This window comes from Proteus mirabilis ATCC 29906 (assembly GCF_000160755.1).
Classification (GTDB): domain Bacteria; phylum Pseudomonadota; class Gammaproteobacteria; order Enterobacterales; family Enterobacteriaceae; genus Proteus; species Proteus mirabilis.
Window position 1 is genome coordinate 792271 of the sequence record NZ_GG668576.1, and the last position, 57671, is coordinate 849941.

The following is a 57671-nucleotide window of genomic DNA, read 5'->3' on the forward strand; positions in this document are numbered from 1 at the left end:
TAAGATAACATTAAAGTTTATATCTACACTGCCGATATAAAGCTACAAGATGATAGGCGAAAACACATAGGTTGTTTACAATGGCTTCATCTGACGATTAATTGATGCCTAACAAAGGATTTTCCTATGAGTATTGAACGCACAAATCCACTTATCCCAATCACGGCCATTTCTCAGCGTAACCTTAATGAAGGTGCCCAAGAAGCACGAAAAACCGGTAATGCGCAAACAAAAGCAATGGCGGGTGATACTTCTGTGAAACTAAGTGAAGCACAGAAAAAATTAGTTCAACCTAGCAATCAAGACATCAATGTCGAGAAAGTTGCCCGTTTAAAAGCAGCGATTGCCGATGGAACATTAACAATGGACAGTAGCAAAATTGCGGAAGCACTTTTCCGAGAAGCTGCTGAAAGCATAACTAAATAATATTAAAGATTATGATGGAAGAACTCCGCCAGACCTTAGATCTTCAGTTATCACAGCTCAATACCATTGCGGGTATTTTACGTGCTGAGCAACAGTTATTATGTGCAGGAAGTATTGATATCAATAAGCTGCATGAAATAACTGAACAGAAAAATTTTGTATTAACAGCTCTGGGTCATACCGATCAAAAACGTCAAATACTCAGTAAACAAGTTGGTATTGATAGACCCTATCAAGGACAGCCTTTTTTAGCTGATTTATGGGGACAACTGGTTGATCTAACGGAAGAGTTAAAACATCTTAATCAACACAATGGCTTATTGTTAGAGCAACATATTACTCGCAATAGTGAAACGCTACATTTTCTACAGAAAAATCATAGCCCAACACTTTATGGTGCAGATGGACAAGCACAGCGTTCAATATTAGCTGGGCGAAAAATACAAATATAATTTTCTTTTATAATTAAAGAATAGTCCCTGTATTATCTCAATATAATACAGGGAGTGTTTTATTTAATATATTGATTTATATGTAACAACCTTCAAATAAAGATTGAATTAGCGTTAGGATTTAAATCGATAGTAACAATTAAAATTACATTTTTAATTAAAATAGCCTTATTTGTATTCAGTATAATCTATAATAGTTGATCTACCTAATTTATATTTTGTTCCCCCCTCTAATCTTAATCCCTCTGTTCCTATTAACAAGTTTTTACCTTCAATATCAACTTTATCATCATTTAATTGTAATATAACATGACCATCCCCCTGGATTTTACCACCAAGAAATATACTATCCTCAGCGACAATATGAAAAACACTATTATACGACAATGATATATTACCTATTCCTATGGTTCCTACTCTTCCATATAAATAACTATCATCAATATTAAATGTTCTATCTAAAAGCAACGTATCCGCTTTCATAAATAGAATACTATCTTTAACATTAAATGATGAATTATTAAGAACAGAAGAATATTTATAAACCATTACTTTTGATTGTTTCGTCCCATCATAAGCTGTTCTATATAAATTATCATCTTGATTTATATCTATGTTTCCTGCATTAATTAAGCTATAAGACTCATGATTTAGTGACAAAGTATTTATATTACCATCATTATAAACGTTACCCTGTTTTGCTTTTATTATTAAATATCGACTATTTATTCCTGCCTCTGTCCTTAACAAAAAATGGCTGTATTTATTATAATCATTTTTAGCTCCAAGATTAAACTCACTTAACCCTATATCAAAACGAATATATTCAGCATTTAAATCACCGTCAATCAAGTCTACATTATTAGAGATAATATTTATCATTCCAGATGAAATATCTTTATAATTGCGATGAATATGACTATATTCATTTTTATCTAATTTATTTCTCATATCAAAAACAACACTAGAACCTATATCTGCTATAGTGAATGTCTTAGAAAATTTCCCTGTACTGCTACCTGCAATTAGTTTAATATCATTAATTCCAGAGAAAGAACAATCACGACAAGAAATTCCATTAGGATTAGCTATAACCACTGTCGCCTTTTTTCCTTGTAACTCAAGCTCACCTCTTAGAATTGAAACATCTTTAGAAACAACCTCATTAATAATTAATTCTGCTTCAGCATTATTTTTTAATGATAAACCAAAATTACCAACATCAAGACGATTATAATAGATATGGGCGGTACCATCTTGATTAGTATTTATCACTTCAATTTGTGTTTTCCCTGTGTCATCATTAATAGATACTTTTGCATCTGATAATGAATCAGAATGTAAAATAACATCTTGATGAGCATAGCAAGATAATGAAATAAATACAGATAACAGTGAGACAGTAAATAGAGCGTTTTTTTTCATGGACATTTCCTTTGGTTTTAAAACTGATTATCATAATTAGCACAAGGAACAATTAATTTAAAAAAAAATCCATATAAAAAACATATAGACAAAGCATTTAAAAAAATATATAAATAATATATTAATGATTAAGCATTCATATTAAAAAATACAAATAATACTTTTATATATTAATAATAAGATATATAAACAGCCCTATTACCAAACAAGCTATTAATATTTAATTTTCTTTCTATTATTCTATAAGCTTCTTTATCAAAATAAATCTCACCATATCCATGCTTAATATTAATTTTATTTAAATAAGCGTCAAAACCATCAAAAAAAGAAATCCGCCCATATGAATTTACTTTATTCTCTAACTGCGGATTATAAGTTACTAATCCACTTGTTATATTTAAATCATTAACATTCCCATATATCCCACCCTCTAAATAGACTTCGTTAGAAATGATATTTATATTTTTTGCTACTCTAGAGAAAATTCTTACGTCATTAATATAAACATAATTTCTATTAGATAAAAAAAAGTCGCTACCCTGATTTTTGGTATATCCACTGATTAATGTAAAACCAGTGACATCAGATGCAGAGCATTGATAACATTCAATACCATTTGGATTAGCTATAATAACATGTGCCATTTTCCCGATAACATGTATATTGCCATTGAGAAAACTAATTTGATCTCCTGTGATTTCATTAATAATAGTGTCAGCCTGTGCTTCTTTATTATTCAATATCACGCCTTCTGGTGGCACATTAAAATATTCAAAATAGTTATGAGAAATTCCTTTTACAATAGGACGATCAATATCAATTATTGCAGTTTTCTTAATTTTTTCTTCGCTACAAAATACCTGTGTAGAATGTAAAAATAATAAAAATAATAATAGATTTTCTTTCATTAATAGCTCTCCTATAAAAAATTTATATTAATGAAATTATTTTTTTTAGATTTTATAAATAAAACATTCCATATGCATAAGAATTATTGCAAGAATAATTATTTATATTTCCTTTTTATGTATAAACTGCAAAAAAAACCACTAAATGATGATTTAGTGGTTTTAGTAGATTTTTATCAATGATTAATAATTAATGATTTTGTCCACCAATCATTGATGTCATACGAATATGACGACCTTCGCTAATTTCCATATTTGATAATACCGCTAACTGTGGCAAGCTACGGCGTAAAAAGCGCGATAACAGCGAACGTAGTGCATGGTTAACCAAGAGTACTGGCACGCCCCCTGACATCTCTTGACGGCGTACCGCATCTAAGGCTTGTTGTTCAATGTTTTCAGCAAGGCCAGGCTCTAATCCCCCCCCACTTTGCATCGCTTGTAATAATAGACGCTCTAGTCCCGCATCTAATCCGATAACTTGTATCTCTTCTTTATCACCAAACCAGTGTTGTGTTATCGCCCTGCGTAATGCCACACGAACTACCGCCGTTAATTCTGCCGGATCTTTTTGCTCAGGTGCATGCTCTGCTAGTGCTTCTAATATGGTTCTCATATCGCGAATAGGCACTTGCTCTGCCAACAGGTTTTGCAATACTTTATGTAACACCGTTAATGACAGCATATCGGGGATCATATTTTCCGTCATTTTCGGTAGTTCTTTGCTTACCCTATCAAATAGCATTTGCGCTTCTTGGCGACCAAATAACTCTGATGCGTATTGGTTAAGTACATGATTAAAATGTGTTGCAATCACTGTACTTGCCGCCACAACCGTATAGCCTTGTACTTGTGCTTGCTCTCTTAAACTGTCATCAATCCATACTGCAGGTAAACCAAATGCCGGCTCTTGAGTGTTATCACCTTCTAGCGTTCCGACTGCATTACCAGGGTTTATGGCCAACCAACGCCCAGGATGAGCTTCGCCATGACCGATTTCTACCCCTTTCATTAAAATGCGGTAGGAGGAAGGTTTTACTTCCATATTATCGCGAATATGTACAACAGGAGGTAAATACCCCATTTCTTGTGCAAACTTTTTGCGAATACCACTAATTCGACCTAACAATTCACCATTTTGGCGATTGTCGACCATGGGAATAAGACGATAACCTACTTCCATTGACAGCGGATCTTCTAATTGCACATCTTCCCAAGAGGCTTCAACAACCCGGTTTTGTTTTTCAACTTGTTCCAACTCTTTTTGTTGTTGCACTTGAGGACTGCTATGGCGTTTTAAGATATACCATCCTAATCCTGCTAATGCAGCCGTAAAGAAGAGAAAAACAAAGTTTGGCATACCTGGTACTAACCCCAGCAATCCTAAAACGCCCGCAGTTAGCATTAGTACACGAGGGTTATCAAAGAGTTGCGTCACCATTTGTTGACCGACATCTTCATCGGTTGCAACGCGAGTAACAATAACACCCGCCGCTGTTGATATAATCAGTGCTGGTATTTGTGCCACCAGCCCATCACCGATGGTTAATAAGGTATAAGTGCTTGCCGCATCGTTAAGTGCCATATTATGTTGTGCAACACCGACCACTAAACCACCAACGACGTTTATTACCAAGATCATTAAGCCGGCAATCGCATCCCCTCGGACGAATTTACTTGCACCATCCATAGATCCATAAAAGTCAGACTCAAGCGAGACTTCTTTACGACGTTTTTTAGCTTCTTCTTCGTTTATGATCCCAGCATTTAAATCAGCATCGATAGCCATCTGCTTACCCGGCATCCCATCTAATACAAAGCGTGCGCCTACTTCAGCAATACGCCCTGCACCTTTGGTGATAACCATAAAGTTAATCAGAATAAGAATGATAAAAACAACGATACCGATAGCAAAATTGCCACCTACGAGGAAATGACCAAAAGCTTCAACAACACGCCCTGCAGCTGCTGAACCTGTATGTCCTTCCATCAAGATAATACGTGTTGATGCAACGTTAAGCGATAAGCGTAACAATGTAGTGAACAGGAGTATTGTAGGAAAGGCAGCAAAGTCCAATGTGCGCCTAGTAAACATGGCCACTAATAGCACCATGATAGAAAGGGCAATGTTAAAGGTAAACAATAAGTCCAATAGAAAAGGTGGCAATGGCAGTACCATCATTGACAGTATAAGCAAAATAAGTACTGGCCCTGCCAGTATCTGCCACTGAGAACTTTTCCAATTTCCCGGCAAGCGGAGTAATGAGGCCAAATTAGCCATGACGATTATCTTCTCCAGCAAAGTCCAGTGCGGGAGGCACTGGCAAGTTCATAGGTTGTTTAGGTTTTAAACCACCTTCGGTTTTCCATCGTCTCAGTTGATAGACCCAAGCTAAAACTTCTGCAACAGCGGCATAGAGTGTTGCAGGAATAGCCTGTCCTATCTCACTGTGACGATATAACGCCCTAGCAAGCGGTGGCGCTTCTAGAAGCGGAATTCGATGTTCAGCACCAATTTCTTTAATTTTTAAGGCAATGGCACCCGCCCCTTTAGCAAGTACTTTTGGGGCAACCATTTTGTCGTTATATTGCAAAGCAACCGCGTAATGCGTTGGGTTAGTGACAATGACATCTGCTTTTGGCACATCTGCCATCATTCGTCGACGCGACATCTCGTGTTGTTGTTGGCGAATACGCGCCTTTAATTGCGGATCACCTTCTTGTTGTTTAAATTCGTCTTTGATTTCTTGGCGTGTCATGCGTAACTTTTTCAAATGGCTACGAATTTGAAAAATAATATCGAATGCCACCATCGGGATAAGCATAAAAACCGCAATATAGACCGCAAAAATAAGCAGTTGCATCGCATTAGCTAAAGCACTTAAAGGAGGAAGCGTGATCAAATGAAGAATATCGTTCCAGTTGTGCCATAAGAAAACCGTTGCGGCTAAGCCGACAAAGAGTGATTTTAAAATCGCTTTAAATAATTCAGCTAACGCATTCATTGAAAAAATACGTTTTAAGCCAGAAATAGGGTTCCATTTTTTCGGATCAAACTTGATAGATTTGCTACTAAAATTAATCCCCCCCAATACGGCTGAACCACCAATTGCCACTAAGACCAAGCCTAGAAACACTGGCGATAACGCAAATACAGCCTGTTTCATTAAACTGGCAAAACGGGGGATCAATAAATTCTCGTTGCCGATTATGTGATGATTAAAAGTAAAACCTTCCGTTAACATGGCATAAAGCTCACGAGTGATAAAACGCCCACTCATCCACAGTAAACTGACGCCCCCTAAAATCATTAATACGGACGAAAGCTCTTTGGAACGAACAATTTGCCCATCCTTTTTTGCTTTTTCCCGTTTATGGGGAGTGGGTTCTTCTGTCTTTTCGAGATCGCTATCTTCAGCCACAGTCTGTCCGATTTAGATAATTAGATTAAAGCCTGAATGAAATGTCTCTTAGCATGACAAATTCAGAAGAAATTGATGGGTTGAACAATCGCAAATTTACGGGGCTTTTTGGGCTATGAAGGTATAAACAGCAAAAAAGTGTGCTACTTACACATCACCTTTGAAACAACATATTTATTTGGTGCAAATATGGAGGGTTTATCGCAAGAATAATTCTGTGGTGAATATAAGGTAAAAGCGTGTATTTCTCACCATCAAACAAAAGCCGCTTAGATAAAGCGGCTTACATTTTCTTCAATAGCCTGCGCTATCAACCTGTTTTTTGGTTGTTTTTTATCCATAAAATAGAACATCCTCAAAGAGCAGAGATAGAGCGAATGCCTCCTGCAAGCCAGTTATGTCCTTATCGCCCTAAACTCACCAATAGATTAGAAACCTAAACTTTCCAGTAAATCATCAACCTGATCTTGATTCTTAATCACACCAGCATTGTTTTTATTGACTTGTGGGCCATTTAATAATGAATCAGTCTTTTTTTTCGCATTGGATTTTTCAAGTTGCTCTGGTGGCAGATTTTCCATTAATACCATAACAAGTTGTTTTTCAATTTCTTGAACCACACTCATCATACGTTTAATCACTTGGCCTGTTAAATCTTGGAAATCTTGCGCCATCATAATTTCAAGTAATTGGCTATTTGTAAAAGCCGCACTTTCAGGGATATCCCGCAAATAATTGCGGGTATCCGTTACAAGAGAGCGTACATCTTTGAGATCTTCTGGATGCTCAAACCATTGATCCCAGCGTTCAGTTAACTTAGTTGCATGACTACTTAACTCATCCTGTTTTGGTTGCGCAGCTTCCACACAATTTAATGTACGCTCAGCTGCCTGAGCGGTCATTTGAGCAACATAGTCCAATCTTTCCCTTGCATCAGGAATGGCTTCTGCTGCTTCTGCTATTGCTTTATCCAATCCTAATTCTCGCAAACTGTCGCGTAACATACGCGTCAATTGTCCGATCCGACTGATAATATCTGACGTTATTTCGACATTATCTTTCGGCATAATTGGATCCCCACTCATTGCGACTCCTTAGATGCCCAGTTTTTCAAAAATTTTATTGAGTTTTTCTTCAAGAATGGCTGCAGTAAAAGGTTTAACAACATATCCACTTGCTCCTGATTGCGCAGCAGCAATAATATTTTCTTTTTTCGCTTCGGCGGTCACCATCAGAACGGGAAGCGTTGCAAGCCCTGCGTCACTACGAATATTCTTCAGCAACTCTAACCCATCCATATTGGGCATATTCCAATCGGTGATAACAAAATCATATGCCGAACTCTGTAACTTGGCTAACGCGTCAGCACCATCTTCTGCTTCTTCTACGTTCATAAATCCTAACTCCTTTAGTAAATTACGAACGATGCGGCGCATTGTTGAAAAATCATCAACCACTAAAAATCTCAGATCCTTACTTGCCATTGAAAACTCCTTCAAAATATATTGGCAAATTACTGTGTTGCTGTTTAAACTGAACTTAATCAGATACGCAATGATTGTGTTGTGCTGATTTTCATCAGCACGGCTTTACTCATTGAGCTTATACTTTTTACCTCATCTACGGCTCCCAATTCGACCGCGGAACGAGGCATCCCAAAGACGACGCAACTTGCTTCATCTTGTGCAAATGTGTAGCTACCTGCACGACGCATTGCTAATAAACCTGTAGCACCATCACTGCCCATCCCTGTTAAAATGACACCAATAGCATTACGTCCCGCATATTTAGCAACCGAATTAAATAGCACATCAACAGAAGGTCGATGCCGATTTACCGCAGGATCTTTATTTATATGGATCTGGTAATTAGCACCATTACGACGAAGCTCCATATGATAATCACCCGGTGCGATGTAGGCGTGTCCAGGTAAAACCCGTTCTCCATCTTCAGCTTCTTTCACACTGATTTGGCATAAACGGTTTAACCGCTCTGCAAATGAGTGGGTAAAACCCGCCGGCATATGTTGGGTTATTAATACTGCAGGGCTGGTAATAGGTAATGGCTCTAAAAAATGACGAATGGCCTCCGTGCCCCCTGTTGAAGCACCAACAGCGATTAACTTTTCACTCGAAATCATGGGAGTAAATGATAACGACTTAGACGGTAATGTTTTCGTTTCATGACGACTAATTCTTGCCTGAGCCGCTGCTCGGATTTTTTCTGCAATAAGTTCACTGTAGGCCAACATTCCTTCACGTAGACCTAACTGAGGTTTAGTGACAAAATCAACTGCCCCCAGTTCTAATGCTTTTAATGTCACTTCTGAACCTTTGGCTGTGAGTGATGAAACCATCACCACTGGCATAGGGCGTAAGCGCATTAATTTTTCCAAAAAATCAATACCATCCATGCGTGGCATTTCAACATCTAACGTCAATACCTGTGGATTAAACTTTTTTATTAAGTCACGAGCGACTATCGGATCTGGCGCACAATCAACGACCTCCATATCATGGTGACTATTAATTATTTCTCGCATGATCTGGCGCATTAACGCCGAATCATCAACACAGAGTACCGTTATTTTATTCATAACCTCTCCTTGCTGGTGTCAGCCCGTAAACCGTATGCCCCTGCAAGTAAAAATCCTTGCTTAGTTGGCTCACATTTTCAGAATGCCCTACAAACAACATTCCATCGGGTTTAAGCAATGGTATAAATCGATGAAGTAAGCTTTGCTGTGTCGTTTTATCAAAATAAATCATGACATTACGACAAAAAATCGCATCAAATGGCCCTTCTAATTTCCACTGCTTGTCGAGTAAATTCAAATACTGAAAAGTGACCATTTCACTTACTTGTGGTCTAATTTTCACGTATCCGGCAAAATCACCAACACCTTTGAGAAAATATTTTTTCAAATATTCTTCGTTTAACGTTTTTAACTCTTCCAGTCGATAAACACCTTTACGGGCTTTTTCCAACACATTAGTGTCGATATCGCTGGCAATAATTTTTGTTTTATAGGGGTTATCCCCAAAAACATCGCGCAAAGTCATCGCTATTGAATAAGGCTCTTCTCCAGTAGATGCGGCAGCACACCATACTCGGTAAACTCCTCCTGCCCTGTTTTTGGCGTGTTTAGCCAAAATAGGAAAGTGATGTGCTTCCCTAAAAAATGCAGTTAAGTTTGTGGTTAACGCATTAATAAACTCTTGCCATTCAGGGTTGCATACATCACTTTTTAGAAACGCAAGATAGTCACCAAAGTTATTCATCCGTAATTCACGTAACCTCCTCGTGAGACGGTTATAAACCATTTCCCGTTTGTTGTTAGTCAGCACAATACCTGCTTTTTGATAAATCAATTGGCAGATTGATTGAAACTGATCATCGGACAACATAAACCGTTCAGAAAAAAAATCTAACGGTTGAGCAGCGATATCTGGCAATTCTTCAGTAACATTACGTTTCATTATTTTTTAATGGGTCTTTTTAAAAAATGATTTTTTATCTGCTTTCTTCAACCCATTACCTTCTAAGGAGTGAGAAGATCCGTCTTCATCCGTGTCAGGCAATTCGAATGCCGATACAGCATTAACCAGGTTGTTAGCCTGATCTTCTAATGCTGTGGCAGCAGATGCTGATTGCTCCACCAAAGCAGCGTTTTGTTGTGTCACCTGATCCATCTGACTAACAGCATCAGCAACTTGGTGAATACCTCTACTTTGTTCGTCTGAAGCCGAGGCAATTTCGGCCATTAACTCAGTGACTTTATTTACAGATGTGACAAGCTCCTCCATCGTTTGCCCCGCATCATTTACTAATCGAGATCCCTGAGAGACTCGAGACACAGACTCGTCAATAAGTGTTTTAATTTCTTTAGCCGCTTCAGCACTACGCTGAGCAAGATTACGCACCTCTCCTGCAACAACTGAGAAACCGCGTCCTTGTTCACCCGCTCGCGCCGCTTCTACCGCAGCATTAAGCGCTAAGATATTGGTTTGAAAGGCAATACCATCAATGACACTAATAATAGCGCCTATCTTTTGAGAACTTTGAGTAATAGCATCCATCATTTCGACCACACTGTGAGTAATTTCACCGCCTCGTAGTGCAGTTTCAGATGCAGATTCCGCCAACTTACTCGCTTGTAACGCGTTATCCGCATTTTGTTTAACTGTCGCCGTTAATTGCTCCATACTCGCAGCCGTCTCTTCCAAAGAAGCAGCTTGTTGTTCTGTGCGCGAGGATAAATCGGTATTACCTTTGGAAATTTCTTGAATACCCGAATACATCGCCTGACTGTTATCACGAACAATACGAATAGAGCGCGCCAACTCGCCACGCATCTCACGTAACCGTCTAAAAATGTCACCTATTTCGTCATCAGTAAAAACCAGAATTTCACGATTTAATTTGCCTGTTGCGACATCATTAAAGTAACGGCTTAAACTTGCGAAAGGTTTAATAATATTAAAACTTAACCAGCGATGAGAGGCGATTGACACCACAATTACCATGGTGATTGCGCCAATAAACATTAAAATAGCGATGGTATAAAAATGATGTCCTTGTTCAATCGAATCAGCCACTTCATATTGAACGTAATTCATATAGGTATTAAATGAATTTTCCATCGCAGTTTGATAGCGTTCCGTTGGTTGATCTAAAAACCCTTGAAAATCGCCTTTTTTTAACATGCCATGTAATTCAACTAGTGCACTATAAAGAACGTGATAATCATTTTTTACGGTATTAAAAATCTCTTTTTCTTCTTGTGGAATAACCTCTTGATTAATATCTGTAAGGAAATTTTGAAAATGAGTATTTGCTGTTTCCAAACGTGATAATGCGATTGATTCAATAGATTGGATATAATCTGTTGACTGTTCAGTTTTCATTCCTATCGCAACGCGATTTATTGCATTACGTGCTTGTACTAAAGATACCCAACTTAATCCTAATTCATCTCGCTTAGCAGTATCTAAATCAATTCTAGTGATCTGATTGTTGTTTAAATGAATAATTCCCAGTGAGATCCCACTGGAAATAACTTGCATCACACAAAACATCATCAGTAATAAATAGAGACTGGTGGATATCTTTAATTTACGAAACCTAAACATGCCTTCACCTCGTTATAAGCGGTAGCAAATCACTACCGCTTGTCAGCCACTTGTTGTTGTTAGAAAGTTTCCCAGTTAGCGGGATCTTCAACACTGCTGCTCTTTTTCTTTTCTGAGGTTCCTGGTTTTATAAGTGGAGCAGCGGCTTGTACTACAGGGAGTGCATCCAATTCCTTTTTCTCTAATGCTTTTTCTTCCTGACCCGGTAATTTGAAGATGGAAACTAAGCGGGTTAATGCAACTGCTTGATCTTCAAGACCCGCAGCAGCGGCGGCAGATTGTTCTACTAAAGAGGCGTTTTGCTGAGTAACACGATCCATTTCAGAAACCGCAAGACCCACTTGTGAAATTCCTCGACTTTGTTCATCCGATGCCGAGGCAATTTCCCCCATAATATCGGTAACACGTGTCACAGATTCGACAATACGAGTCATGGTTTCCCCTGCACTTTCAACTAATACCGATCCGGTTTCAGTGCGACTAACAGAGTCTTCAATCAACGTTTTTATTTCTTTAGCAGCTTCTGCACTTCTCTGTGCAAGATTACGGACTTCGCCGGCAACTACCGCAAATCCGCGACCATGCTCACCGGCTCTCGCAGCTTCAACAGCCGCATTCAACGCCAAAATATTGGTTTGAAATGCGATACCATCAATCACTGCTGTAATATCGGTGATTTTTTGAGAACTTCCGGCTATGTCGTGCATCGTTTGCACCACATTAGCCACAACTTTTCCACCTTGGCGGGCAATATCTGAGGCATCATTGGCAAGGTTACTTGCTTGGCGTGCGTTATCAGCATTTTGTTTTACTGTCGCGGTTAACTGCTCCATACTCGCAGCAGTCTCTTCTAATGAAGCAACTTGCTCCTCAGTACGTGAGGATAAATCATTATTACCTGCGGCAATTTCACTGGTGCTGTTATAGATATTCTCAGTACTTTGATAAACTCCACGAACAGTATGTATAAGCTCTTGTTGCATGTGCTTTAAGCCACTTGCTAATAAGCTCATTTCATTACGTCCATGCACCTCGATATCGGGACGTAGATCCCCTTCAGAAAATGCTTTAATATTTAATAACAATGAATTAAGTGGTCGAATTAATGCATTGCGTAGTGCAAACCAACAAATGATGAGTGCTGTAACAACAATAATGGCTAATATCACCATCGTGATAATAGAACGCTGATGAGAAGCTTCTAATGCACTATTTAATTGATTATTAAACTTCTCATTACGCATAACATAAGCAAGATACTCTTTATAAAAACCATCTTGATAAGAAGTCGTTGGTTGTTCGAAAAAATCTTTTAAGTTTTTATCTTGCAGTAAAATTTCTAACTGATTTAATGCAGAAAAATACTCAATAAAACGCCCTTTTAAATTGCGTATTTCTTCTTCTGAATGAATTTGATAAGCATTTATATGCTGTTCAAACTCTTTAAATTTATCATCGGCCCGAGACATATTTTTACGTGCCAGACCAGTTAAATATTCTACAGACAACGAGCTATCAACATTCAGATCTTTATCCTGTAACAGATAGCTTATAGCTGCACGATTGATATTGTTACGCGCTTGCAATAAGTTTGCCCAGCTTTCATCTAAACGTTCACGCTGTTTTTGTATTGTGAGAGTTTTATCCAGATCTTGTCTTGTTTCACTGAGATTTGAGTAAAAAACACCCCCGGAGATAAACTGCAAAACACCAAACAACAGAAGAATGGATAACAACCCAGTCACTATTTTCATTCGGCTAAACATGAGTTTCCCTTTTTATAATAGATGGTATGACCAAGTTATCGGCAGACTTAAGAGAAACTTTATAGGTTTTATCCTATATAGATACTATTTTCTATTTACAATAAATAAATTAAATATCAATAAGTTATATTTTAAATTCTCATTTTAAAAACCTGCTAGGCATAATGCACATTCATTTTTTAGTTAATACATTTAAAAAAAATAACTTAACTAAAATTAAAAGTACTCTTTCTGCTTTAATTTCACTTAATTAATATTAAAGCCCCAAGAAATAACAAATAATTGAAAAAACTATTCCGGCAAGATAGCCGGAACAGTATTAAAGAATAAGATTAATAGGCTAAACTTTATTTAGCCATAATTGTTGCGCTATCAACTAATTCCATTTCTTCGCTATTGAGTAATTTTTCAATATCAACCAGAATTAACATTCTTTCATCTAAAGTACCCAATCCTGTTAAATATTCTGTTGACATTGTTACCGCAAATTCAGGAGCAGGACAGATTTGTTCAGGTTTTAAAGTTAATACATCAGAAACACCATCAACAACAATGCCGACAATACGGTTGAGTAAATTAACCACGATCACCACTGTGTTGTCATTATAGGTAACATTTTCTTGTGAAAACTTAATTCGTAGATCAACGATAGGTACAATAACCCCTCGTAAGTTAGTAACACCTTTAATAAAACTAGGTGCATTCGCAATACGAGTGACTTGGTCATAGCCCCGAATTTCTTGTACTTTTAGAATATCAATGCCATATTCTTCGTTGCCCAACGTAAAAATTAGAAATCCTTGTCCAACAGTTTCACCGGATAATTTCTCGAAATGTTCCGCAGCCATAATCTTATTTTATCCTCACTATTAAATAACTGTATGCGCAGTTGTATTCTTTTTCTTTTCTGTCATTTGAGAATGACTTAAACGTTGTAATTCTGGAACATCAAGAATTAAAGCAACACTACCATCGCCCATGATTGTGGCAGCAGAAATACCCGGTACTTTTCGGTAATTGCTTTCTATATTTTTAACAACCACTTGATGTTGACCAACTAACTTATCGACCAATAAAGCATAACGGCGCCCTGCACTTTGTACGATAACCGCAATCGCTTGAGTAATATCTGTTTGCGCACCTTCAATATTAAAAGTACGGTGTAATTCAATAAGCGGTAAATATTCACCTCTTACTTGCAATAATTTTTCATCTCCTGCTAAAGGATAAATATCTTCCTCTTCAGGTTGTAATGAGCTAACCACTGTTCCTAATGGTAAAATAAATACTTCATCATTCACTTTTACTGACATGCCATCTAAAATGGCCAAGGTGAGTGGCAGCAAGATGCGAATACGTGTGCCTTTTCCAACTTCAAAACTAATTTGAATTTGCCCCCCCATTTCTTGGATATTTCGTTTTACAACATCCATACCCACACCACGTCCAGAAACATCGGTGACAACCTCAGCGGTAGAGAAACCTGGCGCAAATATCAACATCGCAACTTCTTCATTGCTCATATTTTCAGAAACAGCTAAGCCCGATGATATCGCCTTTTTCAAAATACGCTCACGATTTAATCCGGCACCATCATCTGTCACTTCAATACAAATATTGCCACCTTGATGCTCTGCTGAAAGCGTTAATTGACCCGCCTCTGGTTTGCCCGCGGCAATGCGATCGGCAGGCATTTCAATACCATGATCAAGACTATTACGGACTAAGTGAGTTAAAGGATCGATGATTTTCTCAATTAAACTTTTATCAAGTTCAGTTGAACTACCAATCATATTTAACTCAACTTTTTTATGCATTTTGCCAGCTAAATCACGAACGACCCGCGGAAAACGACTAAAAACATATTCCATCGGCATCATACGGATAGACATCACTGACTCTTGCAGATCACGAGAGTTACGCTGTAGCTGTGCAATACAACTGAGTAGATCACTATGAATAGATGGCTCAAGCGTGTCACTATGTTGCGCTAACATAGACTGAGTGATCACCAATTCCCCGACCAAGTTAATCAGTTGGTCCACCTTTTCAACCGCAACGCGAATACTGGTTGATTCCGTTTTGGCCTGAGCAACAACAGGTTTTCGCGCAGGGGCTGGTGTCGCAGTTGGTGGCAAGGTTGTAGCAACTTTAGTCACTTCATCTGCTTGACTATTTTTATTCAACTCAGCAACGTTTTTTTCTATCGTAGCTGGCTGCTCTGTTTGAGCAGCAGGCTGGATACTTTCTGTCACAGATGAGGGTGAGTGTTCGGCTTGCTCTTGCGTTTTATCTGTAGACGTTACCTTTTCCTCAGTAGCAGCAACGTTAGCAAAGGAAATCTGTTCTGGTTCAATCACAAAACATAATACCGCACTGATATCTTCTTGAGTTGCTGTGGTTTTTAATACCGCTTCCAACCCATGGTGCTGTTTTTCAACCTGACTGACTTCACCCAGATGCTTTAATTCATCTAGCATTAAATCAATATCGGTCTCTTTTAAATCAGATAAAATAATATGGTGCTGATAAAGACCGTCAGTATTTGGTGTATTAGCCGTTGCTAGCGGTTGATTTTCTTTACTAAGCTCATCGTCAGTATGATGCACTGCAGAAACAGGAGTGATGTTCTCCGTTGGGGCATTACTTTCAGCTAAAGATACTGAGTCACTCCCCTCACCTAATTGAGTTGATTGTTCCTCTTTGACTTCTAGAGCTAACTGACGCAACTTCTCACAAATATAGTTAAATGTTTCCTCGTCTGGCTCTTGTGAGTTTTTATGTGCATCCAATTGCTGTTGCATAATATCTTTCGCTTCCAGAAACAGGTTAATAATGTCATCGGTAAGTACCATTTCATGGCGTCTTGCACTATCGAGCAAGTTTTCCAGCACATGAGTGGTCTGCTGAAGTTTAACGAAGCCAAATGTTGCGGCTCCTCCTTTTATGGAGTGCGCACTACGAAAAATAGCATTTAACTGCTCTTGATCTGGATTTTGCGGATCAAGTAACAGTAAATGCTGTTCCATATCAGCTAACAACTCATCTGCTTCATCAAAAAATGTTTGATAAAACTCGGTAATATCCATCGTTACTCATTCACCTTTACGCGATTACATACAAACTAAGGAGTTGTTTCCTGTTTTGTCGTAATATTTGTCGATTGTGATGGCAAACTTTCCCCAGAAACTCCTGTTTCAACATTTTCCTTTTTTGATTCGGGAAGCTTAGATGTAGAAGAAGACACAGACGAATTCGTCTGTGTATTTTCTCCGTTTTCTTGTGGGGTTTCTTGCCCTGAAAGCAGAGGTTTAATTTCTGATGCCTCTTTTATTGCTGGTGCAACCCGCTCATTTTCATGTACAATTTTCTTTTCTTCCTGCTTAGTTAAAACTAATATACTGATCCTTCTATTCGCCGGAGCAAAACCATCCTCTTTTACTAAGTGAACAGTTGATGCCATACCTACAACCCGTAGTACTTTCCATTCTGCAAGCCCTGCACCAATAAGTTCTCGACGAGATGCATTGGCTCGATCCGTTGATAACTCCCAGTTACTGTATTTGAGTGCACCACTCGCATAAGGAATATCATCGGTATGACCTGATAAACTGATTTTATAAGGCGAGTCATTTAGTATTGGCGCTATCGCAGTTAAAATATCTTTCATATAAGGTTCAACAGTGGCACTACCAACTTTAAACATTGGCCGGCTTTCTTTATCTATAATTTGGATACGTAAGCCTTCGTCCATCATGTCGATTAATAAATGAGGTTTTAAATCTTTTAAGCGAGGATCTTGTAAAATAACTTGCTCTAAATTCTCTTTCAGTTTACGGAATTGCTGTTTTTCATTGAGCTGTTTATCTTCGACACCTTTTGGCAGTACATCACCTTCGTTATACACAGGATCACGTCCTCCCCCTGGTATCGGGTTTGTCACGTCTCCACTAACGCGGCCTTTTTCAATGGCAACTTTTAGAGGTGTGCGAAAATATTCAGCAACACGAGTTAACTCTTGAGGACTAGCGATAGAAAGTAACCACATCACCAGAAAGAAAGCCATCATGGCAGTCATAAAGTCAGCGTAAGCTATCTTCCACGCACCATGTTGTGCGTTGTGCTGTTTTTTCCCTCGCTTTTTAACTCTGATTATCTGTGAATTACTTTTCATAATTACTCTTCTTTCATTGCATCAGGATTTGCCTGCATCGGTGTCCGTACCTGACGTACATGTTCTTCCAATTCAATAAATGAAGGTCTGTCTGCCAGAAAGAGGGTCTTACGACCAAACTCAACCGCTATCTGTGGTGCATATCCATTCATGCTAGATAACAGGGTGGTCTTGATGCACTCCATCATTTTCATTTGTTGACTAGAGCGTTGTCTGATACGAGAGGCTAATGGTGAAACAAAGCCATAAGCTAATAAAATACCTAAGAAAGTACCTACCATTGCGTGACCAATAAGTGCCCCCATTTCCCCAGCAGGTCTATCGGCAGCACCTAGCGCATTAACCACCCCCATAACCGCGGCCACAATACCAAATGCGGGTAATGAATCGCCCATCGTAGAGAGCCCCGCCGCAGGTACTTCACTTTCTTCTTCAAAAGTGGCAATTTCTTCGTCCATTAGCGCTTCAATTTCATAAGGATTCATATTCCCCGTCACCATCAAACGCATATAATCAGTAATAAAACTGAGCATATAAACGTCTTTCATAATGCGAGGATATTGGGAAAAAATGTCACTTTGTTGTGGATTTTCAATATCTCTCTCTAATGCCAACATGCCGTTTTGGCGCGCTTTAGACAGCAAACGAAACATTAATGCCATTAGATCCATATACATCGCTTTATTGTAGTTAGTGTTACGAAGTAATTTCGGTAGGATTTTTACCGTTGATACGATCGCACGACCATTATTACCTACAACAAAAGCACCGATACCGGCACCAAAAATAATTAAAAATTCAGCGGGTTGATATAATGCGCCTAGATGTCCACCTACGAGGGTAAACCCTCCGAGGACAGCACAAATCACCACGATATATCCTAAGAGTACTAACACGCGATATCCCTTTAGCTAATTTCGTTATAGAGAGAATGGCGAACATAACCGCAAGGAGATAGGAGGGGAAGAGGAAACAACTCAGGTTATAGAGTCTTTAATCTATAACCTGATATTTAACTTTCAATCTCGAATCACATTGCAAACTGTTCAAGACCATCCAACAGTTGTAAGTTAATATCGGCAGGATTGGCGGAAAGTTTACGTTTTTTTATTGCCCGAGATGGAGGCTGACAAAGACTACAAACATAATTACTTGCAGGCTGATGTGCGTGTGTAATAAATGAACCATTACATTTGGTACATACAGAAAGTTGTAACATACCACTTTCAACAAAACGAACTAATGTCCATGCTCGTGTTAGTGCTAAAATAGGTTCTTGATCTTTAACGGGTGGACATTGTTCTAAATATAAACGATAGGCTTTTACAACAGCTTCAACACCTACGCTCCCCCCGCTTTTTAATAAAAAGCGGTAAGCATTATAAAACATTGAAGAATGGATATTTTGTTCCCATGTCATAAACCAATCTGTTGAAAAAGGTAGCATACCTTTAGGAGGAGGGCTTCCTCTTAATTCTTTGTATAATTTAATTAAACGCCCTCGACTTAATTGCGTTTCGCTTTCAAGCATTTGTAAGCGAGCACCTAAGGTGATTAATTCCATTGCTAGGCGAATATCTTTCGCCTCTCGGACGATACTTTTCTCACTCATTGTTATGCCCGTTTCTTTGTAGCAGAGGTATCATGTTCCGATAGTTGACGGAACAAGTTAGAAGAAAGAAGGATACCAGTATGAATTTGTTGCAAATCATCCACTCTGGATTCTTTAGTGAGTTGTTCTATTGTTTCGCTGTCTTCAAACCGGAAATTACAGATTAGTTGGTTTGTTTCAGCCAACTTAACCAATTGAGGCAATGTTAGCTCTTTTAGTGCATCAGCCATAGAATCGCTGATACCCAGTCTAAACATTGCGGAAGCCTTTTCTTGGTTAATTAACCTCTGCGCCAAAAGCAAATACGATAAATTTATGTCATAAATATGCTTAAGCAATTCAACCGTACTCATCTCTTTACATCCCGTCCGATTATATTGAACAAAGAGGATCTTGTTTAAAGTAAGATCCCGAGGAAATTAATATAAATGTATATTGAATTTCCAGGCCCCATTTTATGAATATGACTCGTAGTAACACTACCTTGTATTACTTGATTACGATCATTTCAAAAAGTAGCGAGAAAAACATTTAAATTAAAAAGGATTTTAAATGCTCGCCAATATATCACGTTAAGAATAATCCTAACGAGATAACTTTACTCCTTAATGATTAAGTTATTCAACGGATAAAGTAGTCTAATTTAAATACTATGTGAGTTACATCACAAAAAGATAATCATTATTATGGAATTAGTTCATTAACTATTCAAGTAATATTAGTAATAAAACTTGCTGAGAATTAATAAGCGAATCTACCCAAATTAAAATATTAATGATAATTTTTTATTTTATACGATCTATTAAACTTATAAACCTAAAAATACAGCATAAAAAATTGACAAATCTAAAATTGAAGTTTTTTTCGATCACAGTAACATATATTGCCATAGCTCCTCCTCATCTTTGTCTGAACAAAGCACTTGTATTTAATAAATATTTCTATAGATATAGTTTTTTTAGTCATTTACCGAAAACACCATAAATGATCACTTTTTATTTACAATTGGCATAAAAAACAACCAATCATAATTAATTTGAGTTATCTAATTTTATAAATTAATTAAATAAAAAAAATTACACTTAAAATTCATAAAGATAAAGCATAACACTCTTACATTAGCAGGATAAGTTATACAAAATTAAATTCCTAGTTATGCATCTTACCTTATAAATTATTGAATATTTATTTCTATCACATAAAAGTTTTATTAATAAATAATTAAAAATTACTAATCAATAACTAAAAGTGCAAAATAATAAAGCTATATAACTCTTTATGCGTGTTTTACCGAACAAAGATTAATCAATATAAAAAAACATGACAATACAGGTAAGATTTATTTATGGTTTTTACGTAACAATCAAATTACTTACCAACTTTTTTTAGAAAAATAAATATAAATCCATAGGAGAAAAAACTTCATTTAAAAATATAAAGTAGCAATAATAACTTTATTTACCCAATTAAATTCGATAAAAAAAATATATAATATTTGACTTAAACTTAATATAAACAAAAATAATTTATTTTTTATATTTCAGCCATTACATTTATATAAAAAAATAAAAACACATATAAATAAAAAAACAGGCTATTATTTAAATAACATAGTATCAATAAGTAAAAAAAACAGATTGATTTTATTAAAATAATAAATAATTAATTTATTATAAATAATCAGTGTGATTTTTTTATTTCTTATCCGTTATTCTGATAAAAATAGACTACAAATGAAATAACTATTTCATTTTCAGCAAAAAAGTTTTACCGATCTCTTCTTTCAAAATGATTGAGACATAGAAAATTTAGAATGGAAATTCCAACTTACTCATTTGCAATTTGATCAATCCCTATCCTGCTTTAACGCTCACCACCTAAATATTAACATTTGTATAAATCATTTATCCAATGTCAATATTAACAACTATTTTTGATCAAAATAACCTCTTATTGCCTACTCAATCATCATCATTAATAAACTGTAAAATAGCAAATGTTACTTTTTTTATATATGACAGATAAGATAGCTTAATTTACGACCAAAAATAATACGTTTTTTATTTTTATTTGTCTTTTTTTTAAGCATGTTTTCCGATGGTTTGAGAAGAGTAGCCTTAGCCATTTCTTAGCGCTAATCAGCTAATATCAATGCTTAACAAAAGAGATGATGGGTTCTTCTAAGAAAGGTATTGATAAAAAGACTGCTTTTTTAAACAAAAAAGCAAACTTATTTTTATCATTTTTATTTATTGTGATATTGATTATCATCAACATTACTCAAATAAAGAGTAGAATTGGTGGGAAATAACTTTTTGACAGACAACACACAATAAGCAGATTGATATAACAAATTTATTCAAAATAGTTATTTATCACTATTTTTTATCATAAAAACAAATAACCTCAGTTACGCAACTCATTACTCAACGATCTCATTTTTATGTAACAAATAAGATAAAAATATTGTTAGCCATCTTTCTGTCACCATCAACTATAATTATTTACGTAACAACGCCCAATAACATGAGCAATAGTTTAGAAGTCGATTAGCCTTTTATCGACCATGTTCTTTTTGATTCTCGCTAACCTTTAGTATTTTCTTTTCCCCGTACTTTTACTTAATCTTTTTAATCATTTTTGTATCATGATATAATACGAAAAATAAGCCTCTAATTATTTCTAATAGAAATTACAATGGTGCATTTATTTCGTTATTCGATGATTTTTTTCTTCTATAAGTCAGACTCATCTTCTTGATAAAGATATAAATAATGTAATATTGAAATAGATATTTTATACAATAAATAGATTAGTATGTTTTTTCAACCAGTATAATAAGATTACTTATTGGTAGCATTTCCCCTACAGCTTGTTTACAAAAAAGAATTTATATCCTAATGATATGTATCAACAATCAACACTTCCCCCCATTCATCAGCTTTACTGTAGCCCCCTGCTGTGTCATCTACACAACTTTTCTCCTCCCCTGACTTGCTTTAAGTGCACTTTTATCAAAAATATTTCTCAAAAAGCAGTAGGTTAACGATCGTCAAATAAAGAATAATGATAAATAATTCATCGAATATATTGAAATTGTTTGAGAATATCATCGAGTGATATGTACGACACCAAAGTTTTCAATAGAGGCATGTAAGTAAATGCATCTTGTCTTAAGCCCTTTAGTAACGATTTTGTGTGCTAGGACAATTAATAGACTCATCAAATGGGTTTTTAGTAGGAAAGCCTACCCGCCTACTCAGCTTAACATAATTTTAAAATGCGTTTTTTGATTTAAAATAAGTTTCCATTGATAAATGGTTTTTTATTATAGATAACTTTATTCTTTCATCTAAACAAAGATTGATGATACATGTTATCGATCTTATTCAGCTATAAACATAGTTTCACAATGAATAATTACACATATGAAATAGGTTACCTTTAACCACCAGTATTAATACTTAGTTAATTTTCTATTATTTATAATGCTAAACTGTATTAAATAGCGTTTAAAATAAGCTAAATTCCCTCGTTTTCAGTTATTGTTTTATATTCTACTTTTGTTGATATTATCCCCACTATTCTTATAAAACACATTAACAAGCTCTATTGCTGTGGGGATAACCTCTATTTATACTCACAAAGTATTATATTTTATATCCATAAAGTATTAAGCAGGATGCTCAGAAGCAATTTTCCAATTAATTGCACTGACACTTTTTTCTAAACTTATCCTGCAAACAATGGCTTCTATCTCTTTTTGCTCAGCTGGGGTAGCCAACACTTCAGCACAAACTTCTAATTGACTAGGCATTGGTGTATCTGCGCTACTTAATGATTGCAATCTCACATGTAAACCGTTTATGGCTTGCAAAATAAGTGTTCTTACCAAAACTTCATCGTGGGTATCACAAACAATACGAATAGAATAGCGTTGTTCAATATCTGTCGCTTGATATTGCGGTTGGGCATTTATTCGTTGAGCCGCTTCCCGTAATAGAATATTGGCACAAAGAATAAGCAATGTCGCTACGGTAGCAAGTGGATAGAGTCCAAGTCCACATAACACACCAATGCCCGCAGAGCACCAAAGTGTCGCCGCGGTATTAAGACCTCGAATATTCATTCCTTCGCGCATAATCACCCCTGCGCCTAAAAAACCAATACCAGAAACCACTTGTGCAGCAATCCGTCCTGGGCTATCGGGTGAAGTTTCAATGGAGCTTAAGATAAATACCGCAGCACCGGTCGCCACTAAAGCATTGGTGCGAAGTCCTGCCATTCTTTGACGCCATTGTCTTTCGGCACCAATCAAAGCACCAAGACACATTGCAACAACCAAATTTAAGATATAAGGAGTCATAGCCATTTTAATTTCCTCCATAAACAATGGCTAAAAAAACACGCCGTTATACGGCTAATGAAGTAATACAACAACGGATCTTTGGCTACAGCAATCTAGGAGGAGGAAATAAGGAGAAAAAAACATAGCACATAAAATCACCTCTTAGTAATAAGAGCATCTCAAGGTTAGTGCGATTCTATGTAAAACGAGGTTCAAGAAGTGCACTGCCCACCGGTAGGTAAGCAGTTTTAGCGGAGAAAACGGCTTACCAATTTATTTTTTGCATTAATTTACTACTTTGCGTATCCATCTGTTTTCTCTTCGTCAAAATTTGGCTGGTAGTATAAATAGGCCATTGCACAATGTAAATGAACGCTTCCTAAACCAATCATTTTTGTTGTACTGGTCGAACAAAAGTGCCTTCACCACCTTCTTTTTCATTAAAAAACCAAATACCATTCGGATATTCAGGCAGTGAAACCAAGTACATAATGCCTTCATTAAATTCTTCAATCAGTAAAATGGTTCCTTGACGATCTTCACAGCCATCCGTTTTTACTACAACATGATCATTAACGTTCATTTTTACTCCTGATAAAAATTCTCATTATCTTCTTTTTATTTTACCCATAAAGAAAAAGCCTGCCACCAGAAGGTGACAGGCTTGAAGAAAATTTTTAAAAGGCTTTTATTACAGAGCTGTTACGTTAGCAGCTGCTGGACCTTTTGCACCGTTTTCAATTGTGAATTCTACGTTCTGACCTTCAGCCAGAGTTTTGAAACCGTTACCTTGAATGGCAGAAAAGTGAACGAATACGTCTTTGCTTCCGTCTGCTGGAGTAATAAAACCAAAGCCTTTAGACTCGTTGAACCACTTAACTTGACCTTTCATTTTGTCAGACATGTGACTTTCCTATATATCAATAAAACGTTGCCTTCTCGGCATCTACTGGCCTGAACTACCTATAACTTATGGGCACACATGAAGAAAACGGTCAAAAAGCGATGCTGTTTAAAACTCATTAACTTAGAATGTCAATCATAAATCAGGTCTGTATTTAGGCCTTACTCATTAACGCATGAGACAGGGTTAATAGCAATAGTTTTATGCATTGAAAGATTAAAAAAATGCAAATTGCACATAAAAAATACAAATTCGCCTCTATTTTTGTCACTGTGTATAAAATTTATTTGATATTTTATAGCAATTATTAACAGCAAGTAGGAATAGTCTTAATAGACTAACAATAACAGTTAAGCGTCGAATTTAAAAAAACTGTTCTATCTGCTGATCCTGTCTCCATGATAATCTATTCTTAAGAAACAAATTTGCAACATTCATCTTTTAAGGTATTTACAATGAATGTATTAAAAGACATTTTAGAGCGTGATTTAGCACGTATTAATGCCGCAGAAAAGCGTGATGGCAAACCACACTTTAATAGCCAATTTTTAAAAAATCATATTTGGCTTTGCGTCAGTATGGTGTTGTCATATTTATTACTGGCCGCTTTGCTTATTTACTCTCCTTACTTTGGGGTCATTTCGCTGACTCTTTTCACTTTGATGTTTATTGTGATGGCAGGAATACTGCTATTTGATATCAAACCTATTTATAAGTTTGATGATATCGGCGTTCTTGACCTTAGAGTTTGCTATAACGGCGAATGGTATACTTTTGAAAAATTATCTGATGAAGCGATTAATGAGATACGCCAGCACCCGGCTATCCCAGCGCAAATAAAAGAAGACATCAATGACATTATACGCACAAAACAAGAGATACACTTTTATGACGTGTATTTAATCGCATTCGATCCCATCACCAAACCGATTTCGTCAGAAAAATTATCACCCCAAGTCTAATACTATGAGAAATTCTCCGTGTTATTGCACACAACACGGAGAACCTTAACCATTTTTTAGCCATATTGTCCATAAACCAATCAAACAGTTAATTAATCTATTTTTTAACGTTGACACCCTGATATATCATCGCTATTATGCGCCTCGTTCTCAAGAGAACACAATTCCTCCATAGTTCAGTCGGTAGAACGGCGGACTGTTAATCCGTATGTCACTGGTTCGAGTCCAGTTGGAGGAGCCAAATTTAGAAGAGCCCGCTTTATGCGGGCTTTTTGCTTTTCTAAATAAACTAGTCCCTACTAGCCTTTCATGCTCATCAGCGATATCTATATATAACTATTTATTTTTTATACTTTTTTATCAAAAAAACAACAAAACGGTGCACTCTTGAGCAAACAAACATTTTTTTTGTTTTTTTGCTTTACAAGGGAAAAGAGGATAGCTATTATTCGCCTCGTTCTCACGAGAACACGCTTCCTCCATAGTTCAGTCGGTAGAACGGCGGACTGTTAATCCGTATGTCACTGGTTCGAGTCCAGTTGGAGGAGCCAAATTTAGAAAAGCCCGCTTTATGCGGGCTTTTTGCTTTTTTTAATGCCCATTATTTCTTTTCTTATTTATCACTTTTATTCATTGTCTAATTTTAAGACACTGCTGCAAAATGATCTTTAAGTGACTCTTTTCTTACTTATGATATGGCAGAATGTGGCTTTTTAGGGCGGTAAGAATATCAACACAGTATATATACTGTGCCGAAATCGGTATACTTTTAGATAAAACACATAAATCAGTTATTTTTTAACCACTTAAGCTATTATTTTATTTTTTTTACTTTACAACTGCCCTCTCTCTCGCTATTATTCACCTCGTTCTCAAGGGAACACAATTCCTCCATAGTTCAGTCGGTAGAACGGCGGACTGTTAATCCGTATGTCACTGGTTCGAGTCCAGTTGGAGGAGCCAAATTTAGAGAAGCCCGCTTTATGCGGGCTTTTTGCTTTTTAGCCGATAGCATCCCACACTTAGCATGCTGAAAAATAAATTTTTCTCTGTTTCACCCTATAAATTCCAGCATCTTTTTCATTATCTTGTTCATTATTCGCTGATAATTGATGCAACTTGCTGTTTATCTATCCATTTAAACAAATATCTACGATTGACCTTTGACATCTCAATTTTACCACTATATGATACACGCCACTTAATGATGTTCCTCCATAGTTCAGTCGGTAGAACGGCGGACTGTTAATCCGTATGTCACTGGTTCGAGTCCAGTTGGAGGAGCCATTTCTATTAGCATTACCCTCGTAACTATTTGATTTTATTCTCTGTTTTCCCTCACACACAATAAAAAATACCATTAAAAAGGTAGCTATTTAATCGTTTTCGTATTACTATTCATTTCCGGCTTGACTATCCAGTCCAATCCAATCGTTGATCTTTCGATTTTCCTAAGACACACGGAGCCGGTATATGACCACTGCACAACCTATCACCCTCACTATTCGCCGTCCTGATGATTGGCATGTTCACTTTCGTGATGATGACATGCTAAAAACCGTTGTTCCTTATACCAGTCGTTATTTTGGCAGAGCTATCGTAATGCCAAATCTTGTTCCCCCGATCACCACCATTGAAGCCGCCCGTCGTTATCGTGATCGCATAAAAGCAGCTATTCCTAGTGGCGATAAATTCGAACCATTAATGACCTGCTATTTAACGGATAGCACTCTGCCATCAGAAGTTGAACAAGGTTTTCTACAAGGCGTATTTACTGCTTGTAAACTTTATCCCGCCAATGCGACGACAAATTCTAGCCATGGTGTTTCCGATATCAATAAAATCTATCCTATTCTTAGTGTGATGGAAAAAATAGGTATGCCATTGCTTATTCATGGGGAAGTTACTGCATCAGATATCGATATTTTTGATAGAGAAGCTCGTTTTATTGATAACGTGATGGCTCCCGTTCGCAAACAATTTCCTGCCTTAAAAATTGTTTTTGAACATATCACCACCAAAGAAGCGGCACAGTATGTCTTAGAGGGAAATGAATTTCTTGGTGCAACTATTACACCACAACACTTAATGTTTAACCGTAATCATATGCTTGTCGGTGGTGTGAAACCGCACTTGTACTGTTTACCTATCCTTAAGCGTAATGTACACCAAGAGGCATTAAGACAAGCCGTTGCATCAGGTCATTCGCGTTTCTTCTTAGGTACTGATTCCGCACCTCATTTACAACATCGCAAAGAATCATCTTGTGGATGCGCTGGCGTGTTTAACGCCCCCACCGCTTTAGCAGCTTATGCTAGCGTATTTAAAGAGCTCAATGCCCTTTCTCACTTTGAAGCCTTCTGTTCACTCAATGGCCCACGTTTTTATGGTTTACCGGTTAATGAAGGCACTATTACCTTAACGGAAAAATCCGTTACTGCACCTGCAGAAATTATGAGTGGTGATGAAGCATTAATCCCCTTCTTAGCAAATGAAGATATTCATTGGGATATTAGTGTCAATTAATCAATTAGTGACTTGATATCTTCTTTTTATGCACCATATAACCCCTTATCTGGGATAGTTATGGTGCATATTTTTTGCTATTCCTCATTGCACTTTTCCATTTTCCATCAAAATTTAGCTTTTTTATTGCGCCAAATTTCGTATACTGGAAAGTAACCACTTAGTGGGGGCTTCTCTCTTAGTCAAAACCGGTTGTATGATTAGGAGGTATTATGAGTAGAAAAAATGAAGTTATTCAAACACATCCTGTTGTAGGCTGGGATATTAGCACTGTAGATATCTATGATGCGATGATGCTACGTTTACATTATCTTCCTGAAAACGAACACCATCTAGACAATGCAGTGGTTGATAAAACACTTTGGCTTACTACTGATGTAGCAAAACAGTTGATTTATATTCTTCAAGCAGGTATTGATAAAATTGAATCATCTGAAGATTTTGTATCAGACAACACCAAGCATTGATAAAAAGATAAGTTCGAGAAAAGCATTAAGACACCAAGCAGGAGTACTTTCGTACTCCTGTCTCGTTTTTATTGTTATAATCACCTTTCATTTTTATTTCGTTTATCTCTATTATCTATCCCTAACATGTTAATTTTTCATACTGTTTTTTTTAATTAGTTATTATTATAAATTAATTTATATTTAATTAAGTTATTATAATTTTCTTTTTATTCGATATATCTTTCACAAAATGATATATAACCCGAATTGACATAAAACTATGTTATCTTTATTTTAATAACTTGAAAATAGATATCACAAGGAAGTTATTAGTGAAAATATTAATTATTGATGAGTGTTACTTTACTCGTAATGGTATTCGGCATTTCTTCTTAAAAAAAAATGTAAGGCATGAAATTATTGATATGTCTTCTATTGAAGAAGCTAATCATTATATTAATAACTCTATGCCTGATATTATTTTTATTGATCTCACTAAATATTGTCGTGAAGTAGCACATTGTCAGCACTTGCAATATTTCTTTTCACTGACTCAAGAGTGTCGTTTATACCTCTATATTGATGCCAACTATCCAGACAAAGATAGACCTATCGCCTTGACAAATAACTGTTTTATCCTTGCTAAACGAGTACTACCTTGGGTATTAGAGAGAACATCAACATTAACTTCTCGTTGCCAAGTTTTTTTCCCCACTTATAAACATTCTCTTTGCTCAATATTTAGCATACAAGAACAAAAAATCATAAATTACTGGATGGGAGAGTTGCCTAACTATCAAATTGCCAAAAAATTAAAAATTAGCAATAGCACCGTTTATTCGCATAAAAGACATATTACTGAAAAAATAAATGTAAAAAATAGAATTGAACTCTTCTTTATATATAATATATTAAAATATATCTATGAGAAATAAATACAAACTTATCGTTTAATGATTGATATATTTTATGGAATGAAATTATGAAGCTAATAGTTTAATTAATTGAGGAAATAACAAATTCCTATTACTTAACATTGAACTCTATAATAGGATTATAAATATGGGTGAACATATCAAAAATTAAAAATATTTAATCACCTAAGAGCAACGTTTTATAACATAAAAAATCTTCTTCATATTCAATATGACACTAAACATATTAATAAGCACAATATGTCATAGCATGACTCACTTCACTCTTACAGCTATCCTAGAGTGAAGTGAGCACCAATAGAGTCATCAACAACAAAAAGACACTATTGCTACATACTATTAGGCGATACGCTCAATCTTTGCCGGTAATCCTTGACGTACAGAGGCACCAGAAACCCAATCTAACCAAGTATTCGTTATTTCTCGTGTTGGATCAGCAAAGCCTAAGTCGTTTAAGTTAATACCACTACCTATTGCTTTATCCATAGCTAATGGTTGCCCATCTAAATAGTGTTGACGCGAGCCTAGCTCTTTATGTCCATAACCATGTTCAATCGCTAACACTCCAGGCATAACCCCCTCTAATAAACTAATTTCAGCCTCAACCTCTCCACCTGGGGTCACTATGCGCACTTTATCACCATGCTTGATCCCCCATTTTTTACCATCTAGCGGATTAATCGCGACTAAATTGCTTGGTTTTACCATTCTTAAACGTTGGATCATGCCCGTTGAGCTACTTACCACATGAGATTTAAAGGACATCAGTTTTAATGGCCATTGCTCTTGTGGAAAATGTTGATGTATATCGCTACCGTCAGATAAACGCGGTGGATAATAAGTTGGGCAACCACTATATCGCTCACCGGTAATAGCATGATGATTCTTCGCTACATTTTCATTCCAGATCTGTAATGGTTTCTTCCATTGCGGGCCTGTCGCATCACCATTCCATGCTTTATCATAAGGGGCAAAACGCCCACCACGAGTATAAATATTCGCCACCCTTAGGACTTCTTCTTCTTTTAAAGTGGCAGTAATAGCAGGAAGAATACGATCGACACCACTTAATAAAATATCTTCATGGCTGGCAGGTGCTACAGGCTGTTCGCCCATAAAGGCAATATTAGCCGCTACACGCAGATAATAATCTTCAGCACTATTAATTGCGTGGAAATGCCCATCTTTATCTTCTAGCGCATTTTCACCAAAGCCGGGTAAGTCTAATGCTTTAGCAACCGCAATGCAGAAAGTTTCCATTGATATAGGTTGACCATCGGCTGTTTTCGCCACACGAGGCTCTACAATCGGCCAACGTGCCGTACTGGCTTTGACTTGTACACCAGACCACGGCGCACTAAATCCCCAACTTTCAAAGTTATGCGTATCAGGCACAATATAGTCCGCCAGTGCAGTGGTCTCATTCATAAAAGCATCGATACCAATAATCAATGGTAGATGCTGTGGATCTTTAAGACGCGCTTCCATAACTTGGCGAATACCTGCAATACCGTATAGCGGGTTCGTCATATTGGTTATCCATGCTTTTAATGAATAAGGATAACCCGCTAATGCCGACCCCAGTTGCTCTGTTAATTGCCCTGCGGCAAACGGATACCACGGCGCTTTAGCAGGATAAGGAGACTCCCCTTTCGCGATCCGTTCACGGTATTCATCAGATTGTTCATAAGCCGCTTTACTGCGCGATAGCACCATTCCTTTAGGCTTAATTTTGCCTTTAAAACTATCCATGTTGTAACGAGGGCCATCTATCGCACCATTAAATTTACCTCCACCGACAGATACTCCCCCTTTCAGGTTTAGATTTCCAATTAAAGCGTTTAGCATGATGACACTCCACGCCGTATAGAAACCATTTCCCCCCATCATGCCACCATGTGAGATAACCGCAGCTTTTCGTCCATAGTCAGTAAATTCACGCGCTAAGGCAACAATAGTGCTTTCAGGTACTTTACAACGTTCACTATACTCCGCCAATGACATGCGACTTGCAGCTTCAGTTAATAATTGGAAACTTGATTTTACTGTAACCTCAATACCTGTTTTTAATGTCACTTTTTGAGTAACAAAAAGCTGTGCTCTGTCTACTTGCGTCGCTGCTGTAAGCTGTCCATTAAGGGCTATAACCATATTTTGCGCTTCGCCATCATCGGCAATATCCTCAAGATGCGCGGTGGTTAACATCTGCCCTGACAGTGGATGATTTTCATCACTAATGACTAAATGTGTCGCATTAGTCCAGCTTCGCTCTCCAACATTATTCATCGACACTTCACTGGGCACCGATAAATACTCAGCATTATAGCGTTTGTTTTCAATGATCCAGCGGATCATACCCATCACTAAAGCAGCATCTGTTCCCGGTTGTACGGGTACCCAATGACCATGATCATTCGCTAACGTGGTGGTTAGTGGCAAAGCAGGTGCCACAACTACATAGTTAAACGAACCACGAATACGCGCATTCGCTAATTGGCGACCTTGGCGTTTAAATGGATTACCTGATTGCGCAGGTGAGGTACCTAAAAATAGTGCAAATTCAACATGATCCCAATCAGGCTTCACATGAGCGTTTTTATCCAGATCATTCATTAATGCACCGGAGCCGGCACGATACGCTAATCCACAATAAGAGCCATGAGCCCCAAAATTTTTACTACCAAAGGCATTTTGTGCAAAGCGGCGAATAAAACTATCTCGGCCATCATCCCCAGCATTAGTAACTAATAACTGATTTGCTTTAGGTCCTAGGGCTGGCTGTTTAGGATCAATGGGTGTTGCTAAATCGCGGATAGCACGTAAGCCATCAACATGTCCTTCACCAAATAAATCGCCCCCCTCAACCACTTCTTTGATCAGTTGCTCAAAGCTAATTCGTTGCCATTTCCCCTCACCTCGTTTACCCACTCGTTTCATGGGTTCAAGAATACGAGTAGGACTATCGAGGCTTTCCATCATCGTCGCACCACGAGCACAAGCCGTAGAGCGGTTAGCTAAACCACTTTCGCCCCCCATTTTTTCAAAGGCTTCTTTTATTGGCATGTTATAACCAAAATGGATATCCTGAGATAATGGGTGATAAGGATTTCCTGCAATACGTAATACTTGATTATTGTTACGATCGACTCTCGCACGCACACCGCACTGAGTCCAACAACCAAAGCATTGAGTCATACAAACAGCTTGATTGGTATTAGGTTGCCAATTCGCTTTCGCCGTGATTTTACCTTCTGGTAATAAAGAGTTACCGTTGATCCTATCCAAAGTAACCTTACCAGAAGTCCCATCAACGAGACCGTCGACAGCACGCTTAGCAACATCGCGATAACTGGCAGCAAATGCGGCAATACCACCGATAACCAATCCACCTTTAAGCCATTGACGTCTTGTAAACTTAGCCATGCTGTACTCTCCTGACAACCCAACGAATACTTTCTCTGAATATAATGGTTAACGCTATCCAAAGCCCAAATGTTCCAACAATCGCTAATAATCCATCATTACCCAGCGGGAACTGATAAGGATTGGTAATAATGTTATATTTGGGAATATATTGGCTTCCCATTAACATTAGCCAACGTAATACCCACGCCAATCCCATTGAAATAAAAGCCATTACGGTAATAAATGCCACTGAGCGTGCCTGTTTTGCCATTAATCCGCCCATAGCAACAGACACTATCCATAAGGCAATAACCCCTATCGCACTCCACCAGCCTAAACTTCCTATTGCCAATTGTTGCCTAATGGCTTGTCCTGAAATAGTATCCCCCGCAATCCAAAAACCTGTACATACAGCAAGTAACATTAAAGATCCGATAAACCACATAGCCAGTTCACGCTGATACACAGGCTCTCGTCGCGTACCTAATGCTAATAGCGTAGGCAATACTTGCATGGCACTAAAAAACAGTAATATCGGCAGCCAGTAGGTATAAAGCACCGGTCTTGCTTTTAAAATAGAAGCTTCACGGCCGGTATAGAGCAATAAACCTATCGAGGTTAAGGCGCAGGCTAAAGCAACCCAACGCGTTAACTTATATTCACGTTTCCACACTAAACGCACGACCATGGCAATAAAGTACAAAATACTAAATGCAGAGAAGAGTGGCAGTAATAGTGATCCCCATGCCATCCACGACCAAGGAGTTGGATAAGCATAAAAATGCCAAACACGTGCGGTTTGATGGAGATCAGCGGTTAATGCTAAAGGGGCGGTGATCCCCGCCGTAACAGCAATAAAAACCGCAACAGCTTCTAAACGAGGATTACCTGTACGCCCTTTCCAACATTGCCAGCATGCATAAAGTGTTGCGCAACACGCAATGCCGATAAAAAAGAAATATTGCACTGCCCAAGGTAACCAAAAGTATTCTTGGGGGATCGCTATCACTTCTTGAATTTGCGAAACGGATGAAATCATGAGTGAACCTCCTGCCATAATGCGGGTTGCCCTTGTCCAACTAATGGCTGCACAAATGCATCATCTAAACCAAGATAAAAAACTTGTGGCAAGGTGCCACTTTCTGGTTTAAGTACTTTTAATTCATGTTCATGCTCGCGGATCATTTTACTTATTGTGCTGTGTGGATCTTTCATATCACCGATAATACGAGCGCCCCCCACACAAGATTCAACACAGGCAGGTAATAACCCAACTTCTAGGCGATGAGCACAAAAAGTACATTTATCGGCTGTCTGAGTGGAATGGTTGATAAAACGGGCATCATAAGGACATGCTTGCACACAATAAGCACAGCCTACACAACGTTCATTATCAATCACGACGATCCCGTCTTTGCGTTGAAATGTTGCTTGAACAGGACAAACAGGTACACACGGAGGCTCGTCACAATGGTTACATAATCTAGGGAGTAAGACGTTCGTTATTCCCTCTTGCCCCTTGATAGCTACTTGATATTGGTTTACTGTCGTCCTAAATTGTCCTTGTGGCGTTTGGTTTTCAATCGTACAGCTCACTGTACAAGATTGACACCCAACACAACGACGCAGATCGATCAGCATGCCATAACGTTTATCCTCTGAGCCTTCACGGCGCTCTGGGGATAGTTTAATGCCAGCTTGAGAGAGAGGAACCAGTGATGCACCTGCGGTAAGGACCCCTAATTGTTGTAAGAATTTTCGTTTACCAAGATCCATATTTGTCTCCAGTATCACTCAGTAAATACCTGCCACATTGAGCGAAGGGAATAGAAAATAAGTATTTATGGCATTGTAAAAATTACTGAGTCCTCCACCTATTGTGGTTTACCACATACTCGGTGCGAACTTGATCCAAAACAATATTTAACATTAGATAGTTATGACGATAAAACAGACAATTGGGATAAAAAAAATCGCTAGTTTGAGCTTATTACTGCTCTTTTTTCTACTCTCTTCTTCTGCGGTTGCCAAAGAGTGGACTATTGGTGTGTTAGCGTTGCGAGGCGACGCCTCAACCCAAAGACATTGGCAACCGCTTATCGATACCTTAGATCAACAAATACCCACAGATAGCTTTCTGCTGTTACCACTTAACTTGTCAGAAATGAAGCAAGCAGTGGCGGACAAGAGAGTAGATTTTCTATTGACGAATCCAGCGCAATTTGTCCAGCTTGATAGTGCATATCCGCTACGTTGGTTACTCTCTTTACGCTCGGGTTATGAGCCGGATAACACAACAAGAAATGTGATTGGTAGCCTTATTTTGGTGCGCAAAGACAGCGCAATTACATCGATTCATGAATTAGTCGGAAAGCGTGTTGGCGCCATTGCACCAGATGCCTTTGGTGGATATCTGTTAGGTTACAAAGCACTGCGTGAAGAAGGGATTGATCCTGAGCAGGATTTTACATTACGTTTTAGTGGTTTTCCGGCTGATGCGTTACTTTACTTATTACGTGATGGCGATATTAATGCAGCGATCATCCCAGTTTGCTTATTAGAAAATATGGATAACGAAGGTCTTATTAATAAAGAAGATTATCGTCCATTATTAAATTATTCTACCAATACTTCTTGTTTAACCAGTACTCCGCTCTATCCTAATTGGTCATTTGCTGCATTAGATACTGTTCCTGACACATTAGTGGATAAAGTGACACGAACATTACTCAATGATGAAAGCGACACCATGAAATGGGGGGCACCCGCTTCTCATTCTCAAGTGGAAAATTTACTCCGAGAAGTCAACCAACACCCAAGGCAGCGACAACTTTGGCAAGATGCGAAAATTTGGGCTATCCAGCACCGTTTTATTATTGGATTATCATTGGGTGCCATTATCTTACTGGTTTTCAACCAAATCTGGATTAGTTATTTGGTCAGAAGACGTAGCCATCAATTAGAACAAGCGCATATCCATTTAAGAGAGCAAAAAGAGGCATTAGAACAAGCTCAGCGTTTAAATATTTTAGGTGAAATGGCGTCAGGCTTTGCTCATGAGCTTAATCAACCTCTTTCTGCGATCAAAAGTTATGCCCAAGGTAGTGCGATCCGCCTAGAAAAAGAGAACAAAAATCATCCATTACTCCCCGCGTTACGACAGATAGACCAGCAAGCCCAACGTGGCGCAGATATTATTCGCAATCTACGTTTATGGGTAGGTAAGCAATCAGCAAATAGTGATACAGTGCCACTGTCAGAACAAAATATTGCCCAATGTATTGAACATATTTGGCGGTTATTACGTATTGATGAAAAATATCCACAAGTGACTCTGATCACTAAGATTGATAAACATGATACCCTATACTTACCTGAAACATTATTAGAGCAAATATTATCTAATTTGATCACCAATAGCCTACAGGCGGGTACTAAAGTGCTACAGATAAGCACCCATAAAGCGCCAGATAGGTTGTTAATTGTGATCAAAGATGATGCGGGAGGAATGAGCCATAGCCAGCTTGAACAACCTTTCTCCCCTTTCAAACCACCAAAACAGAAGGTCTTGGTTTAGGTTTGGTGATTTGCCAACGCTTATTAAATTCACAAGGTGCTGATATTCACATAGAAAATCAAAAAGATAAGCAAAATAATGTTGGATTAAAAATCACCCTTATTTTCCCCAATAACAATAATTAGAGGAAGAAAAATGCCAACAATTCATCTGGTTGATGACGATCTCGCCGTCACCGATGCTTGCCAATTTCTATTAGAAAGCTTAGGTTATGCGGCGCAGGTTTGGAATGACAGCGAATATTTTCTCCATAATATTGACCTTTATCAGCAAGGGGTTGTGCTGTTAGACATGAGAATGCCTAAAGCAGATGGTAGACAAGTACATCAATATTTAATTGAAAAACACAGTACGCTAGCAGTGATTTTCTTAACGGGTCATGGTGATATTCCGATGGCGGTTGAAGAAATAAAAAAAGGTGCCATTGATTTTTTACAAAAACCCGTTGATAGCAATGCATTACTCTCTGCACTGAAATCCGCCTTTACCGAAACTGCAACACGCTTTACGGCTGATGATATCCGTCGCCGTTATGCCTCACTGACACCAAGAGAAAAAGATATTGCATATTATGTTATTCAAGGCCTAATGAATCGAGAAATTGCTGAAACTGCCTGTGTTTCTATCAGAACAGTTGAGGTACATCGAGCAAAAGTGATGGATAAAATGGCCGTTAAAAATATCGCAGAATTAGTTACCGCATTACAAGGAATTGATATTGTAGCGCCAAATTTATGACAAAATTTCTGATCTGCGGTAAAAAGTGTCACAATATAGAATATTCATTGGAAAAATAGTAAATAGATAGGCTTATGATAAAGTCACCTCCATTTAAAACATCATTTTTACAGCCCAAATATTGGCTGACATGGTTGGGGATAGGATTACTCTATCTTCTCGTTCTACTCCCTTATCCCGTTATCTACTGGTTGGGTACACGGCTAGGTCGTTTATCTAAAGTCTTTTTAAAAAAACGTGTACAAATAGCAGAACGTAATCTTGAGCTATGTTTTCCTGACATGCCTAAAAATGAACGTGAAGCGTTAGTGAATAAAAACTTCGAGTCCGTTGGTATGGGGCTATTTGAAACAGGAATGGCTTGGTTTTGGCCTGATTGGCGTGTGAAACGTTGGTTTAAAATCAGTGGTAGAGAAAATATTCAAAAAGTACAAGAAACTGGCCAAGGTATTATTGTCGTTGGTATACACTTTTTAACCCTTGAGTTAGGTGCACGTATATTTGGCATGCTAAACCCCGGTATTGGTGTGTATCGCCCTAATGACAATCCAGTTATGGATTGGTTACAAACTTGGGGTCGTTTGCGTTCTAACAAATTTATGTTAGATAGAAAAGATGTCAAAGGTATGATCCGCAATCTAAAAGCTGGAGAGATCCTCTGGTATGCCCCTGATCACGATTACGGCCCACGAAAGAGTGTCTTTGCCCCACTTTTTGCCGTAGATAAAGCAGCGACAACAACTGGAACCTATATTCTAGTCAAAACCAGTCATCCGGCTTTGATCCCGTTTACACCAAAGCGCTTACCTGAAGCAAAAGGTTATGAACTGATTATTTCACCTGCCGTAGCTGATTTTCCCATCGATAGTGAAGAAAACACCGCTATCGCAATGAATAAAGTGGTCGAACAAGAAATTTTACGTGCTCCTGATCAATATATGTGGTTACACCGTCGTTTTAAAACCCGCCCACCTGGAGAAGCTTCTTTATATAATGAGATAAAGAAAGTACACTAGTCCCCATCAGTGACTGTTTTAATAAAAAAACAGTCACTGACAAACAGATTGACTCTCTTAACCAAGATTAAAATACAAGACTAAAATAATAAAATTAGCCATACTCACTACTATTATTTCCTGCAAATAAACACATTATAAAGCACTACCTATCGTTGTTATTTTGTATTATGGCGATATTCTTATTTAAGAATAGATAACCAACATTGAGATAAAAAAGACAACGCAAACACCATTATTCTCACTTTATGTGCTTCGTTTACATTCTTAGATAAAGGAGTGACATGAACCTAAAGCCCCGCAACAATTCTTGGAAACGAAATCTCTACATTGTCTGGTTTGGTTGTTTTTTAACGGGTGCCGGCTTTAGCTTGATTATGCCTTTTCTACCATTGTATGTAGAAGAGCTTGGCATTAAAGATCATGAGTCCTTAAACCTATGGACTGGTGTCGCTTTTAGTATTACTTTTCTCTTTTCTGCCATAGCGGCACCTTTTTGGGGAAAATTGTCAGATAGAAAAGGACGCAAATTAATGCTATTACGTTCTGCCTTAGGTATGGCGATCGTCATGGTACTCATTGGTTTTGCTCAAAATATTTGGCAACTGTTAATTTTACGCGCTTTATTAGGGGTATTAGGGGGTTTTGTGCCTAATGCTAATGCTCTTATCGCCACACAAGTGCCCGTTAAAAAAAGTGGTTGGGCATTAGGAACTCTTTCTACGGGTGCGGTAAGTGGCGCATTAATTGGGCCATTAATTGGTGGAATACTTGCCGATCTCTACGGTTTACGTCCGGTTTTCTTTATTACAGCCGCGGTTTTATTTATCTGTTTTATAGTGACCCTATTTTTTGTTAGCGAAAATTTTACCCCTGTTTCTAAAAAAGATGCATTATCCACCCAGCAAGTTTTTTCATCACTCAAAAATAAAAGATTAGTCATTTGCCTGTTTTTCACCACCATGATTATCCAAGTGGCAACAGGCTCTGTTACGCCTATTTTAACACTTTATATCCGTGATCTAGCCGGCTCTATCAGTAATCTTGCCTTTATTAGTGGTGTGATTGCATCTGTTCCCGGTATTGCCGCTTTAATTAGTGCCCCTCGTTTTGGCAAATTAGGTGATCGCATAGGCCCTGATAAGGTGCTTATTTTCACATTGGGTTTATCTATTTTTATGCTTATTCCGATGGCACTCGTCAGTAATTATTGGGAACTAGGCGCATTACGTTTTTTATTGGGTGCGGTAAACGCTGCCATGTTACCTGCGGTACAAACGCTTATTTTATACAATATTACGCCTGCAATTGCTGGTCGAATTTTCAGCTATAATCAAGCCTTACGAGATGTAGGAAATGTTACTGGACCGTTAATGGGCGCGTTTGTTGCGGCCAATTATGGATTTAGAGCTGTTTTTTATTTCACCGCTGCGGTGGTATTTTTTAATCTTATTTACTCATGGATAAGCTTTCGTACCCCGCAAAGAAAATAGTCAAAAAATCCACCAATAGATTTAGTTAATAGTTTTTTTTCAATAAAAAATTACACTTTCTCTCTTAAAGGTCTAATTGTTAATTTTTTTATTTTATTTTTCATAATTTATTGTTTAATAAGAAAAATATTTACACACCACGTTTACACCTCTTTACTTTTTCTTGTCCTTTTTTTTCAAAAAATTGCAAGGTTAACTATTGCAAAATGAGATTTTTATCGACTTTTGCACTAAAAAATGGTTTATAAAGTATTAAATATGCTTTTAGTCACTGAAGTTCACTAAAAGTGTGTTAAAAATATATTAATTAAATGTAGTAGCAATTGATAACAGAATGAAATAATTCTGTATTGCCTCCTACTGATATTTTGTTCTTTTTACTTGCAAACGACCTGCAAAGGTTTTTTTTGGGAATTTAAGATGCAATCTACTCACTCAAAATCAAGCCGAACCTTTTTTGGCCATCCATACCCTTTAAGCTCTCTGTTCTTCACAGAAATGTGGGAGAGATTTTCTTTCTACGGTATTCGCCCATTATTAATCCTATTTATGGCTGCAACCGTTTATGAAGGTGGTATGGATATTCCTCGAGAGCAGGCATCTGCTATTGTGGGAATTTTTGCTGGTGGTGTTTATTTAACATCATTGCCAGGAGGTTGGCTGGCTGATAATTGGTTGGGACAACGTCTTGCGGTTTGGTATGGCTCTATCTTTATTGCATTAGGGCACCTTTCTATCGCACTTTCAGCGTTTTGGTCTCAGAACCTATTTTTTATCGGCTTATTGCTTATCGTATTAGGTACAGGCCTATTTAAAACCTGTGTCACTGTTATGGTGGGAACCCTGTATAAAAAAGATGATACACGCCGCGATGGTGGTTTCTCCTTGTTTTATATGGGGATCAATATGGGCTCGTTTATCGCACCGCTGATCACTGGCTTCTTAGTTCGTGATTATGGCTGGCATTGGGGCTTTGGTATTGGTGGTATTGGTATGCTAGTTGCACTACTGATCTTCCGCTTTTATGCCGTACCGACAATGCGTCGTTTTGATAAAGAAGTTGGCTTAGATTCAAGTTGGGATCGCCCTACTGTTGTGCGTCGTAATGTCGGACAATGGGTATTAGCACTTGCTGTGATATTAATTGCCATTGTTGGTTTAATTATTTCAGGCACTATTCCATTTAATCCGGTTATTGTTGCCAATTTTATGGTTTATGTGATCTCCGGCAGTGTTATCGCCTATTTTATCTATTTATTCCTATTTGCAGGATTAAGTAGTAGTGACCGTTCTCGCCTGTTTGTTTGCTTCCTATTATTAGTTTCAGCGGCACTGTTCTGGTCTGCATTCGAACAAAAACCAACCTCATTTAACTTATTTGCTAACGACTATACTGATCTAAATTTTATGGGCTTTGAGATCCCTGCGGTTTGGTTCCAGTCCGTCAATGCGCTATTTATTATTATTCTTGCCCCTGTATTTAGCTGGTTATGGCCAATGCTAGCACGCAACAATATGAATTTAAGTAGCATGAGCAAATTTGTGATTGGTATTTTATTCGCTGCAGGTGGCTTTACCGTCATGATGTACGCCTCTGAAAGCGTGCTTGCAACAGGCAGTGGTGTTTCACCATTATGGTTAATTTCCAGTATTTTATTGCTGACCCTAGGTGAATTATGTTTAAGCCCTATAGGACTTGCGACGATGACCATTTTAGCGCCAGCAAGAATGCGTGGACAGGTTATGGGTTTATGGTTCTGTGCGAGTGCATTAGGTAACTTAGCCGCAGGTTTAATGGGTGGAAATATTCGTCCTGATAAACTTGATGTTATGCCTGATTTCTTCTCTCACGTCTCTATAGCATTGGTTATTTGTGCCGTTGTTCTTGCAGCATTAATTATTCCTGTGCGTAAACTGTTACAAAGTGCAGATGATAAAGAGAATGCGCAAGCATAATGAGTTTTAGGTAACATTTTTCACCCTATAACTCAACTACGCTCCTCAAATTAGACACTTCTACTCTAATTTGGGGAGTTTTTTATAAAATTAAAATATAAATGCAAAGTTCTATATAGAGATACACCACAGATATTAGAAATAAAGAAAATAGGTCTCACAGACTATATCCTGAAAGTGACAATAAAAAATGATATCATAGAAGCGAAATTTACGAGATAATGCTTCAATAGAAAATTTTCGTTCTGCTTAAAATTGAGTCTTTTAATTAAATAAATTAAAATGTTAACCTTGAAAACTACTCAAGGGTATAGGATAAGCCATATGCTAAACAAAAAAGAAAAAAACATATTGAGAAATATAGAAAAAAGTGTTTTATGTAGGAATATAAAATTTAATATAAAGTGTAATTTACAAACCACTTTTTTTACAATAGTTTTCTCTCTTTTCTTTATTTTTAGTAAAAGTATAACTCTTACACTACAAAGTAAAATATCAATTAGCTTATTAATCGTTCTATTTGTATATTTATTTGGCTCATGGCATTCATTCCGAAATATAAAACTAGCAACAAAATTGACAATTATATATATAAAAATAAAAATAAAAAATTTAGTTATCAGTATATTCCGAAAGTAATAACCTAAACTTATTTGCTGCCATAGCAGAAGTATATAAGAAATAAGGATGTGACATTTGTTTTACTTTAAATGTAAAATCAGCACGCATTGCATGCCATAAAAAAAGCCCCCCCCCTTTTCCATTCAACCAACGATCAATTAAGCTAGGATACATAGCTTTATTTCTATTTTTTATAGGAATAAAAGGAGTATTTAGTAACCTTTTAGGATCTTTTAATTTAACTAATGCACCAAATGAAAGAAACAAACTAACACCAAAATCTACTGTCTTGTAAGTCAACGCCCCGCTATTCCTACTATATCCCGCATATTCAGAAATATCAGCCATAATATTTTGTATATAATTATTATTATACCCTCCAGACTCACCTTTAGTTATCTCATATTGGATGATAGCACTATGTTCAGCGATATCACTAAATCCTGTTGCAATAGCCAAAGTACCTATTCCTTTTAATTTATTTGATCTCACTATTTTTCCTGTTTTAAATGTCAAATATCCACCCGCTATTTGAACACCACCACCAAGGACTTGAAACCCTTCTCTTGTATAGAAAATCCATCCCTGCTCTTCAAATTTTTTTGTACTTTCATAAATAGACCAGTCTTTTCTTCTCCCCTTCTGATAATCCGTCTCTTCATTTTGATATAAATAAATAAGACCATTAAATATATTTTGGCGGCTATTTCTATAAGTAAAATAATCTTCACCACTATTCATTTTTCGATAAAATTCTTCACGTAAATATGCTATCGTCCTACTAATATTCTCCCTATAAATTGTTTTTATTTCGGGATCATGCAAAAGATAAACTGTCGCACGCTCAGAAAGAGTTTTCAATTTACGACAATAATCATCAAATTCACGATTGTAAGCTGGTATAGTTGATAATACTCTAGCTGTTGGCATCAGAACCCCCTTTCATCCCAAATGCTATAAGAACTTGTTCCTGCCGTTACGTGTTCCCACACCACTGATTTAAATCGTATTGAAAGACTTTCTTCTGGCTGAGAATCATTATGTGTCACAGAATTAGGATAGAAACAGTTTAAGTTAGTAATAGAAGCTTCTGTAAGTTTTATTTTATAATATAATTCAACTCCACCAGACATAGAGGTACGATAAAATGAAAAATTACAAGTTAATATTTCATTATTTGTCAATGCCTGAGCAAGCAATGGGGATGATTTATCAATTGGCTTACGAATATCTATTGGTTGAAAACTAACATTTTGGCTAATAGAAATATTAGAGGAAAATTCAAATATTAGTATTTCATCTTCATGACCAATCTGGTATTTATTACCAATAGAATCAATCGTTGAAGCTCCCCGTGAAATCAATCCTTGTTTGTTGCCTGTTATTGACAGATAGATGATATTTGCCATACTTTATCCTTTATAATACCTAATGTTACAAGTTTTTAAGTTAGTCAATATTAGTTTAATAAAATTAAATCATTATACGACCAATATCAATACTAAGTAAAAACATTTAATTTATAAATAATATAGTCAAACTATTGTTAACAATACCACAAAATTTTACTAAAACTAGCTAGAGATTAAAAAATTTGAATCACTTCAAGTAATTTATTGTCATTTTACAATTGTTGAAGTTTTACTCTTTTTTTATAGAGCCTATTAATTTTATAAATAATCCTGATATAGATTGATTGTTTTTCAGGTATAAATGCTCTGTGCACTTCATCAATCATTTATAGTTAAAAAATAAATTAAGCTATTTTTGTTATAAAAATATTTATTCTTCAAATATTTTCTTGATCTTATTGACAAATACTCCATTTTTAATAATTCATTAATTATATTATTCTAAATCCCCTACTTCTTATTTTTACTTCCAGCCACTTTTTATCACTGTTTTGCTCTGCTAAATTGTTTCTTCTTCCTCTTTCCGATTAAGGTACTTTATGAACACGCTTCCCATTTATTATGTTAACGCTTTTACTTCAACACCTTTTTCCGGAAATCCGGCTGCGGTTATTTTGTTAGATAAATGGCTACCCGATGACACACTACTTAAATTAGCTAATGAGATTGGTTTATCTGAAACGGCTTTTTTAGTTGCCAATCATATTCGCTGGTTTACGCCTAAAGTAGAAGTTCCCCTATGTGGTCATGCGACTTTAGCTACGGCTTTTGTATTAAAAACGATTAACAAAGCACCTGCGACAAGCTTTAAATTCCATTCTCTGTCTGGAGAACTCACGGTATCTTGTCACTCCTCAAGTTTTACTCTCGATTTTCCTCAAGTACCTGCATCATTAAATCCAACCATAAAACCGTCATTAGAAGCGGCACTAAACATAGATATTGAAGAAGTTTGGCAATCTCACGACAGATATACCTGCTTTGTGGCTGATCCTAACAAGGTTATTGATTATCAACCTGACTTTAATGCTATAACACAACTACCACTTCCCGGTGTAATATTGACGGCGAAAGGTCATGCGCCTTTTGATTTTATTTCACGCTTTTTTGCACCACGTAAAGGGGTTAATGAAGATCCGGTAACTGGCACTTCACATTGTGTATTAGCACCAATTTGGGCAAAAAAATTAAACAAAGATAAATTAAATGCCAGACAAGTTTCCGCGAGGGGAGGCAATATACAGTGTGAACTCAAACAAGAGCGCTTATTGCTTACTGGTGATGCTGTACTATTTTTAACCGGTGAAATAACCTTTTAAAATTAAAGAGGAATATCATCTATTCCTCTCCTTTGCTTTCATTTTTCTCTATTTTATACTTTAGGATCATCCCTACTGTATAGAAAGATAAGGTTTTATTATGTCCACAACGGATTTATCTCTAGAGTTGCAAGATAAAATTAAACACTCAATCACCCGCGTCTCTAAAGTTATTTTTCCAACCACCACCAATCATCACTCCACACTCTTTGGCGGAACGGCATTAGCATGGATGGATGAAGTCTCTTTTATTACCGCTACGCGCTTTTGCCGTAAACGTTTAGTGACAGTTTCTACAGAGAAAATTAATTTTAATCACCCTATTCCTTCTGGCACCATTATTGAATTAGTTGGTGAGGTAATACGTGTCGGGCGTACCAGTCTAACGGTAAATGTTTCTATTTTTCTCGAAGATATGTATGCCGAAGGACGAGAAGAAGTGATCCACGGCCAATTCAATTTTGTTGCCGTTGATGAGCATGGTAAGCCAACCCCTTTATTCGATAAACCATCGCTTTTATAACCGCTAATCTGTCGTTTTATTCTTCAAATTAAAAACGACAGGTTTTATTATGCTGTGGGTTAATTAATATCGTCCGATTTTATTTGATCAGATAAATCTTTGTGGATACTTTTCAATCACATGAAAATATCAAATAAAATCAATGGGTAAATTGATTACTCACATGTAAAGCAAGAGTTATCCACAGTTAATGTGGATAACAGGAAGACGTTGCAACAACTTTAGCCGTTAAATAACACAAATTTTTATCACTTCAAATTCAATTTGGCATACAGTCAACTTTGCCCCCGTGATTGCACTTTCAGCCATCACTATCTCTGTTGATGATTGATAACGGCGACACACCTCTAGAGCTAATTCAATACTGGGCTCAATTAATAAAATAGCGCCGATATTTTCAACCGTCGTCGGAAAATCACTCTCTGAGGAGATGGTATAGAGTAAAGATTGCTGATCTTGGGCAATTTGTTGCGCTTTATCTGTTGCGGCTTGATTAACTCTTTGTTGTTTAGCGGAGTCACCGCCACCAGAATGCAGATAGATCATTATTTACTCATCTTATCAAACAAAGGTTGTTATCTTTATTATTTAGCAAATACAAATAAAAGCCAATTTATAATAGAAGATAACAACCTTATTTGTTGCTCTATCCTAGTTAATAGAACATAAAGTTGATATTACCAACCATAAGAGATCCCTCCACCAACTACAGCTCTATCTTCCGTATTCCATGATGCTGATACACGAATAACGGCATTGTCGATAATTTGATATTGTGCTCCCGTTGCCAGTGCATTGGCGTTACGATAATTCCCAACACCAACACCTAAACTAAAGGTGCGATCAGTGACATAAGGAATATTTGCCATCGCTGCAACAGAAGCAACACCCGCACTTGCTCTTTTGTCAGCTTTATCTATCTTATTATCCATATTTTTAAGCGCGGCTTTGTTATCAATAAAAATATTCTTAATCTTCTCATTGGTATACTGATTTGCAACTAAAATTGAATCTTTTCTTGATTGTTCAATATAATCTCTCAAAGATTCATCTCTTTCATTAATTATTGTATTTGTAGTATTAATATACTCACTTTCTTTCTGAGTGATATATTTTTCACGCTCTCGTGTGATCTTTTTATTGTTCTGTATGATGATATTATCAATACCTGAAGCAATTTTAGCTATTTCACTATCCGTATAATGATTAGCATTTGTTTCTGATTTATTTACTTTATCATCTGTTGAAATTAAAATTTCATTTTTTGTGTTATCAATGTGCGCCACCACTTTATCATTATGTTCATTTACTTTAAAGTCCGTATATGATTTCCCCTTATTTTCAATTTCAATTATTTTACTATTTGTATAATCTTTAATATTATTTTCAGATTTAGATAATTGATTATCTGTATATTGATTTGCTTTTTTTTCTGCATTATTTGCTAATTCATTGGCTTTTTCTTCACTTTTTTTTAACGTTAAAGAATTTGTATTATCTATATAGGATTTTATAGTGTTATTATTTTCATTTATTTGATTTTTTGTATCATTAATAATGAATTCTTTTTCCTTTTGTATTTCATTATATATTTTTTCATTATTATCACTAATATGATTATCAGCTTCTTTTAGAACACTTTGACTTTCTTTTTTTAATTGAGCAACATTAACCGCATCAGTATTTTCTGTACCTGCGGCAACATTAACTATCTGCCGTTGATTATCATTACTCCCTATTGATAATGAATTATTGCGATTATTAGTGCTTTTATCCCCCAATATAATAGCATTACTTGCTGTTCCGAATGAGTGACTTCCTATAATAACCGAGTGACTTGCATCATCAGTAAGTTGACTATTACCGCCTAAAACAACACTATTTTCTGCATTATTTGTAATATTTTCACCGATACTAATGGCATTTTTTTTCTGGCTAACTGCTCCTGAACCAATGGAAATCGCCCCGTTACCAATAGACGTTGCACCACTACCTAATGACAATGTATTATCGCCAATTGCGGTACTTTTATGTCCAATAGCCGTTGCATTTTCACCTTCAGCCCCTGCACTTGCGCCAATCGCTGTTGATTGATCTGAATGCGCCCAAGTATTATATCCAAGTGCCGTCGATTCATTACCATCAGCTTTACTGCTGTCACCTAAAGATGTCGTCTTATTGGCATAAGTTAAAGGAGATGATGATAATAATATAATAACTAATAATTTTATTTTAAAACTTTTGTGTCTAATCATATTCATATTACCTATAACTAACAAACCTATATATAGAATAATATGTATTTTATTTTTCACACATTATAAATTTTTAAAAATAAATTAATAACAAATAAAAATAACTTTAATTTAATATAGTCTTATTTTGATACAATTCACTTTGCTATATATAACAACGTTTTTTTTATTTATATTTAAAAATAAATCAATAACTAAAGAGAAATAAGAAACAAATTGAAAAAAACAAGAGTTGAACATTTCAAATAAAAAAACAAATTTAATAAAAATATTATTTTTTATTTTTGAGAACTAGATCAAAAAACAGTCTCGTTATATTTTAAGTTCATATTTTATATAATCGTTAATATAAGGTTAATATGTCAAAATAATAACATACAAAAAACCACAGAATTGATTTGCCTTTAAAATATGTCATTGGCTATTCTGTGGTTTTTTACTATTACCTTTTCATACACTATTTAAAAAATTCTTTACTACCATGTGGCGCACAACGCAAATATTGCGGAGCGACTTTAATGGTCTGCTTTAACTTTTCAGCCGCATGCCAAGGCCAACGAGGATCATAAAGTATTCCTCTGCCTAATGCGATAAAATCAGCTTGTTCAGTCAGTAAAATAGCTTCTGCTTGCTCTGGCTCTGTAATTAACCCAACCGCAATCACGGGTAATTGTGTTTCATTATAGATGGCTTGAGCAAAGGGAACCTGATAATTAGGTCCTAGCTTGATGGCTTGTTTGTCTGATAAGCCACCGGAAGAAACATGAATATAGTGGCAACCGAGATCTTCAAGATGTTGAGTTAATGCGATAGAACTTTCCAGATCCCATCCTCCTTCAACCCAATCAGTCGCTGATATTCTTACTCCCACACACATTTTGTCAGAGACTGCTTTTTTGACTGCAGTAAAAACATCAATTAACAAGCGGCTACGATTATTAAAATCACCGCCATACTGATCGGTGCGATGGTTTGATAATGGTGATAAGAATTCATGCAGTAAATAACCATGAGCACCATGTATCTCAATAACATCAATGCCTGCTGACTCAGCTCTTTTAGCTGCTTCAACAAATGCGTTTTTTATCTTTTCAATCTCATCAATTGTTAATGCTTGAGGCTGATGATATTGACCAAAAGCAATACTAGAAGGTGCTACTTTTTGCCAGCCATTCTCATCATCAGGAGCCAATGATTTTCCACCTTCCCATGGCAACGATGTTGATGCTTTTCGCCCCGCATGAGCCAACTGTATACCTATTTTAGCATTAGTATGCTGTTTTATATCGCTAATAAGCTGTTTTAATGCGCGACCATGTTCCTCAGACCATAATCCGAGATCTTTATAGCTAATTCTACCTCGAGGCTCTACCGCCGTCGCTTCTATAATCACTAAAGCGGCACCTGATAATGCTAATTGCCCATAGTGCATTGTATGCCAAGATGTGGGTATTCCATCTTGCGCAGAATATTGGCACATTGGTGCAACAATAATACGGTTGTCTAATTGATGAGGTCCTAATTTATTAGGCGTAAATAACAAACTCATGCAAAGCCTCCTGCTATATAAGCAATGAGACAAAAATCATTTTTATCTTATGGTTACGATTAAAAATAATTATTTGCCCTCTATCTGGTTTTAAATGAACCATCACTATAACTTAATAAGGCTAACGCATTAAATGACATAACGCGATAACCTATCTCACAGAGTGCTAAGAAAAACAGACTTCAATGGCTGATCCTAATACAACATCTAATAAAATAGCGGTATTACATGCCATATTAGGTTATAACGCATTATAGGATATGAAATATTAATGTGGTTTTACTAATAAGAGTGATAGCTTTCTTGCAAAGGGTAAAACGAATAAAACGGTTGGAAACGCAATCATCCAAGATACCCCCCATGAAGAGAACCAAGGTGCAAACATAAGGCTATTTAAGCCCATTGTTTTTGCTGTACTAATAAAAGAAACAATGCCACACATCACAAAAGATAGGAAAAACGGAACCAGGAAAATCATGGCTCTTGGTGGCAATTTAGGTATACCCAAAATATTATTTTTATCTTGAAAAAACATAGAAAAGACCCCAATAAAAACGTGTACTACGGCATATAACCGCCAATACAACAGGCGAATACCCATAAAGGTAAAAAAATTAAGTTATATGCGTTGATTAACGTAAACGCTTACGAGTCTTGTAGACTAGACCGATGCTAGTATATAAATGAAAGTATTTTTGTCAAGTAAACTATTATCATTATCATTTAATAAAAACAATAGAATTCATGAATAACTTAAGTGGATCTTTATCTTTCAACAGAACTACACCAAGGGTATAACATTATTACTCATATTTTGAGTTAATTTTTACCCAATACATTTTATCGGTGAAATGCTCCCTGAGGAGGGGAGCATTTCTGACACAGAACGATTTAATTAATATTAAAAGTGATCATCTAATTGCATATTAATTCCTTTTAATAACAGTGTTTATTCCAATTAAATTGCATAATTTTATTTAGAATATTGAAATGTATAGGGTAAATAAATTAATTAACTCTGATACAACATGCTTATCTTACTATATTGTTTTTTATCTAATAGTAAGAAAAGATCGCCTCTTATCTCATATTCAATATGATAAAATTATATTTTAGATATTATCCATTTTCATACAACATATTTATTATCTGCTCATTTATAATTAATGCCTTTATTTTCTATTATTAATAGAATTAATATTATCAATTTACGTTAATGCATTACTTTCTATGAGTTAACTCTTTGGTTATATTGAAATTTAAAACAATACAGTTCAGCAATAAATGTCATCATCATCATAAAAGCAAGTATTTATTTATCACCTCTATAAAAGATTTATGTAGAAAGTGATTATTTTATTACTTAAACACCTTACTTTCAGTAAAAATACATATTTAATAACATATTATCTAATATTAAGAGTTGATTAATCACACTTAGCTTTATCTTTTATTATATTGCTCAAACTTTATTTGCCTTTTATACTTTCTTAAAGCATATTTTTATAGGTGTTATTATGAATATTTTATTAGTTGAAGACGATCTGCAATTAGGAAAGGCGCTCTGTCGTGGTCTAGAAATTGCCGGTTTTCAGCCCTGCTGGGTAAGATTGCTTGCGGATGCACGTGTTCAATTAAACCAAAAAGCCTTTGATTTAATGTTGCTTGATCTAGGTCTTCCTGATGGTGATGGTCAAGATGAACTTATCGCACTAAGAAAAAGTGGTGAAAAAATACCCATTATTATTTTGACGGCTCGTACTCAAATAGATAACCTAGTACAAACATTAGATTCAGGTGCTGACGATTTCTTACCAAAACCTTTTGCTATGCCTGAATTAATTTCTCGTGTAAAAGCCGTAAGTCGCCGTATGGCCGGTTTCTCTTCACAGATTTGGTCTATTGGTGATTTACAGCTTAATCCCTCGAATCATCAAGTCACTTTAAATGGTGAACTATTGTTATTATCAGGTAAAGAGTACCAGCTATTATATGAGCTGATGCGCAATACAGATAATGTAGTACGTAAATCTGATTTAGAACAACGCTTATTTGGCTTAGATGACAAAATTGAAAGTAACTCACTTGAAGTTCATATGCACAACTTACGCCGTAAAATAGGCAAAGAGCGTATTATTACGGTTCGCGGTATCGGTTATCTCTTAAAAAAAGAAGTGAACTAAATGAAGATCCGCTCTTTCTTTATTTATACTATCTTTCTACAAACGATATCTATCGTGATGTTATGGGGCGTTTGGTTAGCTTGGATAGAATTTGATTATCTTGCTGACTTTGAAACTATCTACAATAAGCAACAAGAAATTATTGCTGAAGGATTTGCCAATACACTCGAAACGGTTTCTTCTCAACCCGAGACAGTAAAACAGATAGCTCACCATTTACAAAACATGTATATCGATACCATGCTTAATGGTGAAGATGATGATTTACACTATTTACCTTGGTTTATTGTCTTAAATAAAGATAATGATCTGATTTATACCAATAGACCGGAACTTTCTCTGCCTAAACGGGTACTGTCGCTTGCCTCTGAAAAAATCTCTGTGGCTGGGGAGAAATGGTATTTATCTTATAGTTGGGGAAAACAACATAAAATTAAAGTTTTTATTGGTGAATCCGTCGAAGATAGAGGACATGTCATTGGTAACCCTATTTCCGGTACTTTTGTGCCCTTCCTATTTATTTTAGCGACGGTGATCTTGGCTATCTTAATTACTGCTTATTTTAGTTTGCGCCCTTTAAGACAAGCCGCAGAGCTGATTTCTAACCGAAAACCTCGTAATTTAACGCCAATTAATGTCGGACAACAATTTAAAGAGATCCGCCCTATCTTTAAAGAGCTTAACCAATTAATGGCAAGAATAGATGCGGCTAATATTAGAGAAAAACAATTTATGGCTGATGCGGCTCATGAGCTAAGAACCCCGATTGCAGCAGTGATTGCCCAATTGCACATTCTCTCTTTAGTCGATGAAAAGCAGGAGCGAGAAGAAATTATTGAAGATATGAAACAATCTCTGGATAGAGCCGCCGCACTTTCCCACCAGCTTATTGATTTAGCAAGATTAGAGTGTGACGATTTCCCTATAAAAATAGAATCCTTTGATGTTTATAATATTATTGGTAATGCTATTGCTCAGCGCGTGCCTTATGCCTTAACAAAAAATATTGAGCTATCTTTAAATGAAGGTATGTCACTTAAAATAGAAACAGATAAACAAGCACTACTGTCTATTTTTAATAACTTATTGGATAATGCAATCAAATATTGCCCCAATAATAGTCAAGTCGAAGTGACTATTGAACATAAAGATACCCATCATCTCAATATTATTCTGCGTGATAATGGACCAGGAATTGCACCTGAGTATATTAGCTCACTATTTTCCCGTTTTTATCGTGTTCCGGGATCACAAGGGACGGGCAGTGGTTTAGGCTTATCTATTGCACAAAATCTCGCTGAAAAAATTCAAGCAACCATTTCCATTACTGAAGGGCTACACAATAAAGGTATTGGTTTTATTATTACCTTACCGTTAAAAATTAAACCACTAGATAATGAGTAAATATATTATAGGAGGCCTTTGCCTCCTATAATTTTAGTTAAAACTATTAGTTATGCTTATCCCCACAAAGTGGCTATCCAACGTAGCATCGCGGTAATAATAGCAGCACTTAATACCACCAAAATAAAAGGTTTCTTTTTCCAAGTTAAAACGCCCGCAACACCCACACCAATAATCTTGGCAATATCAGCGAGTTGGTCACTATCAAAAAAAGTAGATGTCATTGCAACCGAAAATAAGATCACGATTGCTGAAAGTGAAAACATTTCTTTGACCCGCTCAGACATCCCCGTTTTATTATTTAATAAGATACCGGAGATGCGCATGGCATAAGTTCCTACGGCTAAAATAGCGATACCTGCGATAAGTGAAGTTGTTGAGATCATATTTTTCTCACCACAAATAAAACGCCTAACAAGGATAATAAAACCGGTATTCCCGCAGGGAGAAACAGTGTCGTTGCTAAGGCAATCACACTACCAATAATAGCGGCTTTTCGTGTTAATTTATTTTTCAATGCCGGTAAACTTAGTGCCAAAATAATCGCTGGGAACATCGCATCTAAACCAAGCATTTTTATATCAACAATAAAAGAGCCTAAATAAACACCTAGCATAGTACCTAACGGCCACATCAGTAAAATGCCTAATCCACAAGCCCAAAATGCTAATCTATTTTGCTCAGCAGTCGATTGAGATAACCCAAAAACCACACTTTCATCATTTAATATATGAAAGCCTAATAGTGATTTAATCCCTTTTCCGGGTAACTCTTTCACCGCCATACTAAAAGGGATGTGCCTTGCATTGACCATTAAACCAGCGAGTGCCGCATAGATGGCGCTTCCCCCCATCGCAACCACTCCGATAAATAGAAATTCAGAAGCCCCTGCTAAAACAAAAATCGATAACGAAAGAGGTACCCAAAAATCGAAACCTTGAGTATGTGCTAAAGCACCATAAGATATTCCAACGATCCCATCCGCTAATGAAACAAGCAGAATATCTCTAAGTACGTTATTATCTAGACGACTGTTAATATGCATAAAAAACGTATTATTTATTGAACGATTTGTTCATTATGTTGAACGATGTATTTTTTTGCAAGCTGATTTTTGAAGGAAACTATGATGTCATCACCTTCGGCACCCATTGAAATTATTTCTCAATCTATTGCTAGAGAAAGAAAAAAAGCAGGTCTTTCACTTGCAGAAATCGCAAGGCGAGCGGGGATCGCAAAGTCAACGTTATCCCAATTAGAAGCGGGACAAGGTAATCCAAGTATCGAAACTTTATGGGCTATTTGCGTCGCACTCAATATTCCGTTTTCACAACTGATTTCCTCACCTAAACCAGAAGTTAAAGTGATCCGCAAAGGTGATGGATTTAAAATTAGTGCAGAAAAGGCCTATTACCATGCCTTTTTATTGTCATCTTGCCCCAATGGCGCGAAGCGCGATATTTATACGGTTATTGCTCAACCGGGTAAAGATAGAGTATCAGATCCTCATAGTAAAAATGTCACAGAACATATTCTTATAATTAGCGGTCGTGCCATTGTCGGTACTTTAGATAATCAACAAGAGTTATCTCCCGGTGACTATATTTGTTACCCTGGTGACGTTACTCATGTGCTACGTGCATTAGAGCCAGATACTACCGCTGTCATGATCATTGAACATCACAATTAGTGACAATGGTATTATCGCACTGATTTTTCTGATAAAGTCAAAATCAGTGCGATAAAAATTTACTATGGTTTCACACCGGCTTTCTCAAGATAAATCTCTCTTAAGCGTTGTGATAACGCCCCTACCTTACCTTGATTTATTTTTTCATTATCAATGGAGATCACCGGCCAAATTAAGGTAGTCGCTGAACTAATAAAAGCCTCTTTGGCTTGTTTCGCTTCTTCGAGTGTAAATAAACGCTCAATGATGGTGAGTTTTTGCTCTTTGGCTAACTGAATAATCGCTTGTCGCGTGATCCCCGGTAAAATATCTTGGCTTAATGGGCGAGTGATAATTTCATCTTGCTGATTAACAATAAAGAAATTGCTTGAACTCCCTTCGGTGATATAACTCTCTTTGATAAAAATAGCATCATCAGCACCTTGCTGATGCGCATGATGTTTAGCTAGACATGCAGCAAGTAATGCCACCGTTTTAATATCACAGCGTTGCCAACGAATATCCTCAACACTTACGACAGAAATTCCTTTGCTTGCATTAGGATGATTTACCACCGTTGAGTGTTGAACAAATAGCACCAATGTAGGAGCGACTGATGAAGACGGGAAATCAAAAAAACGTGATGAATCGGCGCCACGAGTGACTTGTAAATAGATAAGTCCTTCATGCAGATGGTTCTTATCTATCAATTGCCCGTGGATCTCTTTTAATTGCTCTTTGGTTAAAGAAAAAGGCATTGATAATGCTTTGCAAGAGCGCTGTAAACGTTGAAAATGCCCTTCAAAATCAATTAATTGTCCGTTAATAACGGCGGTAACTTCATAAACGGCATCAGCAAATAAGAAACCTCGATCAAAAACAGAGATATTAGCTTGTTCTTTAGGTACAAATTGGTTATTTAAATACACAATCTCAGACATTTTACCTCCGTGATAAATTGTATTAACCTTGATAACTTTTCACCACACTACTCTTTCACATTACTATTTCAAATGCTACTGACTTTCTAATACAAATCTTTAATGGCCTTTTTCTTTAAAGAATTCCTGTTATATAGCTAAAAATTGCTATAATTTGCTATAAGGATTACAAATTAAGAGGTTGTTATGTTAGACATTAATAAAAATAATTTATCTCAGCTAACAGAGAAACTCGTTAAAAAGCAGTGTACTTTAATGAGTATCATTGCCATGCTGGGATTACTTGCGGGTATTATCTGTATTATTAACCCTTTTTCTTCAGGGGTCGTGGTCAGTGTTTTCCTCGGTGTGGTGTTTTTTGCTTGTGCAATAACCAGCATAATGGCGGCCTTTAATAGCCGGATCTCTTCTGGTTGGTCGATGTTAATTACTTTACTTGCTGGTTTTATCTATCTATTTTTAGGTTATATTTTTATTACCGATCCTTTAAATGGCATGTTAAGCCTTGCATTTATTATCGGTTATTTATTTATCTTTGCAGGAATACTCCGCTTAGTACTCGGCTTTAAGCAAATTAAAGATAGCTTTTATGGCTGGTTTAATATTTTAGTGGGCTTTTTAGATCTTGTTTTAGCCTATTTCTTACTAGCTTTTGGCCCTGAAACTTCTATAACACTGGTGATGGCATTGATTGGTATACAACTTATTTTAAGTTCTATAACTATTCTATCAATAGCCAGTGCAATCAAGCGAATGACTCGTTAATGATGTCTTACGTTTAATTTGTTATTTAAATTTAGAGCCACACAATGTGGCTCTAAATCGTAAGCAAAAAAGTTGTATATTAAGCACAAGGTAAGCGTAGAGAAACGGTATACATATTTTCACCACATAAGTAACAGTTGCCATTTTTCTCAAATACCATCACCTGAATACCTAATTGTCCCACTTCGATATTTGGCAATGCATCCGCCAAAATACTTTCTAATGCAGGCTCTGATATTTCAATCATACTTATCGGCTCATTGCTTGGTGTAGTATCTTGCAGGAAATCACCTAAACGAGGATCATCGGCATAAATTTCTAATGTAGAACGATAAACCAATGTCCGCTCACTGCTATTGACTTTAGTATATCCATTAAAGATTATAACCATTTTTTGGATATCCAATTTTGCAACACGGTTTTTAATTTGTAAGCATAAAGAAGGCACAAGCCGAATATTGACAGAATTAAAATAACGATCGCAAATTTGCGGAATAGTGACGCTAATACAAGGCTTCGGTGCAATATTTTTAATTTGTTTACCGCATTCCCCAGTTAAGGAATTATCCACAATAATACGTTCACGGCGTGAAAAACAAATATTGTTAAAAATATCCACAGTGAAGAAAGAGATATAATGAACGCCATTCGTTAAGGCTTGATTCTCTAACCTGACCGATACCGCTGATTTATCAGTACAGGGCAACATTTTAAGTTGATCATTAAAATAGAACCCTACTTGTGTACTTTCACTAATATCACGACCTAAAATTAGGTTCGCATTTACACAGTAATTTTCACTATGATAGCTTAGAATACCATTTAGCGTTGCAGGAACCTTAGGAGACGGCAACTTCTCTGTCGTCATTTCAACATAATAGTTTCTTGATTTGAGTGGGTTATCTATATCTTCACTGTTTTCTGATTCAGCATAAAAAACAGCAATCTGCTTTGGCTCGGTACCTTTAAATCTAACTTTAAAGTTTGCAATACCATATTTATTGGTTTTTGAAATATTGCTTAACTCACCTTCGGAATTATAAATTTCAGGCTGAGTAAGTAGTGTGCTGTTGTCTTTATCGTAAACTAATGTGACCTCCTTGTTTTGCATATCTTCACCTTCTTGATTTTGAAGGTGTACCACAAAGCTTTTAGATACCTCTTCCCATTTGCTCGGCCATTGCATAGATTCAGAGTTGATTGTCAGTAAATCATCAAACCTCTCACAATTAGCCGCTGAGCAATCGGTATTAGGGATCGCGGGTGTCACTCGAATTTGCAACGGCGGGGCATAATAGGCATTATCTTCATTATCTTCATCTCTTAGAATCAACTGTAATGAAGCCACTCCACTACGATTGCCAGTTAAAGAGATCTTCGTTTTATGGTCATCAACGATAGTGG

49 protein-coding genes, 4 tRNA genes and 1 pseudogene (1 of these 54 running past the window's edge) are annotated in these 57671 nt (G+C 36.7%); 22 read left to right on the plus strand and 32 right to left on the minus strand.

Annotated elements, in window-relative coordinates:
* Positions 1 to 126 precede the first annotated feature (126 nt).
* Complete coding sequence (gene flgM, locus HMPREF0693_RS03680; RefSeq protein ID WP_004243540.1) at positions 127 to 426, plus strand: flagellar biosynthesis anti-sigma factor FlgM; 300 nt, start codon at positions 127 to 129, stop codon at positions 424 to 426.
* Positions 427 to 440: 14 nt separating this feature from the next.
* Positions 441 to 878 (plus strand): flagella synthesis protein FlgN, encoded by a 438-nt coding sequence (locus tag HMPREF0693_RS03685; protein WP_223842416.1) that lies wholly within the window; start codon positions 441 to 443, stop codon positions 876 to 878.
* Between the two features lie 168 nt (positions 879 to 1046).
* Here HMPREF0693_RS03685 and HMPREF0693_RS19685 read toward each other — a convergent pair whose 3' ends face one another.
* The 4 genes from HMPREF0693_RS19685 to flhB all read right to left on the minus strand — a co-directional run bounded on the left by HMPREF0693_RS19685 (position 1047) and on the right by flhB (position 6633).
* A complete protein-coding gene (locus HMPREF0693_RS19685) occupies positions 1047 to 2303 on the minus strand; it encodes a two-partner secretion domain-containing protein (protein ID WP_004243543.1) in 1257 nt (418 codons plus the stop codon).
* A gap of 170 nt (positions 2304 to 2473) precedes the next feature.
* A complete protein-coding gene (locus HMPREF0693_RS03695) occupies positions 2474 to 3211 on the minus strand; it encodes a two-partner secretion domain-containing protein (protein WP_004243544.1) in 738 nt (245 codons plus the stop codon).
* Positions 3212 to 3401: 190 nt separating this feature from the next.
* Complete coding sequence (gene flhA / locus HMPREF0693_RS03700; RefSeq protein WP_004243546.1) at positions 3402 to 5492, minus strand: flagellar biosynthesis protein FlhA; 2091 nt, start codon at positions 5490 to 5492, stop codon at positions 3402 to 3404.
* A complete protein-coding gene (gene flhB / locus HMPREF0693_RS03705) occupies positions 5485 to 6633 on the minus strand; it encodes a flagellar biosynthesis protein FlhB (protein WP_004243547.1) in 1149 nt (382 codons plus the stop codon). Before flhB ends, flhA begins: the two co-directional genes overlap by 8 nt.
* Before the next feature lie 239 nt (positions 6634 to 6872).
* Here flhB and HMPREF0693_RS03710 point away from each other — a divergent pair, with 239 nt between their 5' ends.
* Entirely contained in the window at positions 6873 to 7073 is a 201-nt protein-coding gene (locus HMPREF0693_RS03710) for a hypothetical protein (protein ID WP_004243548.1), read from the plus strand.
* On the opposite strand, the gene cheZ is transcribed toward HMPREF0693_RS03710, so the two are convergent.
* The 15 genes from cheZ to cspE all read right to left on the minus strand — a co-directional run bounded on the left by cheZ (position 7062) and on the right by cspE (position 24569).
* Positions 7062 to 7718, minus strand: coding sequence for a protein phosphatase CheZ (cheZ, locus tag HMPREF0693_RS03715; RefSeq protein WP_004243549.1), 657 nt, complete (start codon positions 7716 to 7718; stop codon positions 7062 to 7064). The two genes, HMPREF0693_RS03710 and cheZ, sit on opposite strands and share 12 nt — an antisense overlap.
* A gap of 9 nt (positions 7719 to 7727) precedes the next feature.
* Entirely contained in the window at positions 7728 to 8117 is a 390-nt protein-coding gene (gene cheY, locus HMPREF0693_RS03720; protein WP_004243551.1) for a chemotaxis response regulator CheY, read from the minus strand.
* Positions 8118 to 8176: 59 nt separating this feature from the next.
* Positions 8177 to 9229 (minus strand): protein-glutamate methylesterase/protein-glutamine glutaminase, encoded by a 1053-nt coding sequence (locus HMPREF0693_RS03725; RefSeq protein WP_004243552.1) that lies wholly within the window; start codon positions 9227 to 9229, stop codon positions 8177 to 8179.
* Entirely contained in the window at positions 9222 to 10112 is an 891-nt protein-coding gene (cheR, locus tag HMPREF0693_RS03730) for a protein-glutamate O-methyltransferase CheR (RefSeq protein ID WP_004243555.1), read from the minus strand. Before cheR ends, HMPREF0693_RS03725 begins: the two co-directional genes overlap by 8 nt.
* Before the next feature lie 6 nt (positions 10113 to 10118).
* Positions 10119 to 11765: a methyl-accepting chemotaxis protein gene (locus tag HMPREF0693_RS03735; RefSeq protein WP_004243556.1), complete on the minus strand. Its 1647-nt coding sequence runs from the start codon at positions 11763 to 11765 to the stop codon at positions 10119 to 10121.
* A gap of 59 nt (positions 11766 to 11824) precedes the next feature.
* On the minus strand, positions 11825 to 13531 hold the full coding sequence (locus tag HMPREF0693_RS03740; RefSeq protein WP_004243557.1) for a methyl-accepting chemotaxis protein: 1707 nt from the start codon (positions 13529 to 13531) through the stop codon (positions 11825 to 11827).
* A gap of 347 nt (positions 13532 to 13878) precedes the next feature.
* On the minus strand, positions 13879 to 14379 hold the full coding sequence (gene cheW, locus HMPREF0693_RS03745; protein ID WP_004243558.1) for a chemotaxis protein CheW: 501 nt from the start codon (positions 14377 to 14379) through the stop codon (positions 13879 to 13881).
* Positions 14380 to 14400: 21 nt separating this feature from the next.
* The gene (cheA, locus tag HMPREF0693_RS03750) at positions 14401 to 16620 is read right to left on the minus strand and encodes a chemotaxis protein CheA (RefSeq protein ID WP_004243564.1); all 2220 of its coding nucleotides are present in this window, start codon (positions 16618 to 16620) and stop codon (positions 14401 to 14403) included.
* Between the two features lie 35 nt (positions 16621 to 16655).
* The gene (motB, locus tag HMPREF0693_RS03755) at positions 16656 to 17705 is read right to left on the minus strand and encodes a flagellar motor protein MotB (protein ID WP_004243565.1); all 1050 of its coding nucleotides are present in this window, start codon (positions 17703 to 17705) and stop codon (positions 16656 to 16658) included.
* Positions 17706 to 17707: 2 nt separating this feature from the next.
* Entirely contained in the window at positions 17708 to 18601 is an 894-nt protein-coding gene (motA, locus tag HMPREF0693_RS03760) for a flagellar motor stator protein MotA (RefSeq protein WP_004243566.1), read from the minus strand.
* A 134-nt stretch (positions 18602 to 18735) separates the two neighbouring features.
* On the minus strand, positions 18736 to 19317 hold the full coding sequence (gene flhC / locus HMPREF0693_RS03765) for a flagellar transcriptional regulator FlhC (RefSeq protein WP_004243567.1): 582 nt from the start codon (positions 19315 to 19317) through the stop codon (positions 18736 to 18738).
* Between the two features lie 2 nt (positions 19318 to 19319).
* Positions 19320 to 19670, minus strand: a complete 351-nt coding sequence (gene flhD, locus HMPREF0693_RS03770; protein ID WP_004243568.1) for a flagellar transcriptional regulator FlhD — start codon at positions 19668 to 19670, stop codon at positions 19320 to 19322.
* Positions 19671 to 22990: 3320 nt separating this feature from the next.
* Positions 22991 to 23689 (minus strand): MgtC family protein, encoded by a 699-nt coding sequence (locus tag HMPREF0693_RS03775; protein ID WP_004248352.1) that lies wholly within the window; start codon positions 23687 to 23689, stop codon positions 22991 to 22993.
* A gap of 364 nt (positions 23690 to 24053) precedes the next feature.
* Positions 24054 to 24248, minus strand: a complete 195-nt coding sequence (gene dsrB / locus HMPREF0693_RS03780) for a protein DsrB (protein WP_004243572.1) — start codon at positions 24246 to 24248, stop codon at positions 24054 to 24056.
* 108 nt (positions 24249 to 24356) lie between these two features.
* Positions 24357 to 24569, minus strand: a complete 213-nt coding sequence (cspE, locus tag HMPREF0693_RS03785) for a transcription antiterminator/RNA stability regulator CspE (RefSeq protein WP_004243573.1) — start codon at positions 24567 to 24569, stop codon at positions 24357 to 24359.
* A 455-nt stretch (positions 24570 to 25024) separates the two neighbouring features.
* On the opposite strand from cspE, the gene HMPREF0693_RS03790 reads away from it, so the two are divergent.
* The 8 genes from HMPREF0693_RS03790 (at position 25025) to HMPREF0693_RS03825 (ending at position 29441) form a co-directional block, all read left to right on the plus strand.
* Positions 25025 to 25531, plus strand: coding sequence for a YlaC family protein (locus HMPREF0693_RS03790; protein WP_004243574.1), 507 nt, complete (start codon positions 25025 to 25027; stop codon positions 25529 to 25531).
* Between the two features lie 165 nt (positions 25532 to 25696).
* Positions 25697 to 25772 (plus strand) — tRNA-Asn (locus HMPREF0693_RS03795).
* A 234-nt stretch (positions 25773 to 26006) separates the two neighbouring features.
* Positions 26007 to 26082, plus strand: a tRNA-Asn gene (locus tag HMPREF0693_RS03800).
* Positions 26083 to 26418: 336 nt separating this feature from the next.
* Positions 26419 to 26494, plus strand: a tRNA-Asn gene (locus HMPREF0693_RS03805).
* A 248-nt stretch (positions 26495 to 26742) separates the two neighbouring features.
* Positions 26743 to 26818: transfer RNA gene (locus tag HMPREF0693_RS03810), tRNA-Asn, on the plus strand.
* A 186-nt stretch (positions 26819 to 27004) separates the two neighbouring features.
* On the plus strand, positions 27005 to 28057 hold the full coding sequence (gene pyrC, locus HMPREF0693_RS03815; RefSeq protein WP_004243575.1) for a dihydroorotase: 1053 nt from the start codon (positions 27005 to 27007) through the stop codon (positions 28055 to 28057).
* Between the two features lie 212 nt (positions 28058 to 28269).
* Complete coding sequence (gene bssS, locus HMPREF0693_RS03820; RefSeq protein ID WP_004243576.1) at positions 28270 to 28524, plus strand: biofilm formation regulator BssS; 255 nt, start codon at positions 28270 to 28272, stop codon at positions 28522 to 28524.
* A 314-nt stretch (positions 28525 to 28838) separates the two neighbouring features.
* On the plus strand, positions 28839 to 29441 hold the full coding sequence (locus tag HMPREF0693_RS03825) for a response regulator transcription factor (RefSeq protein WP_004243578.1): 603 nt from the start codon (positions 28839 to 28841) through the stop codon (positions 29439 to 29441).
* A gap of 339 nt (positions 29442 to 29780) precedes the next feature.
* On the opposite strand, the gene ttrA is transcribed toward HMPREF0693_RS03825, so the two are convergent.
* Genes ttrA through ttrB form a run of 3 tightly spaced genes read right to left on the minus strand, consistent with a single transcriptional unit; the run spans position 29781 to position 34622 of the window.
* Complete coding sequence (ttrA, locus tag HMPREF0693_RS03830) at positions 29781 to 32864, minus strand: tetrathionate reductase subunit TtrA (RefSeq protein ID WP_004243579.1); 3084 nt, start codon at positions 32862 to 32864, stop codon at positions 29781 to 29783.
* Positions 32857 to 33885 carry a tetrathionate reductase subunit TtrC gene (ttrC, locus tag HMPREF0693_RS03835; RefSeq protein ID WP_004243580.1) on the minus strand — a complete coding sequence of 343 codons (1029 nt, stop codon included), beginning with the start codon at positions 33883 to 33885 and terminating at the stop codon, positions 32857 to 32859. The genes ttrA and ttrC overlap by 8 nt, the downstream gene beginning before the upstream one ends.
* Entirely contained in the window at positions 33882 to 34622 is a 741-nt protein-coding gene (gene ttrB, locus HMPREF0693_RS03840) for a tetrathionate reductase subunit TtrB (protein WP_004243581.1), read from the minus strand. The genes ttrC and ttrB overlap by 4 nt, the downstream gene beginning before the upstream one ends.
* Positions 34623 to 34785: 163 nt before the next feature.
* On the opposite strand from ttrB, the pseudogene ttrS reads away from it, so the two are divergent.
* From ttrS to HMPREF0693_RS03865, 5 genes and pseudogenes are all read left to right on the plus strand, one after another.
* Positions 34786 to 36548 (plus strand): annotated as a pseudogene (ttrS, locus tag HMPREF0693_RS03845) (tetrathionate respiration histidine kinase TtrS).
* Positions 36549 to 36558: 10 nt separating this feature from the next.
* Positions 36559 to 37161, plus strand: a complete 603-nt coding sequence (ttrR, locus tag HMPREF0693_RS03850) for a tetrathionate respiration response regulator TtrR (RefSeq protein ID WP_004243584.1) — start codon at positions 36559 to 36561, stop codon at positions 37159 to 37161.
* A gap of 74 nt (positions 37162 to 37235) precedes the next feature.
* Positions 37236 to 38177: a Kdo(2)-lipid IV(A) acyltransferase gene (locus HMPREF0693_RS03855; protein ID WP_004243585.1), complete on the plus strand. Its 942-nt coding sequence runs from the start codon at positions 37236 to 37238 to the stop codon at positions 38175 to 38177.
* A 284-nt stretch (positions 38178 to 38461) separates the two neighbouring features.
* Positions 38462 to 39670: a multidrug efflux MFS transporter MdtG gene (gene mdtG / locus HMPREF0693_RS03860; RefSeq protein ID WP_004243586.1), complete on the plus strand. Its 1209-nt coding sequence runs from the start codon at positions 38462 to 38464 to the stop codon at positions 39668 to 39670.
* Between the two features lie 420 nt (positions 39671 to 40090).
* Positions 40091 to 41626, plus strand: a complete 1536-nt coding sequence (locus HMPREF0693_RS03865) for a peptide MFS transporter (protein ID WP_004250754.1) — start codon at positions 40091 to 40093, stop codon at positions 41624 to 41626.
* A gap of 612 nt (positions 41627 to 42238) precedes the next feature.
* On the opposite strand, the gene HMPREF0693_RS03875 is transcribed toward HMPREF0693_RS03865, so the two are convergent.
* Both HMPREF0693_RS03875 and HMPREF0693_RS03880 read right to left on the minus strand, forming a co-directional pair.
* Positions 42239 to 43177: a DUF4225 domain-containing protein gene (locus HMPREF0693_RS03875; protein WP_004243588.1), complete on the minus strand. Its 939-nt coding sequence runs from the start codon at positions 43175 to 43177 to the stop codon at positions 42239 to 42241.
* Positions 43177 to 43656 carry an Hcp family type VI secretion system effector gene (locus tag HMPREF0693_RS03880; protein ID WP_004243590.1) on the minus strand — a complete coding sequence of 160 codons (480 nt, stop codon included), beginning with the start codon at positions 43654 to 43656 and terminating at the stop codon, positions 43177 to 43179. Before HMPREF0693_RS03880 ends, HMPREF0693_RS03875 begins: the two co-directional genes overlap by 1 nt.
* A gap of 542 nt (positions 43657 to 44198) precedes the next feature.
* On the opposite strand from HMPREF0693_RS03880, the gene HMPREF0693_RS03885 reads away from it, so the two are divergent.
* Both HMPREF0693_RS03885 and HMPREF0693_RS03890 read left to right on the plus strand, forming a co-directional pair.
* Complete coding sequence (locus tag HMPREF0693_RS03885; RefSeq protein WP_004243591.1) at positions 44199 to 44978, plus strand: PhzF family phenazine biosynthesis protein; 780 nt, start codon at positions 44199 to 44201, stop codon at positions 44976 to 44978.
* Positions 44979 to 45078: 100 nt separating this feature from the next.
* A complete protein-coding gene (locus HMPREF0693_RS03890) occupies positions 45079 to 45501 on the plus strand; it encodes an acyl-CoA thioesterase (RefSeq protein WP_004243592.1) in 423 nt (140 codons plus the stop codon).
* A gap of 228 nt (positions 45502 to 45729) precedes the next feature.
* Here the strand turns inward: HMPREF0693_RS03890 and HMPREF0693_RS03895 are convergent, their stop codons facing one another.
* The 4 genes from HMPREF0693_RS03895 to HMPREF0693_RS03910 form a co-directional block, all read right to left on the minus strand.
* Entirely contained in the window at positions 45730 to 46047 is a 318-nt protein-coding gene (locus tag HMPREF0693_RS03895) for a hypothetical protein (RefSeq protein ID WP_004243593.1), read from the minus strand.
* Positions 46048 to 46178: 131 nt separating this feature from the next.
* Complete coding sequence (locus HMPREF0693_RS03900) at positions 46179 to 47756, minus strand: YadA-like family protein (protein WP_017628015.1); 1578 nt, start codon at positions 47754 to 47756, stop codon at positions 46179 to 46181.
* Between the two features lie 457 nt (positions 47757 to 48213).
* Complete coding sequence (locus HMPREF0693_RS03905) at positions 48214 to 49305, minus strand: NADH:flavin oxidoreductase/NADH oxidase (RefSeq protein ID WP_004243595.1); 1092 nt, start codon at positions 49303 to 49305, stop codon at positions 48214 to 48216.
* Positions 49306 to 49573: 268 nt separating this feature from the next.
* Positions 49574 to 49840 carry a DUF2798 domain-containing protein gene (locus HMPREF0693_RS03910; protein ID WP_012368076.1) on the minus strand — a complete coding sequence of 89 codons (267 nt, stop codon included), beginning with the start codon at positions 49838 to 49840 and terminating at the stop codon, positions 49574 to 49576.
* Between the two features lie 982 nt (positions 49841 to 50822).
* Here HMPREF0693_RS03910 and HMPREF0693_RS03915 point away from each other — a divergent pair.
* A complete protein-coding gene (locus HMPREF0693_RS03915) occupies positions 50823 to 51488 on the plus strand; it encodes a response regulator (RefSeq protein ID WP_004243597.1) in 666 nt (221 codons plus the stop codon).
* On the plus strand, positions 51489 to 52892 hold the full coding sequence (locus tag HMPREF0693_RS03920; RefSeq protein ID WP_004243598.1) for an ATP-binding protein: 1404 nt from the start codon (positions 51489 to 51491) through the stop codon (positions 52890 to 52892).
* 56 nt (positions 52893 to 52948) lie between these two features.
* On the opposite strand, the gene HMPREF0693_RS03925 is transcribed toward HMPREF0693_RS03920, so the two are convergent.
* Complete coding sequence (locus HMPREF0693_RS03925) at positions 52949 to 53278, minus strand: AzlD domain-containing protein (protein WP_004243599.1); 330 nt, start codon at positions 53276 to 53278, stop codon at positions 52949 to 52951.
* Complete coding sequence (locus tag HMPREF0693_RS03930) at positions 53275 to 53937, minus strand: AzlC family ABC transporter permease (protein WP_004243600.1); 663 nt, start codon at positions 53935 to 53937, stop codon at positions 53275 to 53277. The genes HMPREF0693_RS03925 and HMPREF0693_RS03930 overlap by 4 nt, the downstream gene beginning before the upstream one ends.
* An 84-nt stretch (positions 53938 to 54021) precedes the next feature.
* Between HMPREF0693_RS03930 and HMPREF0693_RS03935 the strand changes: the two genes are divergently transcribed.
* The gene (locus HMPREF0693_RS03935; protein WP_004250737.1) at positions 54022 to 54582 is read left to right on the plus strand and encodes a helix-turn-helix domain-containing protein; all 561 of its coding nucleotides are present in this window, start codon (positions 54022 to 54024) and stop codon (positions 54580 to 54582) included.
* A 62-nt stretch (positions 54583 to 54644) separates the two neighbouring features.
* Here HMPREF0693_RS03935 and HMPREF0693_RS03940 read toward each other — a convergent pair whose 3' ends face one another.
* Positions 54645 to 55502 carry a D-amino-acid transaminase gene (locus tag HMPREF0693_RS03940; RefSeq protein ID WP_004243602.1) on the minus strand — a complete coding sequence of 286 codons (858 nt, stop codon included), beginning with the start codon at positions 55500 to 55502 and terminating at the stop codon, positions 54645 to 54647.
* 186 nt (positions 55503 to 55688) lie between these two features.
* On the opposite strand from HMPREF0693_RS03940, the gene HMPREF0693_RS03945 reads away from it, so the two are divergent.
* Positions 55689 to 56267: an HdeD family acid-resistance protein gene (locus HMPREF0693_RS03945; protein ID WP_004243604.1), complete on the plus strand. Its 579-nt coding sequence runs from the start codon at positions 55689 to 55691 to the stop codon at positions 56265 to 56267.
* A gap of 79 nt (positions 56268 to 56346) precedes the next feature.
* Here the strand turns inward: HMPREF0693_RS03945 and HMPREF0693_RS03950 are convergent, their stop codons facing one another.
* Positions 56347 to 57671, minus strand: partial view of a hypothetical protein gene (locus HMPREF0693_RS03950; protein WP_004243605.1) — the 3' portion only. Its footprint extends 313 nt past the window's final position; 1325 of the gene's 1638 nt are visible here — the last part of the coding sequence; the start codon falls outside the window, past its right edge; its stop codon occupies positions 56347 to 56349.

What these genes read in the sequence shown, in the direction of transcription:
- ttrC (WP_004243580.1), bottom strand. Translation starts at nt 33,885, where the DNA reads ATGATTTCATCCGTTTCGCAAATTCAAGAAGTGATAGCGATCCCCCAA.
- mdtG (WP_004243586.1), top strand. Translation starts at nt 38,462, where the DNA reads ATGAACCTAAAGCCCCGCAACAATTCTTGGAAACGAAATCTCTACATT.
- cheY (WP_004243551.1), bottom strand. Translation starts at nt 8,117, where the DNA reads ATGGCAAGTAAGGATCTGAGATTTTTAGTGGTTGATGATTTTTCAACA.
- HMPREF0693_RS03790 (WP_004243574.1), top strand. Translation starts at nt 25,025, where the DNA reads ATGAATGTATTAAAAGACATTTTAGAGCGTGATTTAGCACGTATTAAT.
- HMPREF0693_RS03685 (WP_223842416.1), top strand. Translation starts at nt 441, where the DNA reads ATGGAAGAACTCCGCCAGACCTTAGATCTTCAGTTATCACAGCTCAAT.
- HMPREF0693_RS03855 (WP_004243585.1), top strand. Translation starts at nt 37,236, where the DNA reads ATGATAAAGTCACCTCCATTTAAAACATCATTTTTACAGCCCAAATAT.
- HMPREF0693_RS03880 (WP_004243590.1), bottom strand. Translation starts at nt 43,656, where the DNA reads ATGGCAAATATCATCTATCTGTCAATAACAGGCAACAAACAAGGATTG.
- HMPREF0693_RS03935 (WP_004250737.1), top strand. Translation starts at nt 54,022, where the DNA reads ATGTCATCACCTTCGGCACCCATTGAAATTATTTCTCAATCTATTGCT.
- HMPREF0693_RS03945 (WP_004243604.1), top strand. Translation starts at nt 55,689, where the DNA reads ATGTTAGACATTAATAAAAATAATTTATCTCAGCTAACAGAGAAACTC.
- HMPREF0693_RS03695 (WP_004243544.1), bottom strand. Translation starts at nt 3,211, where the DNA reads ATGAAAGAAAATCTATTATTATTTTTATTATTTTTACATTCTACACAG.
- HMPREF0693_RS03940 (WP_004243602.1), bottom strand. Translation starts at nt 55,502, where the DNA reads ATGTCTGAGATTGTGTATTTAAATAACCAATTTGTACCTAAAGAACAA.
- HMPREF0693_RS03735 (WP_004243556.1), bottom strand. Translation starts at nt 11,765, where the DNA reads ATGTTTAGGTTTCGTAAATTAAAGATATCCACCAGTCTCTATTTATTA.
- HMPREF0693_RS03910 (WP_012368076.1), bottom strand. Translation starts at nt 49,840, where the DNA reads ATGTTTTTTCAAGATAAAAATAATATTTTGGGTATACCTAAATTGCCA.
- HMPREF0693_RS03900 (WP_017628015.1), bottom strand. Translation starts at nt 47,756, where the DNA reads ATGATTAGACACAAAAGTTTTAAAATAAAATTATTAGTTATTATATTA.
- cspE (WP_004243573.1), bottom strand. Translation starts at nt 24,569, where the DNA reads ATGTCTGACAAAATGAAAGGTCAAGTTAAGTGGTTCAACGAGTCTAAA.
- motB (WP_004243565.1), bottom strand. Translation starts at nt 17,705, where the DNA reads ATGAAAAGTAATTCACAGATAATCAGAGTTAAAAAGCGAGGGAAAAAA.
- ttrR (WP_004243584.1), top strand. Translation starts at nt 36,559, where the DNA reads ATGCCAACAATTCATCTGGTTGATGACGATCTCGCCGTCACCGATGCT.
- HMPREF0693_RS03740 (WP_004243557.1), bottom strand. Translation starts at nt 13,531, where the DNA reads ATGTTTAGCCGAATGAAAATAGTGACTGGGTTGTTATCCATTCTTCTG.
- HMPREF0693_RS03915 (WP_004243597.1), top strand. Translation starts at nt 50,823, where the DNA reads ATGAATATTTTATTAGTTGAAGACGATCTGCAATTAGGAAAGGCGCTC.
- HMPREF0693_RS03920 (WP_004243598.1), top strand. Translation starts at nt 51,489, where the DNA reads ATGAAGATCCGCTCTTTCTTTATTTATACTATCTTTCTACAAACGATA.
- HMPREF0693_RS03930 (WP_004243600.1), bottom strand. Translation starts at nt 53,937, where the DNA reads ATGCATATTAACAGTCGTCTAGATAATAACGTACTTAGAGATATTCTG.
- flhA (WP_004243546.1), bottom strand. Translation starts at nt 5,492, where the DNA reads ATGGCTAATTTGGCCTCATTACTCCGCTTGCCGGGAAATTGGAAAAGT.
- HMPREF0693_RS03725 (WP_004243552.1), bottom strand. Translation starts at nt 9,229, where the DNA reads ATGAATAAAATAACGGTACTCTGTGTTGATGATTCGGCGTTAATGCGC.
- HMPREF0693_RS03890 (WP_004243592.1), top strand. Translation starts at nt 45,079, where the DNA reads ATGTCCACAACGGATTTATCTCTAGAGTTGCAAGATAAAATTAAACAC.
- cheA (WP_004243564.1), bottom strand. Translation starts at nt 16,620, where the DNA reads ATGGATATTACCGAGTTTTATCAAACATTTTTTGATGAAGCAGATGAG.
- flhD (WP_004243568.1), bottom strand. Translation starts at nt 19,670, where the DNA reads ATGAGTACGGTTGAATTGCTTAAGCATATTTATGACATAAATTTATCG.
- cheR (WP_004243555.1), bottom strand. Translation starts at nt 10,112, where the DNA reads ATGAAACGTAATGTTACTGAAGAATTGCCAGATATCGCTGCTCAACCG.
- HMPREF0693_RS03895 (WP_004243593.1), bottom strand. Translation starts at nt 46,047, where the DNA reads ATGATCTATCTGCATTCTGGTGGCGGTGACTCCGCTAAACAACAAAGA.
- HMPREF0693_RS19685 (WP_004243543.1), bottom strand. Translation starts at nt 2,303, where the DNA reads ATGAAAAAAAACGCTCTATTTACTGTCTCACTGTTATCTGTATTTATT.
- cheW (WP_004243558.1), bottom strand. Translation starts at nt 14,379, where the DNA reads ATGGCTGCGGAACATTTCGAGAAATTATCCGGTGAAACTGTTGGACAA.
- HMPREF0693_RS03865 (WP_004250754.1), top strand. Translation starts at nt 40,091, where the DNA reads ATGCAATCTACTCACTCAAAATCAAGCCGAACCTTTTTTGGCCATCCA.
- HMPREF0693_RS03885 (WP_004243591.1), top strand. Translation starts at nt 44,199, where the DNA reads ATGAACACGCTTCCCATTTATTATGTTAACGCTTTTACTTCAACACCT.
- ttrB (WP_004243581.1), bottom strand. Translation starts at nt 34,622, where the DNA reads ATGGATCTTGGTAAACGAAAATTCTTACAACAATTAGGGGTCCTTACC.
- HMPREF0693_RS03875 (WP_004243588.1), bottom strand. Translation starts at nt 43,177, where the DNA reads ATGCCAACAGCTAGAGTATTATCAACTATACCAGCTTACAATCGTGAA.
- dsrB (WP_004243572.1), bottom strand. Translation starts at nt 24,248, where the DNA reads ATGAACGTTAATGATCATGTTGTAGTAAAAACGGATGGCTGTGAAGAT.
- pyrC (WP_004243575.1), top strand. Translation starts at nt 27,005, where the DNA reads ATGACCACTGCACAACCTATCACCCTCACTATTCGCCGTCCTGATGAT.
- flhC (WP_004243567.1), bottom strand. Translation starts at nt 19,317, where the DNA reads ATGAGTGAGAAAAGTATCGTCCGAGAGGCGAAAGATATTCGCCTAGCA.
- HMPREF0693_RS03925 (WP_004243599.1), bottom strand. Translation starts at nt 53,278, where the DNA reads ATGATCTCAACAACTTCACTTATCGCAGGTATCGCTATTTTAGCCGTA.
- flgM (WP_004243540.1), top strand. Translation starts at nt 127, where the DNA reads ATGAGTATTGAACGCACAAATCCACTTATCCCAATCACGGCCATTTCT.
- HMPREF0693_RS03775 (WP_004248352.1), bottom strand. Translation starts at nt 23,689, where the DNA reads ATGGCTATGACTCCTTATATCTTAAATTTGGTTGTTGCAATGTGTCTT.
- cheZ (WP_004243549.1), bottom strand. Translation starts at nt 7,718, where the DNA reads ATGAGTGGGGATCCAATTATGCCGAAAGATAATGTCGAAATAACGTCA.
- bssS (WP_004243576.1), top strand. Translation starts at nt 28,270, where the DNA reads ATGAGTAGAAAAAATGAAGTTATTCAAACACATCCTGTTGTAGGCTGG.
- ttrA (WP_004243579.1), bottom strand. Translation starts at nt 32,864, where the DNA reads ATGGCTAAGTTTACAAGACGTCAATGGCTTAAAGGTGGATTGGTTATC.
- HMPREF0693_RS03905 (WP_004243595.1), bottom strand. Translation starts at nt 49,305, where the DNA reads ATGAGTTTGTTATTTACGCCTAATAAATTAGGACCTCATCAATTAGAC.